Annotated in this window: 44 protein-coding genes (1 of these 44 running past the window's edge); 10 read left to right on the top strand and 34 right to left on the bottom strand. The window is 43.3% G+C overall.

Features of this window, described 5'->3' with window-relative positions; all coding sequences use genetic code 11:
- Window positions 1–570: the end of a Gfo/Idh/MocA family oxidoreductase gene (locus AC23P2_RS00220; protein WP_487771336.1), read on the top strand. Its footprint begins 864 nt before the window's first position; the window shows 570 of its 1,434 coding nt (coding positions 865–1,434); the start codon falls outside the window, past its left edge; the stop codon is at window positions 568–570.
- Window positions 571–684: 114 nt separating this feature from the next.
- Here the strand turns inward: AC23P2_RS00220 and AC23P2_RS00215 are convergent, their stop codons facing one another.
- The 4 genes from AC23P2_RS00215 to AC23P2_RS00200 form a co-directional block, all read right to left on the bottom strand.
- Window positions 685–1,914 (bottom strand): MFS transporter, encoded by a 1,230-nt coding sequence (locus tag AC23P2_RS00215; RefSeq protein WP_487771335.1) that lies wholly within the window; start codon window positions 1,912–1,914, stop codon window positions 685–687.
- A 230-nt stretch (window positions 1,915–2,144) separates the two neighbouring features.
- Entirely contained in the window at window positions 2,145–3,368 is a 1,224-nt protein-coding gene (locus AC23P2_RS00210; protein ID WP_487771334.1) for a peroxiredoxin family protein, read from the bottom strand.
- A 189-nt stretch (window positions 3,369–3,557) separates the two neighbouring features.
- Window positions 3,558–6,896 carry a M4 family metallopeptidase gene (locus AC23P2_RS00205; protein WP_487771333.1) on the bottom strand — a complete coding sequence of 1,113 codons (3,339 nt, stop codon included), beginning with the start codon at window positions 6,894–6,896 and terminating at the stop codon, window positions 3,558–3,560.
- A gap of 12 nt (window positions 6,897–6,908) precedes the next feature.
- Window positions 6,909–7,349: a hypothetical protein gene (locus AC23P2_RS00200; RefSeq protein WP_487771332.1), complete on the bottom strand. Its 441-nt coding sequence runs from the start codon at window positions 7,347–7,349 to the stop codon at window positions 6,909–6,911.
- Window positions 7,350–7,547: 198 nt separating this feature from the next.
- On the opposite strand from AC23P2_RS00200, the gene AC23P2_RS00195 reads away from it, so the two are divergent.
- Window positions 7,548–9,815 (top strand): carbohydrate binding family 9 domain-containing protein, encoded by a 2,268-nt coding sequence (locus AC23P2_RS00195; RefSeq protein WP_487771331.1) that lies wholly within the window; start codon window positions 7,548–7,550, stop codon window positions 9,813–9,815.
- 48 nt (window positions 9,816–9,863) lie between these two features.
- On the opposite strand, the gene AC23P2_RS00190 is transcribed toward AC23P2_RS00195, so the two are convergent.
- From AC23P2_RS00190 to AC23P2_RS00165, 6 genes are all read right to left on the bottom strand, one after another.
- On the bottom strand, window positions 9,864–10,538 hold the full coding sequence (locus AC23P2_RS00190) for a carbonic anhydrase (protein WP_487771330.1): 675 nt from the start codon (window positions 10,536–10,538) through the stop codon (window positions 9,864–9,866).
- Window positions 10,504–12,081 carry a SulP family inorganic anion transporter gene (locus AC23P2_RS00185; RefSeq protein ID WP_487771329.1) on the bottom strand — a complete coding sequence of 526 codons (1,578 nt, stop codon included), beginning with the start codon at window positions 12,079–12,081 and terminating at the stop codon, window positions 10,504–10,506. The genes AC23P2_RS00190 and AC23P2_RS00185 overlap by 35 nt, the downstream gene beginning before the upstream one ends.
- 74 nt (window positions 12,082–12,155) lie before the next feature.
- The gene (locus tag AC23P2_RS00180) at window positions 12,156–12,851 is read right to left on the bottom strand and encodes a carbonic anhydrase family protein (protein WP_487771328.1); all 696 of its coding nucleotides are present in this window, start codon (window positions 12,849–12,851) and stop codon (window positions 12,156–12,158) included.
- A gap of 40 nt (window positions 12,852–12,891) precedes the next feature.
- Window positions 12,892–14,445, bottom strand: a complete 1,554-nt coding sequence (locus AC23P2_RS00175; protein WP_487771327.1) for a SulP family inorganic anion transporter — start codon at window positions 14,443–14,445, stop codon at window positions 12,892–12,894.
- An 87-nt stretch (window positions 14,446–14,532) separates the two neighbouring features.
- A complete protein-coding gene (locus AC23P2_RS00170; protein ID WP_487771326.1) occupies window positions 14,533–14,883 on the bottom strand; it encodes a hypothetical protein in 351 nt (116 codons plus the stop codon).
- A gap of 106 nt (window positions 14,884–14,989) precedes the next feature.
- The gene (locus AC23P2_RS00165) at window positions 14,990–15,727 is read right to left on the bottom strand and encodes a lysophospholipid acyltransferase family protein (protein WP_487771325.1); all 738 of its coding nucleotides are present in this window, start codon (window positions 15,725–15,727) and stop codon (window positions 14,990–14,992) included.
- A 146-nt stretch (window positions 15,728–15,873) separates the two neighbouring features.
- Between AC23P2_RS00165 and AC23P2_RS00160 the strand changes: the two genes are divergently transcribed.
- Window positions 15,874–16,854, top strand: a complete 981-nt coding sequence (locus AC23P2_RS00160) for an acyl-ACP desaturase (RefSeq protein WP_487771324.1) — start codon at window positions 15,874–15,876, stop codon at window positions 16,852–16,854.
- Window positions 16,855–16,945: 91 nt separating this feature from the next.
- On the opposite strand, the gene AC23P2_RS00155 is transcribed toward AC23P2_RS00160, so the two are convergent.
- The 5 genes from AC23P2_RS00155 to AC23P2_RS00135 form a co-directional block, all read right to left on the bottom strand.
- Window positions 16,946–18,568 (bottom strand): SulP family inorganic anion transporter, encoded by a 1,623-nt coding sequence (locus AC23P2_RS00155; protein WP_472491752.1) that lies wholly within the window; start codon window positions 18,566–18,568, stop codon window positions 16,946–16,948.
- A gap of 121 nt (window positions 18,569–18,689) precedes the next feature.
- Window positions 18,690–20,558, bottom strand: coding sequence for a proton-conducting transporter transmembrane domain-containing protein (locus AC23P2_RS00150; protein ID WP_487771323.1), 1,869 nt, complete (start codon window positions 20,556–20,558; stop codon window positions 18,690–18,692).
- 19 nt (window positions 20,559–20,577) lie between these two features.
- Complete coding sequence (locus AC23P2_RS00145; protein WP_487771322.1) at window positions 20,578–23,082, bottom strand: YbcC family protein; 2,505 nt, start codon at window positions 23,080–23,082, stop codon at window positions 20,578–20,580.
- Window positions 23,083–23,161: 79 nt separating this feature from the next.
- Entirely contained in the window at window positions 23,162–24,526 is a 1,365-nt protein-coding gene (locus AC23P2_RS00140; protein ID WP_487771321.1) for a sensor histidine kinase, read from the bottom strand.
- Window positions 24,523–25,209: a response regulator gene (locus AC23P2_RS00135; protein ID WP_487771320.1), complete on the bottom strand. Its 687-nt coding sequence runs from the start codon at window positions 25,207–25,209 to the stop codon at window positions 24,523–24,525. The genes AC23P2_RS00140 and AC23P2_RS00135 overlap by 4 nt, the downstream gene beginning before the upstream one ends.
- Before the next feature lie 248 nt (window positions 25,210–25,457).
- Here AC23P2_RS00135 and AC23P2_RS00130 point away from each other — a divergent pair, with 248 nt between their 5' ends.
- Window positions 25,458–28,388 carry a PQQ-dependent sugar dehydrogenase gene (locus AC23P2_RS00130; protein WP_487771319.1) on the top strand — a complete coding sequence of 977 codons (2,931 nt, stop codon included), beginning with the start codon at window positions 25,458–25,460 and terminating at the stop codon, window positions 28,386–28,388.
- Window positions 28,389–28,419: 31 nt separating this feature from the next.
- Here the strand turns inward: AC23P2_RS00130 and AC23P2_RS00125 are convergent, their stop codons facing one another.
- Complete coding sequence (locus AC23P2_RS00125; RefSeq protein WP_487771318.1) at window positions 28,420–29,169, bottom strand: NUDIX hydrolase; 750 nt, start codon at window positions 29,167–29,169, stop codon at window positions 28,420–28,422.
- A 597-nt stretch (window positions 29,170–29,766) separates the two neighbouring features.
- On the opposite strand from AC23P2_RS00125, the gene AC23P2_RS00120 reads away from it, so the two are divergent.
- The 3 genes from AC23P2_RS00120 (at window position 29,767) to AC23P2_RS00110 (ending at window position 38,396) form a co-directional block, all read left to right on the top strand.
- The gene (locus AC23P2_RS00120; RefSeq protein ID WP_487771317.1) at window positions 29,767–32,997 is read left to right on the top strand and encodes a SusC/RagA family TonB-linked outer membrane protein; all 3,231 of its coding nucleotides are present in this window, start codon (window positions 29,767–29,769) and stop codon (window positions 32,995–32,997) included.
- 15 nt (window positions 32,998–33,012) lie between these two features.
- Window positions 33,013–34,740 carry a RagB/SusD family nutrient uptake outer membrane protein gene (locus AC23P2_RS00115; protein ID WP_487771316.1) on the top strand — a complete coding sequence of 576 codons (1,728 nt, stop codon included), beginning with the start codon at window positions 33,013–33,015 and terminating at the stop codon, window positions 34,738–34,740.
- A gap of 110 nt (window positions 34,741–34,850) precedes the next feature.
- A complete protein-coding gene (locus tag AC23P2_RS00110) occupies window positions 34,851–38,396 on the top strand; it encodes a VCBS repeat-containing protein (protein WP_487771315.1) in 3,546 nt (1,181 codons plus the stop codon).
- 71 nt (window positions 38,397–38,467) lie between these two features.
- Here AC23P2_RS00110 and AC23P2_RS00105 read toward each other — a convergent pair whose 3' ends face one another.
- The 17 genes from AC23P2_RS00105 to AC23P2_RS00025 all read right to left on the bottom strand — a co-directional run bounded on the left by AC23P2_RS00105 (window position 38,468) and on the right by AC23P2_RS00025 (window position 49,218).
- A complete protein-coding gene (locus AC23P2_RS00105) occupies window positions 38,468–40,675 on the bottom strand; it encodes a peptidase domain-containing ABC transporter (protein WP_487771314.1) in 2,208 nt (735 codons plus the stop codon).
- Between the two features lie 124 nt (window positions 40,676–40,799).
- Window positions 40,800–41,987, bottom strand: coding sequence for an HlyD family secretion protein (locus AC23P2_RS00100; protein ID WP_487771313.1), 1,188 nt, complete (start codon window positions 41,985–41,987; stop codon window positions 40,800–40,802).
- A gap of 157 nt (window positions 41,988–42,144) precedes the next feature.
- Window positions 42,145–42,609 (bottom strand): CPBP family intramembrane glutamic endopeptidase, encoded by a 465-nt coding sequence (locus tag AC23P2_RS00095; protein WP_487771312.1) that lies wholly within the window; start codon window positions 42,607–42,609, stop codon window positions 42,145–42,147.
- 31 nt (window positions 42,610–42,640) lie between these two features.
- The gene (locus tag AC23P2_RS00090) at window positions 42,641–42,964 is read right to left on the bottom strand and encodes a hypothetical protein (protein ID WP_487771311.1); all 324 of its coding nucleotides are present in this window, start codon (window positions 42,962–42,964) and stop codon (window positions 42,641–42,643) included.
- A 223-nt stretch (window positions 42,965–43,187) separates the two neighbouring features.
- Window positions 43,188–43,394, bottom strand: a complete 207-nt coding sequence (locus tag AC23P2_RS00085; RefSeq protein WP_487771310.1) for a hypothetical protein — start codon at window positions 43,392–43,394, stop codon at window positions 43,188–43,190.
- Between the two features lie 2 nt (window positions 43,395–43,396).
- On the bottom strand, window positions 43,397–43,636 hold the full coding sequence (locus AC23P2_RS00080; protein ID WP_028524374.1) for a hypothetical protein: 240 nt from the start codon (window positions 43,634–43,636) through the stop codon (window positions 43,397–43,399).
- Window positions 43,637–43,678: 42 nt separating this feature from the next.
- Window positions 43,679–43,876, bottom strand: coding sequence for a hypothetical protein (locus AC23P2_RS00075; RefSeq protein ID WP_487771309.1), 198 nt, complete (start codon window positions 43,874–43,876; stop codon window positions 43,679–43,681).
- A gap of 84 nt (window positions 43,877–43,960) precedes the next feature.
- Entirely contained in the window at window positions 43,961–44,143 is a 183-nt protein-coding gene (locus AC23P2_RS00070) for a hypothetical protein (RefSeq protein ID WP_487771308.1), read from the bottom strand.
- A 624-nt stretch (window positions 44,144–44,767) separates the two neighbouring features.
- Entirely contained in the window at window positions 44,768–45,469 is a 702-nt protein-coding gene (locus AC23P2_RS00065) for a CPBP family glutamic-type intramembrane protease (RefSeq protein WP_487771307.1), read from the bottom strand.
- Window positions 45,470–45,535: 66 nt separating this feature from the next.
- Window positions 45,536–45,733, bottom strand: a complete 198-nt coding sequence (locus AC23P2_RS00060; protein WP_487771306.1) for a hypothetical protein — start codon at window positions 45,731–45,733, stop codon at window positions 45,536–45,538.
- 26 nt (window positions 45,734–45,759) lie between these two features.
- Window positions 45,760–45,966 carry a hypothetical protein gene (locus AC23P2_RS00055; RefSeq protein WP_487771305.1) on the bottom strand — a complete coding sequence of 69 codons (207 nt, stop codon included), beginning with the start codon at window positions 45,964–45,966 and terminating at the stop codon, window positions 45,760–45,762.
- 91 nt (window positions 45,967–46,057) lie between these two features.
- A complete protein-coding gene (locus tag AC23P2_RS00050) occupies window positions 46,058–46,228 on the bottom strand; it encodes a hypothetical protein (RefSeq protein WP_487771304.1) in 171 nt (56 codons plus the stop codon).
- Between the two features lie 159 nt (window positions 46,229–46,387).
- The gene (locus AC23P2_RS00045; protein WP_487771303.1) at window positions 46,388–46,582 is read right to left on the bottom strand and encodes a hypothetical protein; all 195 of its coding nucleotides are present in this window, start codon (window positions 46,580–46,582) and stop codon (window positions 46,388–46,390) included.
- A gap of 90 nt (window positions 46,583–46,672) precedes the next feature.
- Window positions 46,673–46,873 (bottom strand): hypothetical protein, encoded by a 201-nt coding sequence (locus AC23P2_RS00040; RefSeq protein ID WP_487771302.1) that lies wholly within the window; start codon window positions 46,871–46,873, stop codon window positions 46,673–46,675.
- A gap of 102 nt (window positions 46,874–46,975) precedes the next feature.
- Window positions 46,976–47,227: a helix-turn-helix domain-containing protein gene (locus AC23P2_RS00035; RefSeq protein ID WP_487771301.1), complete on the bottom strand. Its 252-nt coding sequence runs from the start codon at window positions 47,225–47,227 to the stop codon at window positions 46,976–46,978.
- A 163-nt stretch (window positions 47,228–47,390) separates the two neighbouring features.
- The gene (locus AC23P2_RS00030; protein ID WP_487771300.1) at window positions 47,391–48,122 is read right to left on the bottom strand and encodes a LytR/AlgR family response regulator transcription factor; all 732 of its coding nucleotides are present in this window, start codon (window positions 48,120–48,122) and stop codon (window positions 47,391–47,393) included.
- A gap of 73 nt (window positions 48,123–48,195) precedes the next feature.
- Window positions 48,196–49,218, bottom strand: a complete 1,023-nt coding sequence (locus tag AC23P2_RS00025) for a sensor histidine kinase (protein WP_487771299.1) — start codon at window positions 49,216–49,218, stop codon at window positions 48,196–48,198.
- A 129-nt stretch (window positions 49,219–49,347) separates the two neighbouring features.
- On the opposite strand from AC23P2_RS00025, the gene AC23P2_RS00020 reads away from it, so the two are divergent.
- From AC23P2_RS00020 to AC23P2_RS00010, 3 genes are all read left to right on the top strand, one after another.
- Complete coding sequence (locus tag AC23P2_RS00020) at window positions 49,348–51,747, top strand: TonB-dependent receptor (protein WP_487771298.1); 2,400 nt, start codon at window positions 49,348–49,350, stop codon at window positions 51,745–51,747.
- Between the two features lie 275 nt (window positions 51,748–52,022).
- On the top strand, window positions 52,023–53,201 hold the full coding sequence (locus tag AC23P2_RS00015) for a lanthionine synthetase C family protein (RefSeq protein WP_487771297.1): 1,179 nt from the start codon (window positions 52,023–52,025) through the stop codon (window positions 53,199–53,201).
- A 41-nt stretch (window positions 53,202–53,242) separates the two neighbouring features.
- Complete coding sequence (locus tag AC23P2_RS00010; RefSeq protein WP_487771296.1) at window positions 53,243–56,326, top strand: lantibiotic dehydratase; 3,084 nt, start codon at window positions 53,243–53,245, stop codon at window positions 56,324–56,326.
- On the opposite strand, the gene AC23P2_RS00005 is transcribed toward AC23P2_RS00010, so the two are convergent.
- Entirely contained in the window at window positions 56,261–57,571 is a 1,311-nt protein-coding gene (locus AC23P2_RS00005) for an ATP-binding cassette domain-containing protein (RefSeq protein ID WP_487771295.1), read from the bottom strand. The genes AC23P2_RS00010 and AC23P2_RS00005 overlap by 66 nt on opposite strands.
- Window positions 57,572–57,671: the final 100 nt, after the last annotated feature.

Raw genomic sequence — 57,671 nt, 5'->3', positions numbered from 1 at the left:
TTCCGCGAAGCTTTTTTTGAAGATATTGGGCCTCAAGCCACCTCGGTTCACCTCAAATTTCCCCATCCAAGCGCTAAGAAGTTCTCAGAATTGAGCCTTTCTTGGTACGACGGTGGTATCAAACCCAAACTTCCCGAGGGCTGCGATTACGAAAAAGTATTCGCCGACAACGACGGTGGCGTGATGTTTATCGGAACCAAAGGGGTATTGGCCTGTGAGCTCTTTGGCGAAAACCCCAAATTGTTTGTCAAGGGACAGTTACAAGACGTGAAATTCCCTGCTCAGACCCGCCCACTTGTGGAAGGAGATACTGCAGGCCACCAACAGCAATGGGTCAAAGCATGTAAAGCAGGTTATGGTACGTACACCAGTTCTTCGTTTGCCGAAGCAGGCCCGCTCACCGAAATTGTTTTGATGGGAAATTTGGCGGTGCGGAGTTATCTCTACCGCGAAAATGGCAAGTTTACAGGTCGTAAAAAACTACTTTGGGACGGTAAAAACATGAAAATTACCAACTTTGACCCCGCCAACGCGTTTGTCAAACGCCAGTATCGGGAAGGGTGGAAATAGTAAGGAGTGTCGAATATCGAGTGCAAAATGTCAAGTTGAGTGTCGAGTGCAGAATGCAGAGTGTCGAATAAGTGGATTTCATTCGACACTCTGCATTCTACACTCGACATTCCCTTAGACTGCCTCCACAGGTTTGACCCTGCGGGCGATGAAGACACTTAGTGTGATGAGAATCATGGCTGCGTAGCCTACCCAGTCGTAATGCAAGAGCTTTCCGTCGGGGGCTTTTTGAATGACAATGCCTGCCAGATACACCGCTACGGCCTGCATCAGCAGTTGCAACGAAGAATTGATGGCCATAAAGCTCCCGCGCTGCTGCGGCAACACCACCGACGAAGTCATGGCTTGGGTCGGGACTAAGCGCCCATTGGAAAAAACAAAGAAAATTGCGGCCGTACCCAGTACAATGACGAGATTATTGGTCCACATGTTGGTGATAAGCCACATCGGCAAGGTTGATAACAGTGCAAACACCACAAAAACAGGGTATTTCCCTTTGCGGTCGGCGAGTTTGCCCACTTGTGGAGACGTAAAGAGCGTCAACGCACCGCCTACTGCGTAAATCAAGTACAGTTGGTTTTCACCAAAACCCGCATTGATGGTCAAATACGGGGAAATAAACGGAATAATGCTAAAGTGCCCAAGCATAATCACGCTTGTGAGCAATAACGCCCGTAGCTGATTGGGGTCGTGCAAAATATGTGTCACCGCTTCCAAAGGGTGGTGTGTAGTTTGGGCTCTTTCTTTTAAATGGCCATCCAACCGAGGCACATATAGCCAAATGAGCCCAATGACCACAACGCCGAGGATTCCGACAAACCAGAAAGGAGCGTGCCAGCTAATTTCTGTTGCCAAGTACAAGCCCAACGGAACCCCTACAACCGACGCCACCGAAAAGGCCGTCATCACAACTCCCATCGCCCGCGCACGGCGTTCGTACTCAAATACATCGCCCACGACCGACATTACTTGCGCTCCCAACACGCCTCCAAAAACCCCTGCGAGCGTTCGGGCGGCCATCAGTAGCCAAAACGTGGGTGCCATCGCACACGCCAGCGTTCCGATGACAAACCCAACATACGCAATCAGCATGATTTGTTTACGCGGGAAACGGTCAGCAATAAATGCCACTATAAAACCCGATAGCCCCGCGCTAAAACTATACGCAGATACCAATAAGGCAAACTCTTGCGGAGAAATGGAAAAATACCGCATAAGCTGAGGGCCAAGCGGCATCATTATCATAAAGTCCATGATGTGCGTGAAATTTAAACACGCCAACACGAAAAGGAGTAATTTTTCTTTTTGAGACACTAGGCTGTTTTCTATGTAGGTTGAACACATTAAAATATAAAGCCCTATTCATTGCGCCAGAGGAGCTACATCTTCGTAGAAAAATGAGTCAAATCCACCACAAAGCCTCATCTGAGCGACTAACGCTCGGTGAAAGATGTCACCCCGATGGGGCTTTTGGATTATCTCTGCCTTTCTTTATCTACTAAGATTTAGCCTCGCTGAGGCTACTTTGTTGCTAATGTATTTAACCTGTTTTCTATGGTAAATATTTGTGCTTTTTACTCGGCCAATAGTTTACTAATCAGCGCATTAAACTCTTCGATGAATTGGTCGTAGTATTTTCCCGTCCCAGGTCCTGAAAAACCCGTGTGGATTTCGCGAACACGGCCTTTTTTATCAATAAAAATGGTCGTAGGATACCCCGCCACTTTGTTTAATGCTGGCAATGCTTGCCCCGCGTTCGCATCATTTGTCCCCGCCAACACCAATGGATACGGAACGCCAAAACGCTTAGCCATGAAGTCGATTTTAGGTCCTGAAATCTTCATCTCGGGCGAGCGTTCAAACATCAGTCCTAAAATTTCTACGCCGCGTGAGGCGTTCTTTTTATACCATGGCACCATAAACTTCGTTTCGTCCATACAATTGGGACACCATGTACCCGAAAGTTGCAGTACCACTACTTTTCCTTTATACCGTTCGTCTTTGAGCGAAATCTTGTTTCCTTTGGTATCTGGGAATGAAAAATCGAGGGTTTCGTAGCCAGGTTTTAGGTAGGTAAGTGCCGTTGGAGGAGGCAAAGCGGCTTTTTCATCGCGGGTAGAAGTAAACGGCTGATACCCTGATATACCCGACCACATTCCACCACGGATTTTACCGTTGGCTAAAATGGCCGCCCGAAACAAGAACGCGTGCGAGCCATCGTAGCACGACATAAAGAGGCTATCGCCCACAATATCGCCCGCTAGATAGCGATAATCGCCTGTCGGGGTCAAAAATGTCCCTGCTAGTTTACTTCCCTTTTGTTCCAAAATTCCTACTGCAAACGACGAGTCCTTGCGTTCTGGGCGCTGGAAATAGGTAGCGTATTTGCCCGCCACATTGTGCGAAGTCGCTTGTGGCTTTTTGGCAAAATGATATATTTCTCCCTTATCGGCTTTGAAAGGTAACACCGATACCCAAACGCCGTTTCGATTTTTTTTCCATGAACCTTTCATTTGATTACCAGACACTTTGACGACCAAATCCGAATCAAAGATGAGCATCGGAATGTGCAACGAATCGCCTTCTAAATAAGCTTCATCCATCGGTAAGCGTTCGGCTCCGTTGATAACAACGGCTTCGTAGCGACCATTGGATTTGGGCGTAATTTCTAGGCCAAATACTACTTCGTTGTGTCCTCGGAGGAGCGCTGCACGCCACGTACTTTTAGGAATGGGGGTTTGTGCAAAGGTGGAGAGTGCGAACAAAAAGGCAAAAAGGCCCAATACTGTTTTTTTCATTGTGTGAAGCTTGTTAATGTGGGTGTTACAGAGTGGCAACAAATTTCTAATTCAAAAAGTTGTACTCAAGAAAAACCCTGCTTCAAAAATTGTTTTTGAAGCAGGGTTTTCATGGCTCTCTTCTGGTTGTGAGCAACCAGAAGAACACGTGTCCGAGGTTGCTCACAACCTCAGCTGAAAAGAGTTGTCTTAGTTCTGTTTAATCACTTTTTGTGTTTCGGTGCCTTCGTTGGTTTTGATGTGCAACAAATACGTACCCTGAGAGAACTGACTCATGTCCACCTGAGCATTATTGCTACGCGGTGTTTGATTGAGCAGGGTCATGCCGTTGGTGGTCGTCATCCGAATGTCCTCAATGACAACATTGCTAGGTACTTTTATCGTCAACAAATTCATCGTCGGGTTCGGATACGCGATTACTTGCGTTGTGGTCGTAGGCACTGACAAAATAACGGGAGCAGGGTTTACTCGAAACGAAATCGTGACGTTAGGGGCAGCGTAAAATGCCGAATTTCCCGTTTGGTAGGCCACAATCTGCACCGTTCCCGTCGTTCCTGTCAATGTCACTGTGCTTCCCGAAAGCTCCGCAGGCCCCGACACCAAGCTGAAGCCGACGGGTAATTGAGAGGTCGCCGTCGCGCTGATGCCAAACGGCGTATCTTTGGTCGTTCTATCAGCTACCGACGCAACATTGATTGTCTGATTTTGTTTTTTCGGTAAAGTACGCGTTCCTACGCCGTACCATACCATCCATTTGGCATTTCTGACAAAAGAGGTGGAACTTCCTTTGGGGCTAATTTTGTCGGTATTTAAGTCAATGATTCCCACATCGTCGCGCCCGCTAGTGAGGGTATTAAATACCATTTTGACGTCGGTTTTAGAATATTCAGGATACCCAATGGTATTATTTTCGACAATGCCTGCGAGTTCGCCACGGTCAATGTTCGCTCCAATGATGTAATTACTTCCATCGGGATCAATGTAGTCAAAAGCGACAATGTTTGGGCTATTTTTGGCAAAAGTCGGGTTACCGATGCTTTCTCCTTTTTCTAGGTTAGAAATAAGTTTGTTGATGGTTCCTGGACCGAAATCGCTTTTAGCATTGTCCCACACTTTGATAATTCCCACGTCCCAATAGCCAATTTTTCCGCTGTTGGTGCCCGCTGCGATACCCGCTGTGGCGAGTTCGTTGTAGGCATCGTAAATGATGTATTCGCCCGTGGCGTCCCACTCAAACGAATCGGCATATTTTACTTGCGAACTTTGGACGTTTTGGGCGGAAGTGGGGTTATAAAGGGTGAATTTCTTCCACGCTTTTTTGGTATAGCTGTATATCCAAAGGGATTTATCTTGGTTTACCGTAATGGCAGCCAAAGCCTCGCCATTTTTGGAGACTGCTACGTTTTCCCAAATTGCCTCGTTTGAAATCACCGTTTCTGTTACGGTTCCCTGTAAATTAATGGCTTTGATAAACTTATCGTTGGTGGTTACATAGTAAGCAAACTTCCCATCGTCGGTTACGCTTGGTTTGTGGGCAATGGCTGCCGTTACCAAAGGGGTAAATTTCGATAAATTGACAGGCGCACTGTACAGTTTTTTATCGCCCGTAGCATACATCAACAAAAAGTCTTCGCCAGGGTTGGTGGGAAGCGTTTGATTGGTTGGCGTCGATGAATTACTTCCTGCATCGGTAATCCCTACGGCGTCGAAAGCGGCTTTGGCCGCCGATACCTCCGCGCTAGAGGCGCCGTACAAGTCGGTAGCAGCTTTTACCACTGCCAAACGTAAATCAATAAAACGTGACAAACGGGTCAGGTATAGTGTGAGGGCACGGTAATAAACCTGTTCAGCTTTTTCGCGGGAAGTAGCAGAGGCAAATTTGAAAAATGCCCAATTGGGAATGCCCGAGTTGATGTGTACGCCCCCGTTGTCTTCCGTGCCTGTGTAGTACTCGTTCATGTTTTTGGGCTGGTAACCGTTGTCACGCGTTCCGCCTTGGTTGGGATTAGCCAAATCGCGTAAAGCGCCTGATGTATAGACGTTTGTTCGCACTACGTCCTCCCCAATCGTCCAGTTTCGACGATCTACCATTGTCGCAAATACATCAGCCATCGACTCATTGATAGCCCCTGATTGCGACTCGTATTCCAAATTGGCTGAGTTCTGAATCACGCCGTGCGTCATTTCGTGCGCCGCTACGTCAAGTCCACCTGCCAAGGGTTTAAACGCCGATTTTCCGTTGCCATACACCATCAATTTATCGCTCCAAAAGGCGTTGTCCATTGCGCCTTTTTCATCGTTCATGTTGATGATAGAAATAATGGTTCCGCCTTTTCCGTCGATGGAATTTCGTTTGTGAACGGTCTTAAAATACTCAAACGCCGTAGCTGCGTTGAAATGCGCTGATACCGCCGTTTTGTTATTCCACGAATTGTTGGAAGAAGTAATGTGCGCTAAGTTAAGGTTTTCATTATCGACGGATGAATTTTGCGCGTCGATGGTCAATATACCTCCAATCGGGCTGTCGGGTAAGGATGAAAGGGTGGGCTTAAACATGGCTTTACCATCGGGGCCAATCCGACTTGCATCCAATAAATAATAACGGTTTTGGTGCAAATACGCATCAATCGACCGACTGACGTTGTTCAGATCAGAAGCTGTTGCTTTTACGGGGCCATCGAGCGAGCATAGATTGTTGTATTTTTTCAAGACTTCTCCCGTGTGCGCGTCCACGAAACACACCCAATGTTCTAAGAAATTAGGGTGGATTTCAATGCGATAGGTGAGGTGCGTTGTTTGGTCAGAATGATGATACACAAAAAGCTCGGTTTTAGGCTTGTCGTACTGCAATAGCTTTTTCTCCCCAAACGTCATGGTGCGCACTACAGTTGTTTTGGCTAGTTCGTCCAACGCCACTTTTTCGGCGGCTTGCAGGGTTAGGTTTGCCACCGTATTTGCCAAGGTAGGCGTTGGAAAAAACTTACCGTTGAGCGTTGTTACTTCTTCGCGGTTGGTATGAAGCACCACCTCGCCGCCATATACAGGTACACCTTTGTGAAATTGTTGTAAACGAAGGTGGCTTTGTCCCAACTCATCGGTATCAATTTGTTTTAATTCAAATTGTTGGTCAGGATTTTCTAAGCGCAATAATCCTTTGACCGACGACAGGTAATCAAACGCCTTAGCCTCTGCCGAAGTGCTGGCCTTTCGCGCTGATTTTAGCATCGTTTTTGGGCGGCCTTCGATATAAATTGGCAAACCCGTTGTAGGGTCTTTGACTACCCGAATTCCCTCTCGGAGCGCCGTAAATTCATTCAATTGGCTTGCATTACCGTCGATGACCGCCTTTTCGATGGGGTTAGCATTTCGTAAATACATCGAATTATCCACGTCCTGAGCACCTAGTTTACGCGCCAGCTCGTCGGTGGTCGTCACGGAAGTTCGTGACGGTTGTTTTAAGTTCGTTTGGGCGTTTGCCGAAAAAATCAGCCCTCCCAAACAAGCGAACGTACATAGATATTTTTTCATGGAGTAAGAAGTTTAGGTCGTTTTTATGAGCTGATTATAAAAGCGTTGTACATAGATTGAAACTTTGCGTTTGGAATCTCCCCACGTCACTTTTTCTTTCAACCTTTTTTTGGGGTTATTGTACTCAATAAAGTAGTAAACATTGCCAGGGCTATTGAACTTATACTTGTCTAATTGGAGCTGGTCCGCCGACTGGAAAAATTGCTTTGTTTGTTTGTCGCTGAGGGTTTTGTGCAATTTGAGAGAATCAGTTGCCCGTTCACGCACCCACAAATCCCCGTTTTCGTGTAGGACGAAGCTGCGCGTTGTTCCTGCAAACCCGCCCCCCGTCCCAAACGTTACTTGACGTTTAAACAAGGTAGAAGGACTAGGAAGACTTTGGGCTGAAGTCTGAACTAAAAGCCCTACAATGAGGCCAAGCGTAGCGACACCCGTGGTACAAATACGTATCATAAAGCTGGTAGAGAAAGTATTGATATTTACTCAAACTTACTTCATAAGTCGCACAAAACCAAAAACGTAAATTAAACTATCATTCGATAAAAACGACGGTTGGTAACTGTTTTTTTACCATTTACGTAGTCGTTAGTCTGTTTACCCAATTAGATAAGATATCTTTGTGTTTTGTTTCAACAGCCGTTATCTCTATCTATGTATTTTCAAAAATCTACCCTTTGTCTCGCAGCTATTGTTCTTTCAAGTTTTGCCATTAATGCCCAAGAAAAATCCACGGCCATTGGCGGGGCTGCGTATCAGGAAAAATACCAGCACGTCATCCGTAAAGCCAAAGGAGAAATAAAAATCGACGGAGATTTATCAGACCCTGCGTGGCAAGGGCTAGAAGTTTCCAAAAATTTTGCACCTCATTGGCCCCAAGACAACGTCCCGATCAAACGAGATACCGAGGTGCGGATGACTTTCGATGACAAGTTTTTGTACGTGGCGGCCGTATGTCGAGATACCAATAAGCACGTCATTCAAACCCTCAAACGCGACGGTGACTACTGGAGCTCAGATGCTTTTGGTATCATTTTAGATCCCATCAACGAGCGCACCAATGGGTTCTTTTTTGGGGTAAGTGTGGCCAATGCGCAGTTTGAAGACTTGTTGGCGTTCCAAACCGAAGAAATGACGGGAAGTTGGGACAATAAGTGGTATTCGCAGACCAAAGTTTATCCCACTTATTGGACAGTCGAAATGGCGATTCCTTTCAAAACCCTTCGCTACGACCCCAAAAAGACCAAATGGGGCGTCAATTTTGAGCGTAATGACCTTAAAAACAACCAGTTTTCGACTTGGACGTTTATTCCTGTTAACTTTAATGGATACGATTTGGGCTATACGGCGGCGCTTCATTGGGAAACACCTCCGCCTGCGGTCAAAGGGAATGCGTCGATTGTGCCCTACATTACGGGAGGTACTTCCCACGACCACGTGGCAGGTACGCCTACCAAAGGTACTTTCAACGGCGGCTTGGATGCCAAGTTGTCGGTGACGCCTTCGCTCAATCTTGACTTGACAGTGAATCCTGATTTCTCGCAAGTAGAAGTAGATCGTCAAGTAACAAACCTGACGCGTTTCAACATTTTCTTTCCCGAACGGCGCACCTTTTTTCTCGAAAATGCCGACCTATTTGGCAATTACGGAATCCCACCTTTTCGGCCTTTTTTCTCGCGTGCTATTGGGCTAGACCGTAACGCCCAGCCGCTCCCGATTTTGGCAGGGGCGCGTTTGAGTGGTAATTTGGATAAAAATTGGCGGATTGGGCTCATGTCGATGCAAACGGCGGCTAAAGGGGAAGACCCCGCCCAAAATTTTACGGCCTTTTCGTTCAACCGAAAAGTACTAAAACGCTCACTGGTTAAAGGCTATGTGCTAAACCGCCAAGGTTTTATGACCGAAAACGAGCGCTTGCAAAACCCGATGGGGGAGTATGGACGAAATCAAGGATTGGAATTTAACTACTCCAATACCAAAGGTGATTTGAATGTGTGGACAGGCTACCATTGGTCACAAAAACCCACCGTTACGAACGACAACACGGCCAAGCAATTTGGGGCAGGGTATTTCGGACGTACGGTTAGTTTTTTTGTCGATTACTTCGGTATTGGGAGCAATTATTACGCCGATATGGGTTTTATAAACCGCCTCGAAAACCCAACTTACATTGTTGACCGTTTTGGAAAAATCCAGTCAGATACGACCATCCGTTTAGGGTTTCACCAAATGTATAGCGAAACGCAGTTTAATATTCGTCCCAAAGACAGTAAAGTCAATAATCATGCGTTTGGGGCTGAAAATTTCTTTGTTTGGAACCCCAACGGAACGCTCAACGAATATACTTTGGGCTTGACCTACGACGTTCAGTTTCAGAATGCGAGTTCGTTTGGTTTACGTTTTGATCACAACGACGTGCGAGCGCTTTTCCCGTTTTCATTTACCGACAGCGACCATGCGCTGCCGTCGAGTAGGTACGTGTTCAATCAGGTCAATGCCACTTACAGTTCCGATTATCGGAAGAAGTTTTACTTTACGGCGGCGGTACGCGCGGGAGGGTTTTACAATGGCACGCTCCAGCAGTATTCGCTCGAAATGACGTACCGCGCCCAGCCTTGGGGAAATTTTTCGATGAATTTTGAGCAAAACGACATCAAATTGCCTACGTTATACGGTAGCGACCGTTTGTTGTTGGTTAGCCCAAGGGTGGAAATCAATTTCTCTACGAAACTGTTTTGGACAACGTTTTTACAGTTTAACACCCAACGCAACAACTTCAACGTCAACAGCCGTTTGCAGTGGCGCTACAAACCCATGTCCGACTTTTTCTTGGTTTACACCGACAACTATTACACCGACCCTCTTTTTAGAAATAAAAGCCGTGCCATTGTGTTTAAACTCAATTACTGGCTAACGCTTTGATAAACCTATGATGTTTGACGTTCGCTATGAAGGTAAAATATCATAGGTTTAGTGCTCATATTCGGCCGAAATATCGTCTTGTTTTTTATCGTTTTCAAAATCGTAGCGATAAATGGGCGAAATTTCGGCCCCAGGCAAAATCTCTACCGTTGGGTTGATAAGCCCCGTATGTAGGTCAAATACCCATCCGTGGAGTTGGGGGTAGTTCCTTTGGTGCCAAGAGCGCTGTATGATGGTTGTTTTGGCCAAATTATTAACCTGCTCAATCACATTCAGCTCTACCAATCGGTCAAAACGTTTTTGTTCTTCTGCAATCCCATTGAGTTCGGTCTCGTGCTTCTCATATACTTCTTTGATATTGCGCAACCACTTGTTAATCAGTCCGTAATCTTTGTTTGTCATTGACGCTTTTACACCACCACAGCCGTAGTGGCCCACCACCAAAATATGTTTTACCTTGAGTACTTCCACGGCATACTGCAACACACTGAGCATATTGATGTCGGTATGAAGTACTAAATTTGCCACGTTTCGGTGAACAAACAATTCGCCAGGGGCAGTGCCTGTTACTTCGTTGGCGGGCACGCGACTGTCGGCACAGCCAATCCACAAAAACTCAGGCTTTTGATCAGCGGCCAACTCCTCAAAATAGTGTTCATCGAGCATGAGCTTTTCGGCCGCCCACGCTTTATTTGCTAATAAGAGTTTTTTGTATGCTTGCATCGAGTTTTCGTTTTGTTATTTTCCGACGTGTAATTCCTTTAAAGTCCACCTGAATGCCGCGCAGTGGGGCATCTTTTCGGAACTCTTTGAGGGTAGTATAAATATCATGATCTATAAAATGTGCTCGCGCTCCGTCAATAAATACCGTATCGCCTACTTGCAACGCCGCCAATTCTTCTTTTAACCTGGCCTTATTGAGAAACGAAATATCTTTTCTAAACCAAATAAGCACGGTATCCTTGTCGCGAACCACACTCATTGCCGATTGATGGTTGGTGTACATAACATAGGCGATTCCGACGAGCCAGCCCAGAATCATGCCTACCAACAAATCGGTCAAAATAATCCCCAGTATAGTCACCATAAACGGGATAAATTGGTCTTGCCCTTCGAGGTACATTTTGCGAAAGATGTCAATTCTCGCCAGTTTATAGCCGACTAATATGAGCAGTGATGCCAGACTGGCTAAGGGAATGTGGTTGAGGATTTCGGGAAAAACCACCATCGCTAACAGCAACAAAATACCTTGGATGAACGCAGAAAGGCGCGTTTGGCTATCGCTATATACATTCAATGAAGTGCGGACTACTACTACTGTCATTGGTAGGCCGCCAAGCAACCCTGACAGCACATTGCCAACTCCTTGGGCTTTGAGCTCCTGATTGGGCGACGAAATACGCCGCTGCTTGTCGAGCTTGTCGGCGGCTTCTAGTCCAAACAAGGACTCGATGCTCGCAATCATCGCCAAAGTAAAAGCAGTTAAGTACACCGCAGGCTTGGTCAAGGCGTCGAGAGATGGAAAATGAAGTACCGATTGAAGGTCGGACAAGGTACGAAAACTTGGCATTCGTACCATGTGATCGTTGGATTCGCCAAGGTAAAGGGTAGGGGCAAACCATCTAAATACTTGATTAATAGCTACTCCCATGACAACCACGACCAAGGCGGTCGGAATGGTTTTGAAGAATTTGATACCTTGCTCGGCTTTTTTATCCCACCAGAGTATCAGAAGCAAACACACGACACTGATAATGCCCGCGCCCCAAGTTGGATGTAACACCGCTTGGATAATTTCACTAAAGGTATTTCGCTGATTGTTTTGGAAAAATTCAAATTCGCCTTCGTAGTCAGCATCCCAGCCAAGGGCATGGGGGATTTGTTTGAGAACGATGACAATCCCGATGGCAACGAGCATTCCGCTGATGACACTCGATGGCACAAAACCGCTCAGACGCCCCGCTTTCAACCAGCCCAGCAACCATTGGAGGAGGCCTGCCAAGACAACTGCTGTCAGAAAATGGGAGTAGTCACCTAGCCCGTGGATGGCATCAAACACAATGACAACCAGTCCTGCGGCGGGGCCACTAATGGCGATTTCAGACCCTGAAAGCAAGGCCACCACCAACCCACCGATTACCCCCGAAACTAAGCCAGAAAAAAGCGGCGCTCCCGATGCCAAGGCAATGCCTAAACACAGCGGGAGCGCTACTAAAAATACCGAAAAACCTGCTGAAAAATCTTTGTTGAGATACTTAAAGGTCATTACGGTTCGATTTTATGAGTTGTACAAAAATAGCGAAACGCTTTTACACCTTTCACCCAACGGGGTATTTTTCACTAAGCCAAGGTCAAATCACGCAGGTTGGCTACCGTAAAATTGGGGTTTTCGGTATCACGGATGTACATCACATCGTCATAAAACTCTACTTCACCCGTTTCAATATTATACATGGCACCTACGACGCCAATTTCTCCGTTTTCTACCATTTGTTCTAAAATGAAGCTCCGCTCAATGATATTTTTTACATTTCGCTTTACGTTGATTTGAGCTACATTTTCTACAAATGCTTTATTTTTAGAATTACGGTCTGATTTTGTCTCTTTTTCTTGGTAAACCGAGGGTTGAAGCTTTGCCAAAAGCTCCGTTAAGTTACCCATTTCTACGTGGTCGCAAGCCCCTTTTACGGCGCCGCATTTGGTATGTCCGAGCACAACTATGAGCTTAGAACCTGCGATTTTGCAAGCAAACTCCATGCTTCCTAAAATGTCAGTATTGACGATGTTTCCTGCGATGCGAATGGAGAAAATATCGCCTAAGCCTTGGTCAAAAATCAATTCGGACGACGTACGGCTATCAATACAGCTCAAAATGGTGGCAAACGGCCATTGTCCTTCGCGCGTGTCGTTGACTTGTTCCAACAAATCACGTTGAACTTTGAGGTTTTTGATAAAGCGCAGGTTTCCTTCTTGTAGTATTTCAAGCGCCTTTCTTGGCGTTAAGTTAGCTTGGGTTTCTTTTGTGTGTGCTTTCATTTGCTTGGGTTAAAATATTGGATTGAGATGATGCCTTCAACTAATGTCCTGCTACTCCTTGGAACTCGGGGATTCCTTTTAGTTCAAGCTGAATGCCCTTCAAAAGGGCGGTTTCTTTAAAATTGTGGATAATCTCAAGAACGTCAATGTCGATAAAACGTGATTTGCTGCCGTCGATGACCACTTTGGCATCATTGGGCAATTTATCGAGGGTAAGTGTAATCGCTCCTTTGTTGATAAAAGTCACATCTTCTACCAACTGAATCGTAATCTGTCGTTTGTCGGGCGTTCCTGCTTCGTTGAAATGATACGCTTGTTTGTAGTTGTTGCGCAAAATAAAAAAGATAGAAACCGCCATCCCAATGCTGATACCTTTAAGCAGGTCGGTCAATAAAATAGCAACGACCGTAACGACGAAAGGCAAAAATTGGCTCCAACCAAGCTTGTACATGGATTTAAACAATGAAATTTTGGCTAGTTTATATCCCACAACCAATAACACCGCCGCCAAACACGCCAACGGAATTTTGTTTAACAAACCCGCAAAAGCGACCACACTTATCAATAAAAACACGCCATGAATGAATGCCGAAAGTTTGGTTCTTCCACCCGCATTGATATTGGCAGAGCTCCGCACAATCACAGCCGTCAAAGGCAATCCACCCAATAAACCTGCGACCACATTTCCTGCTCCTTGGGCAATAAGCTCTTGGTTAGTAGGTGTATTGCGTTTAAAAGGATCGAGTTTGTCGGTGGCTTCGACGCTCAGCAACGACTCCAAACTTGCCACTATCCCAATCGTGAAAGCGGTAATAATAACCTGTGGATTTGAAATGGCTTGAAAGTTGGGGAAGGTAAAATGCCCAATAAACGCTTCCACTGAACCCGATACTGGTAGGCTCACCAAATGGTCGTTTTTTAGGGCGAGTAGGGGAGAAAACACCTCAAAATAGCTGTTGATAAGTACCCCCGTAACAACGGCCACAAGTGCCGCTGGAACTAGCCGAACAATCGCATATTTTTTTAGAAAAGGTTTGTCCCAAAAAATGATAATCAGCAGCGATATTGTTGAGATAATCACTGCGCCTGGGTGTAAAAAGTTAATGGCGTTTAGAAGCTCCGAGAATGTATTCTCACCATCTACTTGGACAAATGAAAAATCTCCTTCGCTGTCTTTGTCATACCCAAATGCGTGCGGAATTTGTTTGAAAACCAAAATCAAACCAATTGCTGCGAGCATTCCTTTAATGACACTTGAGGGGAAATAATGGCCGATGATTCCCGCTTTCATTACCCCCAATACAATTTGAATGACTCCAGCAAGCACAACGGCTAGTAAGAAGGCTTCAAATGAGCCAATTTGCTGGATAGCGTTGAGGACGATGACGGTTAAACCCGCTGCTGGCCCGCTCACGCTTAGTGCCGAACCACTGAGCATCGACACGACCAAGCCACCTACAATCCCCGTAATAATTCCTGAAAAAAGTGGCGCTCCCGACGCAAGTGCAATCCCAAGGCACAGCGGCAATGCGACCAAAAATACCACCAAACCCGCAGGTAGATCGTACTTTATATCTTTGAATAAACCCTTCATTTTCTTTTACTTACATTTAACCTGATTGACCCACAGCTCATGTAGTATTTTTTCTCGCTCCATGAGCGAAAGCAAGAAATAAAAAAATTAGACAGAAGGGAGAAACTCGGGAGGGGGGAGGCTAATGGCAGCTACGTGTTCGGAGAAATGAACCAAATATAAAAAACTGCTGGATGCTTTTGAAGGTAATGAAATGGAAAAGCCTACGACGGAAGGAGTCCAAAATTCGTCGTTCCATTCGGCATTTTCTTCAATATTTTCTTTGGCTGTTTCTTTACAACCTTCTTCGTCACATGACTCAGGGCAAGAGGTTTCTTGTTGTTCCTGTTGCTCAGTCAGGTTATTTTTTTTAGGAGAACTAACCAAAGGTTTGACCACTGCCATGAAACAAATCATGACACTGAAAAAGGTCAACACAAAGGTTTTATAGCGACTCACAGCACACTTGAATGGTTGAATACTCCCGAAATTTATACTAATTTAATTATAAATAAAATGATACTTACAAATTATGCTCTTTACAAAGTACGATTTGTCAGACGATTTAGGCGTTTTTTAGTTCGGTTTCGATACTTGATTTGGCCAACTCAACAATCTCGTCTATCGTTTTTCCTTTGGGTTCGATGGGCGCAAGCACCGTCCACGAGAGACTTTCAAAGCTACTAAGCGGAAAAATACCTTTTGGGTTCAATTTACCCGTGTTTTTTATGGCGATTGGTACAACGAGTGCGTTGGGGGCTTTCTTTACCAGAATAGCTACGCCTCCTGTGGCAAAGGCTTTTAGCTCGCCTGTTCTTGAGCGAGTACCCTCTGGAAAAATAGCCGCCGAAAATTTCGTTTCTTCAATCAACTTGGCCAATCGAGCTATTTCCATAATGGCTTGTTTGCCATCTTGGCGGTCGATGAGGGCCGCGCCGCTTTTTTGGAGATTATATGAAATGCTAGGTATGCCTTTTGCCAGCTCAATTTTTGACACAAAAACGGGGAAGTTCTTGCGTAAATACCAAATCATTCCGACGATGTCGAACATACTTTGGTGATTGGCAATAAAAATCACGGGGCGGTCAGTGGGTAACGTAGCTTTTGCTTTAAACCCCAAACGCGTCCCTAAAATATAAAGCCCGTGCAACAAAAAACCATTCAGTACGTGTACTGATTTTTGGTGAACACGCCGCCCAAACAAATGAAAACATACCATCTGAATGGGGTGGAAAATCACTAGAACTAACCCAAAGTACAACAGGTAAAGGCTACCTAAAACGTAATCGATTATTTTTTTCATGCCACGCTAACGGGGATTTTGAACGCCAAAATTACGCAAACATTTGCCTGTTTTCGTAACCCAAGGCCAACATCTCACCAACTTTCCTAAAATTCTTGCTACCTTCGGGAAATTTTCTCAGACACTTATTTCATAATCTTAGTTTTATGCAACTTCCCTCCACTCGGATAGAGGTAATGAAGTTTATCGGTCAAAAGATTGATTCCATCTACGACGAATTTCTGAAGCCTGTCGAGACTTTGTGGCAGCCTGCGGATTTTTTGCCTGATTCGACCAAAGAGAGCTTTTTTACCGAAGTAAAGCTTCTTCAAGAGGCTGCTCGCGAATTATCGTACGATTATATTGCTGTATTGGTAGGTGATACCATTACCGAAGAGGCATTGCCTACGTATGAGTCGTGGTTGATGACCGTTGAAGGAATTAACCAGCAAGATTCTGAACAAAGCTGGACAAAATGGGTACGGGCCTGGACCGCCGAAGAAAACCGCCACGGGGATCTTCTCAACAAATATTTGTACTTGTCGGGGCGTGTCAATATGCGTGCCATGGAAGTTTCTACGCAGTATTTGATTTCGGATGGCTTCGATATTGAGACAGGGACAGATCCTTATCGTAACTTCATTTATACTTCGTTTCAAGAACTAGCGACCAACATATCGCACCGACGCACGGCCACCTTGGCCAAACAATGCGGTAATCATTTGCTTTCTAAAATGTGTGGCGTGATTGCCGCCGACGAAATGCGCCATGCCAAGGCATATAAGTCGTTTGTAAACCGCATTTTTGAAGTCGATTCTTCAGAAATGATGTTGGCATTTGAAGACATGATGCGCAAAAAAATCGTCATGCCTGCGCACTTCTTGCGTGAAACAGGGGTCAAACTTAGCGAGACATTTAGCCATTATTCGGATGCCGCCCAACGGTTGGGGGTTTATACAACCCACGATTACATTGAAATTATGGAATCGCTTTTGGAAGAATGGAAAATCGACAAAGTACCTGATCTTAATGATGCTGGCGAACGCGCGCGTGACTACCTCATGGCACTTCCTGCGCGGCTTCGACGCGTAGCTGACCGCACAAAAGTACCTGAGTTAGCGTATAATTTTAGCTGGATTTCGGCCTAAGTGCTTCATAAACCAATGAAAAAGGGAGGTAAAACCTCCCTTTTTCACTATAAAATATACTAACTTAACTAAACTTATTGTTTATTAAACATTAAGCCATTTCTACAAGCGATTTGCGCAAATGCTTGGGCAAACGACGCGCTGCTAATGGATGCTCCGACAAACTTTCGTGCAAATCCAGTCCTTTGAGCGACAATACTCCTCCTGCGGCTTCAAACTCTCTTCTAAAGTTATTCAGGTTGTCGGCTACTGTGTGGTCCACGTACGCTGCCTTTGAGAAGTCAATAATCAATGAACTTCCTTGCGGTACTTTCGCTAATTGTGCTTTGAGTTTGAGATAATTGGCAAACACCGCTGCATTTTTCACGCTTAGGTGATATACGCCTAACTCTTGCTCTGTTAATTCAAAACGAGACTTGATTATATCTTTTAGCTGTACTCCAAAAGCCAACTGAATAAGAAATTTGGTCAAAATACCCGCCGCAATACCTACCAATAAGTCGGTGGCAATGGTAGCAATAATGGTAATCAAGAAAATGGTTAATTGCTCTTTCCCAATGTGATAGACGTGCGCAAACTCTTTGGGCGAAGCCAAACGGAAGCCTACAAAAATCAACATTGCGGCCAAAGAAGCAACGGGAACCATTTTGATGATAGGCACAAGCATCACCACAAACAACAATAAGAAAATGCCGTGGAAGAAGTTGGCCCAGCGACTTTTGGCGCCGTTGTTGATATTGGCCGAACTACGGGCTACTTCCGAAATCATGGGCAAACCACCCAAAAGACCTGATATTGTGTTACCGATACCTACCGCTGTAAGGTCTCTGCTTAGATCTGACTTCCGTTTTTCAGGGTCAATCAAGTCAATGGCACGGCCCGTCAAAAGTGATTCTAATGAGCCAATCAATACAAACATTAAAAGGTATTTGAAAAAGATAGGAAGCAGCTCGCTGTTGGTAAGTACCGAAAAGTCGGCGTTGAGGTTAATCGAGAAATCACCAGGGCTTACCAATGGTTTTAAGTTCTTGTAGGTGGGCTCCGTCAAGTGAAAATATTGTCCTAACAATACCCCTACAATCAATACGACCAATGCTGGCGGGACTTTTTTGAGGGCTTTGATTTGAAGATAAGGCCAACCGAACAAAATCAATAAACTGATACCGCCAATGATGGCGATGTGGTATTCCATGTGCATGAGGCTATGAGGAACCATTTCGAGCAACTCAAGGGGCTCTTTGCCTTTCATTTCGGAAGGGGCAATGCCTACGGCCAAGTGCAACTGCTTCGACATGATAATGATACCAATGGCAGCGAGCATTCCGTGAACGGCCGAAAGGGGGAAAAAATCGGCGAGTTTGGCTACTTTCAATAGACCCAATACGATTTGGACTAACCCAGCAACCACTACTACCCCAAGTGCTAGTTTCCAGCCTACTTCGTTGTCTCCTTTTCCTAGTTCTTCAACAGCACCTGCAACAATGACAATCAGACCTGCGGCAGGGCCTTTGATGGTCAACTCTGAACCCGCAAAAAATGCCACCACAATTCCCCCAACAACCGCAGTCATTACGCCCATGATGGGTGGGAAATTACTGGCACCCGCGATACCCAAACACAGTGGTAGGGCAATCAAAGACACCAAAAAACCTGACAATAAATCTTTTGCCCAATGCGCTTGAAGACTGTCAAAAATGTTATTCTTCGATTTCATAAGTCTGGTTTATTAACTTGAGAAATAATAGTAAAAAGGAGACGATTAACTGTTTGCAAAAGTCTTACAGGCGAATTAAAGGGGAGTTAAGGCGGTATTAAAAACGGGTTAAAACCGTTTTTTACGAAGAACGATAGGCCGTTTCGTGGTAATGTTTGGTGTGTGGGCCAAGGAAGACACGCCCGTAAATGCGTACAATCGCAATCCCTTCAAAGACAAAACCAATGGAACATAAAAACGCAAGCATAATCTGGTCTTCGTGGATGTGACTAAACACCAAGTCTTCGCCAATAAACGTGGGCGTAATAGGAAAGCCCATAAGCCCCATGGCCGACAGCAAAAACACGAGGGTCAGCTTTGGATGCTCATATACGTGCCCCGCAAATTGGTTTAAGTCCACCTTGGGTTCGAGCAGCTTGAGCCGTCGCAAACAAGCATAACCGACCCCGCCCGCAATGATCACACCACTGAGGTAAAAAAGCACTTCTTCGAGCGTAAAGTGCTCATTGAAGGAAATCGCTAAGGCTACCCAAAAGTGGTTCATAATCAGCAACAACCAGCTCATTTGTGGGCTTTTACGCTCCGAGTAAGATTTTAATACCATCAATAACCCAATGGCGGCAAACACAATCGGTAAGTACAGGTGGCTTTGGGCTGAAAGTTTGTCTTGAAAATTATAGGCAATAAGTGCCAATAAAAAGGTGGGCACAAACAGCATAAGCAAACGATTGTGGGTCAAAAAGTCTAGTTTACGACCTACGCGGCGGAGTGGTTTCCACACAATGTGGTTCATAAACGAGTCGAGATTCCACTCTTTGAGGCTTAATAAATACACGGTATATTCCAACTTTTTGGGAAGAGAGTCTTCAAAAGTATGTTGGCGTGGAACGTAATTGTAGAATTGTTCGCGTATCAAATAACTCACTACCGAAGGAGAGACTAATAGCTGATAGGTGCGTAAAAAGGCGTTTCCTGCAAAGTGAATTAGGGCAATTACTTCAAGCCCTGCCGCAATTTCAACGAAAATCAGCCCAATCTGGGCAATAGAGGCGTAAGCTATTTGGCTCTTGACTGACGATTGCACCCGAGCAATGGGCGTGGCAATGGCGCTGGTGATGATTCCCAAAAGCGCAATCAAAATCCGAACGGAAGTTTGCTCTTCCCAAAAAGGGAAAGTGCGTAATAATAAAAACGCCCCAAAATGAACCGACAACGAACCGTAAAAAATGGCACTAGAGGGCGTGGGGCCTTCCATGGCACGGGGCAACCAAGCAGAAAAGGGCAATTGAGCTGATTTGGCCGCTGCGGCTAACAATATCATCAACGAAATAAAAATACCTACCCAACTGTGGTTTTGGAGATGTTCGTGTACCAATTCGTGGTTGCTTAATTTGAGAAATGTAATGTTCTCGTGCCATAAATGGTGACTTGCCCACATTGCCAAAATAAGCCCTAAGTCGCCAATACGATAGACTGAAAATACCTTAATGGCATTTTTAACGGGCAGATAACGATCGCGATAGAAGGCAATTAAAAGAAAAGAAGAAATCCCTAAAATTTCCCAACCGACAAACAGCGTCTCGAAGTTGCCCGAGACAATGACGACGTTGTACCCTAAATAAAAAAAGAGGATGGTATTGAAAAAGCGTTTGTATCCTGCTTCGCGGTGGAGATACGCACGGCTATAAATGGTCACTAAAAACGATAAAAATGCGCCTACCAACAGATAAACGGCAGTGATACCGTCAAAATAAAAGGTAATAAAAAACTCATAGCCTGGCGAACTAAAGAGTGAAAAGTCTTTGACTTCAATCGTTGGGGTGTGTTGAAAGAGCCAATAGGCACAAAAAACCACGGCGGTTAGTAGCTGAAGCCCTACCGTGAAGATAGCCGAGCGCGAAATGGCGACTTCGTTTTTGGGAGGCAATAACAAACTAACTAGAAAACCTAAAAGCGGAATCAGTATGAAAAAATGAAGGATAGATGTCATGAAAATAATGGTTTATCGACTACTGAAGAAGGTAAATGGGGAGGTTTTCCTCGTGGGCTTCGACCAAGGAGGGGACATTTTCTACCACCTCTATGGCTTGTTTGATGGGTTGATATTCGACAAACTCGCCGTTCTTGAAAAGATAGAAGGCTTGGGTCGTAGGTTCTACCACGATTAAATGAATCCACTGGTTTATAAACCACTCATAGGTAGCGGCCGATTTCTGAATAGAGCGCAGTACTACCGATGGAAAATGCTCCACAATCACCATGAGCCGAACAGGGTCATGTACTTCAATCATTTGGCTCGGAAGCCCTGGGCGTAAGTCACCGTCGATACCGTTGGCTACCCCAAACAGCCCCATTACGTTGTGGGCAAGTTTGGTTCCTGCACCTAGTTTTTGGTTGTCAACCCGTGAAAAATAATACTCCAAATTTATACCTCCCGCTACGGGTGCCACCGCGTTGAGAATCGTCGTTAGGTAGTTGCCTTCTGGGTCAACGCGGTAGTCGAACGAATTCATAAACGAACGGCGGTCGAGGAACAAGTGCTTAGAAATATCGCGACGCCCTACAATACAAAGGGCATTGGTGGCATGGTTGAGTTCGGGACGTGGTTCAAACAAAGACACCGAACGGCGGCGAATTTTTTCGTGTACTTTTTCAACCGGTAAGTGAGAATCAATCGACTCAAAACGGCGCGAGCGTTCTTTGGCGTTAAAATCCAGTGCTTTGTTAAAATTAACTTCGTTTTGTTGGTGCAAAGCTGTATTGGTTGCCGAAAGCGACGTAGTATCGTAAAAAGCAATTTCGTCGCGGGTGGTATCGTGCAGTGCTCCTAAAAATTGGGTTGTTTCAGGAATATCAATCCCTCTTTCTCGCAGCAATAAACGCACTTTGGGGTGATTGGCCATGTAGCTAATGACGCGGGCATTGACCGACCCTGGGCGTCCCGAACAGGCTCCGCAGTCATAGCCTGCATAGTGCGTATTGTTGACGCTCGTAGAGCCGTGCCCTACGGCATAAACGAGCGGTGCAAAATTATTGACCAAGCCAATACTCCGAAGTAGGTTTTCGACCCGGGTCGCCATTTCTTCAATCGTAAACCCAATTTGCAACCCATTTTCTTTGTCGTCGGGATTGGTGTTTTCAATGGTTAATTCCGAAAACTCGTCCATGTGCTTGAACGAAGAACTCGTGGCTGGACTTAAAGAAGGTTTAAAAACAGTAAGCGCCAAACGCATTGCCGACCAAAAACCCAACGTTTGTGAAATCAGCCAACCCCTCAAAAGCGTATGTGAATGTTTGGTAAAATGGAGGTCGCGTTCCCGTTTTTCCTTTTCATTTGTTAACTCTTTTATCAAATAAGTTGGTGTAACTGGCGCGGGGCATTGTTTGGTGATCGAATTGGCGTGCTTGGGTTTGTAATAAAACTCAACGCCAAAAAAACCAGGCGTGCCAAATGTCTGACAATGAGGGTCGTGCTGCTCTAAATAACGGCGAATCGAGCACTCACGGTCATCCATACAAAACATGGCCTGAAACGTCTTAGACGTGGGAGCATTGGCGCTCGAAGTCCCCTGCTTCATTCCTGCCAGCACTTGGTCGTAAAAACTCCACTCAAACGCCTCTTGCCAAATTTCAATCACTTCGTGAAATTCAGTGTAGGGTACTTTGGCAAAAATCGGGGTTGGGGGAGTTTCTAAGCGCGATGCTAATGGTGCCCAGTTGCCTTGATATTTATCGTCGAGTGCGTCTATTTCTAGCAGTAACTCAAAGATAATCAGTTCCCTAAGACTGATTTTTTTGCGGTCAAGCAGCAGCTGAGGCTGATCTTCCAAGACCGACACGATTCCCGACCAGCCTTGGTGGGCAAACTGTAGGTCGTAGAGGTATTGTTTGTACAATGATTCATCACCGATAAGCAACTTCAACAAATCGCTGATTTGGCAGTTTTCGTTGAGTAGCAATTTTTTCGCCCGTTCTGCCTTAAAAAAACTGGCGAAAGTATTCCGTTCCATTTCGCGTATCGACGAAAGGAATCCTTTGTGTGCCACTGGAAACCCCCAAATCGAAATTCCTTGGTCTAAATAACTACAAACCACCCGAAAGAAAAGCGGGTGTACCAGTAAGTCTAAGTCGATGCGGTACTGTTTTTTCCAGTTTTCGCGGAGGAGCCCAATTCTTCCCGAAATGGTAGGGTCGTAGTGGCCTGTGAGGGCTTTGCGTTTCCAAACCCCTACTTCTTCTTTGCCTTTTCGTTCGGCAATCACCCGTTCAAGGACTTCCTCGCTAATGCGATTTTGCATGTACCGTTCACGGTATTCGTCCAGCGTTAGCGTTACTTTGTATCCAAAAAATGCCGACGCATTTCTTAATGCTTGATAAAAGCTCTGGTGCTGAAATGCGTGAAGGGTATTGTGGTGGATAAAATCTTTGAGCGGCGCTTGGGCTGGCAAAAAGTGTTTTAGTTCGTGAAGGACTTCATGCTCATCGAAGAGGGGATGATGCGTTTTGGCTTTCATACAAAGAGGGGGGACGTTTATGTCTCACAAAGCTCCCTTTCTTCGATTAAAAGCAGGTTAATTGCCTATTAAAACAAGATTAAAAAGGCAGTGTAACAATAAAATGTGTGCCGACACCCAGCTGCGAACGCACCCGAATGTCGCCTTTGTGTAGTTTGATGATGCGCTCTGTCAAGGCCAGACCCACGCCGTGCCCTTTGATGGATTGGGTAGCTTCGGCGCGGTAAAAGGGCTCAAAAATATGGGGTAGGTCTTTTTGGGTTATTCCCACTCCGCGATCAACAAAGACAATCCGAATTGCTTTTTCTTGAATATAAAGCGTCACGTTTACCCGATTATCTTGGGAATATTTACAACCGTTTCCCATCAAATTCATAAAAGCAGTTTGCAGTAAAGACGCATCTCCTTCAATTTCTAAGGCTTCTTCGTCTTCGGGAAACTGGTCAAACTCAATGTGAACGTTGTAGTTGGGCATGTGGGTCAGTAGTATTTCGCGCGCTTGCCAAAGGAGCTCATCCACCCGCAGGGGATGCACAAAAAACTGAGAAGAGTCATCGTTGAGGCGGGCGAGTTCTAGCAAGCCGTTGACCAAATCCCGCATTTTTTTTACTTCTTCAATCGTTTCTTTGATGGTATCGCGGTAGGCTTCTGCCGTTCGTTCCTGCATGAGCGATACGCCCAGTTGTCCCATCATAATCGCCAATGGGGTTCTTAATTCGTGAGAAGCGTGCGAGACAAAACTGCGCTGGGAAGTGAAAGCAACTTCTAAGCGTCCCAAGAGCTCGTTGAAGGTAATGGCCAATTGTGCCAACTCATCTTTTTCTCGACCAATCGTCAGGCGCTCATGGATGTTGCGGGCAGAGATATTTTTTACTTGTTCTATGATTTCGGAAACGGGCCGAAGGGCATCGCCTGCAAACAACCACCCAGAAAATAGTACCACAAATAAACTGATGGCCCAACCCGTTACGAGGATACTTCGGAGCCGTTCTAGTTTACTAAATCCGTATAAATCAACGGCATAAGCGATTACGACGAGTACCTCTTTGCGTCGGTCAATGTAGCGTATTCCGATGATTTCTTTTTCGCCATCTTGCTCCCTAAACGACTTGCCATCTCGTATGCTTTGCAGTACTGCGGGGCTTACCGAAAAGGGCTCTTTGCCGCTGTCATAGATAATTTTGTTGTGGATGTCGTAAATAGTCACCTCTTCTTTGTGCATAGCCGTAAGGTTATTACGGTCGATGGCATGGAGCAAAGGCTCGGTGATTCCACTGACATCTTCCAACAGGCGAACTGTCGTTTTTGCTTTTTCTTGGAGTCGTTTGTTAAATTCTTGTTCTCGAAATTGGTCGTACAAATAATATACCGACAACGAAAACACAAGCATAATGGAGGCTACCAATATGGCAAAAAGAAGGGTCAGCCTCAGACGGATATTCATGATTCTTTTGGTTCTTTCATGATATAACCCATTCCTACCACGGTATGAATAAGTTTTGCAGGGAAATTTTTATCTACTTTTTTGCGGAGGAAATTCACGTACACGTCGATGGTGTTGGTGCCAGTATCGAAATGAATATCCCAAACTTTCTCCGCAATGTCCACCCGTGAAACGACCCTGCCTCGGTTCCGCATCAAGTATTCCAACAGGCCAAACTCCTTGGCTGTCAGTTCAATGCGACTTCCTGCTCGGCGTGCTATACGCTCATTGAGGTCTAGTTCCAAATCAGCAATTCGCAGTACGTTTTGTGTCTGTTTATGGTCGCTGTTACGTTTTTGAAGTGCCCTCAGCCGAATAATAAGTTCTTGAAATTCAAATGGTTTGACCAAATAATCATCGGCTCCAGAATCAAACCCACTTATTTTATCTTTGAGCGTGCCAAGAGCCGTGAGCATCAAAATGGGCGTTGTTATGTTTTCTTTGCGAAGCAAGGAGGCGAGCTCAAAGCCGTTTATTTTGGGTAAGTTGACATCGAGGACAATCACATCATAATGATTTGACAATGCAAAACTACTGCCTACTTGCCCGTCATAGGCTACTTCTACTTCCCAAGACTGTTCCTCAAGACCTTTCTTGATAAACCCTGCGAGCTTAGGCTCATCTTCAACGACTAAAACTTTCATAGACAATGTGTTGCGTGGAATTACTCACTTGATTGATGCTCAATGTTAAAGATAAGTATTTTTTTATTGAAATATTCTTGATGATTTTAACTAGGATTTAATTCTCATTCTTCGGTAAGAAAACGCCACTCGTCGGCAACTTAGTGTTTTTTATCTATTGTACCCCGTTGATACAAAGAATGAAAAGTACATTTGATGGTATAAGTTCAACTTTCTATAAAAATAATTACAAGACCAGCCTTTTTTCGATGAAGAAACTTTCCTACCTATCCCGTCTCTCTGCCGTGGGGTTGATTGTGAGTGCCGTTGTCATAACTGCACAAGCCCAACAGCCTACTCCTCCCGACGAAAATCGTTTTACCAAAAGCGTACTTACCGAAAAGCTCGACGAGCCGATGGAAATAACTTTTTTGCCCGACAAGCGAATTTTGTTTGTGGAGCGAAAAGGGAATTTAAAAGCATATGACCCTAAAACAAAGGAAGTGAGTGTCTTGGCTACGATTCCTGTGAATACCAAATATACCAACCGCCAAGGACAAGTGCGTGAGGCAGAAGAAGGGCTAATGGGGCTCATTGCTGATCCAAATTATGCCAAAAACAACTGGATATACATGTACTATGCTGATCCCAGTGAGAAAAAACACGTGTTGGCGCGCTGGGAGTTGAAAGGCAATGAACTGGTGGAAGCCTCTAAAAAGATAGTGTTGGAAGTACCTACGCAGCGCGAAGAATGCTGCCATACGGGTGGTGGAATGGTGTTTGACAAAGCGGGGAATTTATACTTAACGACAGGAAACAACACGAGCAATAGCAATTCTGATGGCTATGCCCCCATTGATGAACGCCCCAACCAAAGTACTTGGGATGACCAACGGGGCGCGGCCAACACCAACGACCTTCGCGGAAAAATCCTAAGAATTAAACCCCAGCCCGACGGTACTTATACCATTCCAGAAGGGAATCTTTTTGCCTATCCTGCCTCTAATGGGGGAGTTCAACAAAAATGGTCAGCGACAAATGTTCCCCCATCGGGGGATAGGGGGCTGACCCGTCCCGAGATTTATACAATGGGACACCGAAATCCATGGCGTCCAACGCTCGATAGTAAAACGGGCTTTTTATATTGGGGAGAAGTAGGGCCTGATGCCTCCAAAGACTCGGAACGTGGACCCCGTGGGTACGACGAACTAAACCAAGCCAAAGGGCCAGGGTTCTTCGGTTGGCCTTATTTTATTGGGGATAATAAAGTATATGGCGATTGGGATTTTGAAACCAATAAACTGAAAGCCGATTCCAAGTTTAATCCTGCCGCACCCATCAACGACTCGCCCAACAACACGGGTTTGCGCGAGTTGCCACCTGCCCAAAAAGCATTTATTTGGTATCCTTATGCCAACTCGCCCGAATTTCCAATGGTGGGTAGCTCGGGACGCAGTGCTACGGGTGGACCCGTATTTCGCAAAGCTGATTTCAAAAATGCGCCCCGTCCTTTCCCAGATTATTACGAAGGAAAATGGCTCGCGGTTGACTTTATGCGCGGCTGGATTATGGCGATTACCATGGACGAAAAAGGCGACTATAAATCAATGGAGCGTTTTATGCCCAGCGAAAACTTCAGCAGCGCTATCGACATGGACTTTAGCCCCGACGGAGATTTGTACGTACTCGAATACGGAAGTGCTTGGTTTAGAGGGAATGACAACGCACGCCTAGTAAAAGTACAGTACAACGCAGGAAACCGCACGCCTGTTGTTCAGGCAACTGCTGATCGCAAAGCAGGCGCTGTACCATTCAAAGTGGCATTCTCATCCGAAGGCACCAAAGACGCCGATAACGATAAACTCAACTACGAATGGAAAATTATCTCAAAAACAGGAGTACTAAAAACGTTAACTGAAGCCAATCCGACCGTTACTTTTGACAACCCTGGTACGTACAAAGCTACCTTGACAGTTACGGATGCCAAAGGAGCTAAAAATAGCCGTTCGATTGAAATCAAGGCTGGAAACGAAGCACCAGAAGTGGTGTTTGAAGTGACAAAGGGCAATAAATCGTTTTTCTTTCCCAACGAACCCATCGAATACCAAGTAAAAGTCAATGACAAAGAGGATGGTAGTTTGGAAAATGGAAAGATTTCCCCTAATCAAGTGGCGGTAAACTTGGATTATATGCCAGATACCTTTGACCCCGTGGAAATAGCGGCCAATTACCATACCACTGACGCCTCGGTTCGATTTAACACGGGTTATAAATTGATGAACGCCAGCGACTGTAAGTCGTGCCATATTGTGGATAAAAAATCGGTGGGGCCAAGCTACCGAGACATTGCCCAAAAATACAAAGGTGATGCGGCTGCCATAGAGAAGCTGGCCCAGAAAGTTATATCGGGTGGGGGAGGCGTATGGGGAGATCACGCCATGAGTGCGCACCCACAAATTTCGCCAAATGATGCCACAACGATGGTGAATTATATCATGAGTTTAGGAGAAAAACCGCTCCAAGCCCCATCGTTTGCGACCAAAGGGGCGCATACGCCAGCCGTTCCCAAAGGAGAAAATGGCCGTGGTAGTTATGTATTGCGGGCTGCTTACACCGATAGGGGCACCAAGTTGCTTTCACCCTTGATGTCAGAAGACATCGTTCACTTACGCAACTCGTCGCTTGACCCTGCTAAGGCAGACAAAACCAAAGGTTCTGAGCTTTTGATTACGCCAAATAAGTCCTTTAACCTCATTGGGACGGATTCGTACATTGCCTATAACCACCTCGACCTGACGGGTATTAAGCAAATTGAAGTTTTGGCCCAAGCAACAACCCGCGTTGGAGCCGTGGGCGGAACAGTCGAAGTGCGTTTGGGCTCACCTATGGGGAAGCTAATTGGGAAATCTACGCCAGTTGTGGTAAAAGACCCAGTGACGGGGCCACCACCTGCCGCCACTAACAATACCACGACTGCGGCGGGCGGGGCCAATGCCCAACGCCGTCAGGTACAAGGAGCAGGTGGTTTTGATATGAGCGCCATGATTCGTCGAGGTGCTCAACAGGCTGTGGCCAAAATTGAGCCTACAGAAGGTTTTCAAGATGTATATTTTGTCTTCAAAAATCCCGACGCCATGCCCCATCAAATTCTGATGTCGGTCATTATGATTCAATTTCAAAACACAATACCTAACCAATAACCCCCTCATCGTTAAGCATTTCTCACGCTACCTATGAATTTTGTTTGTCAAGCGCTTCGGCGTTGAATCGGTACACAAAAGGAGGTTTATGGGCTTTGCCTGTAAACTTCTTTTTGACCCGTTCCAAAATCCCCAAATTCAGCATCTTGCGCTGAAAATTCGCCCGTAACAACTTCTTATCCAGTACAGTTTCGTACAAAGATTGTAACTCGTTCATGGTAAATGTCTCCGAAAGTAGGTTGAAACCGACCAATTTGTGGTCGATGGTAAGCCGTAAAGTTTCGAGGGCTTTTGATACGATGAGGTTATGGTCTAAAATCAATAGAGGAAGATCGTGTACGTCGTACCAGTCGCCTACGTCTGAGAAAATATCAGGAGTAGGTTTTACTTTGGAAAAGTCAACCAAGGCATAATAACCAATCGTAATAAAACGCTGCAATAGCCAGTGCTCCTGCGCTAAGTCAAACCCATGAGAGGCCATGGTTGCTTTGTGGACATCCCAGTTGCCGCGATTGGGTTCTCCAAAGGTGTAAAATTGCTCCAAATAAATATCTTTCACCCCTGTACGTTCCCACAAAATTCGTTTGGCAGCCTCGGCGGTGCTTTCATTTTTAAACACAAAGCCGCCAGGTAGGGCATAGGCTTTGGTTTTTTTAAATTCGAGTAAAAGTACTTTCAGCTGTTGTTCGTGAAACCCAAAAATGACGCAGTCAACCGATACACTTGGGAGGTATTCGGAACCTTGGTCTAAAAAATCTTTTATGTTTTCGCTAGGAAGCATACGCGTAAATTTTGCACAAAAAAAAGAAAAAATTTGGAATATCGACGTTAACCCAATAAGTTTGTATCATAATGATATATACCAGTAAGCTAAATTCTTTACAATAACGTTTCAAAACTCTAAATCAAACAAAGGCGCCCATTTTTCTTTCTTAGAATTAGTCATTTTAGAGGTAAATAATACGTTCCTCTGAATAGCAATCAATAAAATTAAGAAAAATAAATGCACTAATTATCAATATGATACTTAGTAAAAATGTGTTTGATTTAGCCAAAAACAAAGATTTTTATTTTTTTGTAAGTATATAGTCATTTATAAACTCTTTTTAGTTGGATTAGCAGAATTGTTCGTTTGTTAGTACCTATTAGTTGGCCGTAAGGCTTTTCTCCACACGTTCGTTATCTATTTACTGAGTACGTTTCTAGAAGCAACCCAAAAGGTGGCTTTTGGGTGTTGCACAATTTCCCACGCATTATTGTCAATTTTTGAAACATAAACTGTGTACGTCTGTAGCGTATTATTATGTTTTTTTGCGCCTAGAAAATTTGTATTTTTTTTATATTTTTTGTTCACTTTTTAACCTATCAGTTTTTTCTTATGAGAACAAAGTTCTACTCACTGTTGACGTGTGTGGTGGCATGGATGTTCCTACTCCTCCTTGCACCCGACCCAGCACACGCCCAAGAACGTAAAGTATCGGGGAAAGTAATGGCGTCTGATGGCCCTATTCCAGGAGCCACCGTGTTGTTGAAAGGTAGTAACGTCGGAACGTCAGCAGATGCTGAAGGCGCTTTTACTATCAATGTCAAAGGTGCTAATCCTGTATTAGTGATTTCGGCAATTGGTTACAAATCATTGGAAGTGCCAGTCGGAAACCAAACAACGGTTAACGTTAAGCTTGAAGATGAAGCGAATGCTTTGACTGAAGTGGTTGTAACAGGGTATTCTGTAGATAAGCGCCGTGAGTCAACGGGGGCTATTTCTACCGTAAAAACGAAAGACCTTACAACAGTGCCATCTTCAAGTGTTGAGCAACAATTACAAGGTCGGGTAGCAGGTGTGACCGTTGTGACTACCAGTCAACCAGGGTCAGGAAGCCAGATTCGGGTTCGTGGTTTTGGGGCATTTGGCGGTAACGAGCCCCTCGTTATTGTTGATGGGTACCCAGTTGGTAACGTAAACTTCTTAAATCCAGAAGACATTGAATCTACCACTGTGTTGAAGGATGCCTCGGCAGCTTCTATCTACGGAGCGAGAGCGGCCAACGGGGTAATTGTATATACCACTAAAAGAGGTAAAAAAGCAGCCAAAAAACTGAGCGTTACTTATGATGGTGTATATGGTCTTACGGATCCAGGTAAAGGTCAAAAAATGATGAATCCACAAGACCAAGCAGATTGGACGTGGATAGCTCTTAAAAACTCTGGCTCACCGCTTTCGCACCCTCAGTACGGTTCAGGCCCAACGCCTGTACTTCCTGATTACCTTAAAGTAGGTAACAGAAGTGGTGTCATTGGAACGGTTGATTTGGCCGCAGAAAAGCTAAAATACAACATTACTGGGCCAACTATCGGTGATTTCTACCAAGTTATCAAGGCTAATAAAGCAGGAACTGACTGGTATAAAGCATTGACCCAAACAGGAACAATCAGCCGCCACAGCTTAGGTTTTGAAGGTGGTGGAGATGCTTCTCGCTTCTATGTGGGCTTATCTATGCAAGATCAACAAGGTATTTTGCCAAGCCAGCGTGCAAAGCGTTATGCCATGCGTGTCAATACGGAGTTTGATATTTTCAAGAATGTAAGAATTGGTGAAAACATCCAGCTTACTTATCTTCAAATCTTAGGCCGTCAGGGAGGTAACGAAGGGTTACAATCATCACAAGATGAAAACGACATCTTAGGGGCATTCAGATCTCCTACCATTATCCCTGTTTATGACGAATTTGGTGGATATGCGGGTACAACTGCCTTAGGTTTCGGTCAAGGTTCAAACCCTGTTGCAAACCAACAGGCAGGTAAGCTCAACAAAAATTACAATGCTTTGGCATCTGGTAACTTCTACATCGAAGTTGACCCAATCAAAGATTTGACGTTGCGTTCATCAATCGGTGGAAATTTTGTGAATTTCTACGGCTGGGGATACGGTCGCCCAATTTATGAAACCCTTGAAAACAAAGGTGTAAACTGGTCTTACAACGAAAGTGGTGGATTCAGATTAGGCTGGACTTTCACGAACACGATTTCTTACAAGAAGAAATTTGGTATCCATAATTTGGATTTATTGGTTGGACAAGAAGCCCTTAACACAGGCTTTGGAAAAGAGTTACGCGCTGATGGTCGTAACCCATTCTCTGGTGATCCTAACTATATTACCATCTCTACGTTGGATATTAGAAACCCAGCAACCAGTGTTAAAGACAACGGGATTACGTTTAACTCTTATTTTGGTAGAGCGATCTATAACTTGAAAGATAAGTATATCATTACTGGGGTACTTCGCCGTGACGGTTCTTCTCGCTTTGGTGCCAACACAAGATACGGGGTGTTCCCAGCGGTGTCTGCGGCATGGAGACTTTCGGATGAGCCATTCATGAAACAATTTGCTTGGGTGACTGATTTGAAAATTCGGGGAGGTTATGGTTTGATGGGTAACTCTAATAACGTTGCTCCTACCAACCAATTTAACCTTTATGCACAAAGTGTAGAAAACTCATCGTATGACATCAACGGTACAAATGGTGGCGTAGTAGGAGGTTTCAGACAATCACGTATCGGTAACCCTGACGCAAGATGGGAAACAAGTATTACCAAAAACATTGGTATTGATGGTTCGTTCCTCAACGGAAAATTGGATGTTATCCTTGATTTGTGGCAAAAAGATACCAAAGACTTGTTGTATCGCTTACCAATTACTCAGACAGTGGGTGGTGCTACACCTCCTTCGGTTAACGTAGGTACAATGGTTAATAAAGGTATTGATATTCAGGTGATTACGCGTGGTAAATTTGCGGAAAAAGTAGGCTACGAGTTTGACGTTACGGGTAGTTTCCTTGATAACAAAATTACCGAAATCGGTGGCGGCCTTACTTATTTGCAAGACGTAAACCCAGGCTTTAGAGGTGTAAACCCTATTCGTAACCAATTGGGCTATTCTCTTTCTTCTTTCTACGGATATAAAGTACAAGGACTTTTCCAAAGCCAAGAAGAAATCAGAAACGCTCCTACCCAAGACGGAGCTGGCGTAGGTCGTTTCAGATATGTTGATGTGGATGGAGATGGCAAAATAACTGCTGGAGACCGTACGTATTTGGGTAGTCCAGTGCCTAAGTTTACGGGCGGTTTGAACTTCCGACTTAACTACAAAAACTTTGAAGTATTGTCTTACTTCTATACATCAATCGGAAATAAAATCTTTAATATCTCAAAAAGATTTACTGATTTCTATCCATTGTTTGCAGGTTCTGCTATCTCAGAGCGCGTAAAACAATCTTGGACGCCGCAGAACACAAGTGCTACTATTCCAATCTTTGAAGCAAATGATGGTTTCAGTACTGGTTCTCAATCGAGTGACTTTTACGTAGAAGATGGTTCTTATTTGAGATTCCAGAACCTTTCATTTGCTTATAACTTCCCAATGGAAGTGGCAAATAAACTACGATTGAGCAGACTTCGGGTTCATGCCGCTGTCAATAACCTATTTACAATTACCAAATACGGTGGATTAGATCCTCAAGTAGCTGGTGCTGCGGATACTAACTTTGGGGTGGATTTAGGAAACTTCCCAATGACGCGTCAATTCACTTTCGGTATAAATGTTGGATTTTAATAGATGAACAACAAAATGAAAAAAATAATCTTTTCAATAGCAAGCATCATTCTTTTATTAGCGGGATATGCCTGTAAAGATAGCTTCTTAGAGGTGCCTCCAACGGGCTCACTTGCTAAAGAACAACTTACCAGCAAAGCTGGTTTGGACGGAAGTTTAATTTCTGCCTACGCTCAATTGAGTGCTTTAGGTCAAACCCACTCAGGGCCTTCAAACTGGCTGATTGGAAGTATTAGAGGGGGAGATGCCAACAAAGGTACTGACCCAGGGGACGGTTCTGAAATGAACCCTATTCAAACATTCCAATACAACTCGACGGATCCTGTAGCCGCCAACGTGTATCAAAGTTATTTTGAGGGTGTTTCGCGCGCTAATGCTGTATTGGCTTTGTTGAAAGAAGCACAGCCAAGCGTAAAAGCGGAAGATATCAAGTTGATAACTGCGGAAGCGCGTTTCTTGAGAGGCCACTTCTATTTCCAATTGAAAAGAAACTTCAACCTAGTACCTTATGTTGATGAAACTAAGAATCTTTCAAACGGAATCGACAAAGTGAAAAACGATGTTGAGCTATGGCCAAAAATTGAGGATGATTTCAAAACTGCTTACAACGATTTGCCAGAAACATCATCTGCGGTTGGTCGTGCCAACAAATGGGCAGCGGCTTCTTACTTGGCAAAAGTGTATTTGTATCAAAAGAAATACGCAGAAGCCAAAGCGTTGTTTGATTTAATCATCGCTAACGGTAAAACAACAGGTGGTAAAAAATATGCTTTGCTTCCTAAATATTCAGATCTTTATCGTGTTGCCAATGACAATAATGCGGAGTCGGTGTTTGCAGTTCAAGCAACTGTTAAATCAGGAAATGGAAACAATGCCAACGCTGATTTGCAATTGAACTTTATTCAAGGATCTGATCCTGGTACTTGCTGCGGCTTCTTCCAACCGTCTTTTGAATTCGTAAACTCATTCCGCACTGATGCAAAAGGACTTCCACTTTTGGATGGTACTTACAATGCTCCTGCCAATGCAGTTAAAACGGATATGGGTATTAAATCTGACGTGGCTTTCACGCCAGATGCAGGGCCACTTGATCCACGGTTAGACCATACAGTAGGCCGTAGAGGTATTCCGTTCTTGGATTGGGGCCCACACACAGGCTTTAGCATGATTCGTAACCAACCAAACGGTGGTCCATACTCTCCTAAAAAATACTTGTTTACCAAAGCTGAAAAAGCGGCGGGCTTAACTGAAACAGGAGGTTGGGGACACCAAACTTACAATGCTTACAACGTTACTATTATTCGTTTTGCTGACGTACTTTTAATGGCGGCTGAAGCTGAAATTGAAGTAGGGTCGTTGGCTAAAGCACTCGAATATACCAACATGGTAAGAGGTAGAGCAGCCAATGCGTCTGACTACGTGATGATTGATGGCAAGCCTGCCGCTAATTATAAAATTGCATTGTACGATGCTTTCCCAACAAAAGAATATGCTCGTTCAGCAGTTCGCTTTGAAAGAAGAATTGAGCTAGGAATGGAAGGATACCGTTTCTATGACCTAGTACGTTGGGGTGAGGATGTAGCTGCCATTAACAAGTATCTACAATATGATCAGGTATTGTTGCCTGGCGCATTAGGTGGTGCTAAATATGAAGCTAAATATGCGTTGTTCCCTATACCTCAAGGCCAAATAGACTTGTTGAATAGCAAAGAACAAATCTTAAAGCAAAACCCTGGCTATTAATCCTCGGTTATTTCTTGCAACTCAAAATCGGCAAGTCATTTGACTTGCCGATTTTGTTTAAATAGAGTAGGTTGTATTTTTATCCAGTCATTTACATAAATTTTGAGCGTATGGTTGTCGCACGCCTTGCTGTTATTAGTCTGTTTGCTTTCTTTTTCTTGAGCTCTTGCAAAGACAAACCCCTTTTCTCGAAACTAGAAGTTAGCGATACGGGCATCGACTTCTCAAACCGAATTGTTGAAAACGACACGCTGAATATTCTTGACTTTGAGTATGTCTATAATGGTGGGGGAGTTGGTATTGCGGACATGAATGGTGATAGCTTACCAGATATTATTTTTTCGGGAAACCAAGCCGATAGCCGCATTTACCTCAACAAAGGCAATATGAAGTTTGAGGATGTTAGTAAAAAAGCAGCATTTTCAAATCTAGGACGCTGGTGTTCGGGAGCAAGTTTGGTGGATATCAACGCTGATGGGCGAATGGATATTTACCTCACTGCTACCACCAAAGGCATAGAGTCCCAGCGCGCTAATTTGCTCTTTGTGAACCAAGGAAATAACAGCGATGGTGTGCCTACCTTCAAAGAAATGGCGCATGAATATGGCATCGACGACCGTGGGCATTCGATGAATGCCGCTTTCTTTGATTATGACAACGATGGAGACTTGGATTTATACGTTCTGACCAATACCATTGAAAGCAACCCCAACCAGTTCCATGAAAAACGCCGCGATGGCTCGTCGCCCACCACCGACCGCCTATACCGTTGCGATTGGTCTGAGGGCTCTAATCACCCTGTTTATACCAATGTGTCGAAAGAGGCGGGTATTCAAATCGAAGGGTATGGGCTGGGGATTAACATTTGCGATTTTAACCGTGATGGTTTTAAGGATATTTATATTACGAATGATTACCTGACCGACGACTTGCTTTACGTTAATAACGGAAACGGTACTTTTACCGATAAAGCAGCCGACTATTTTAAGCACACCAGCAACTCAGCCATGGGCAATGACGTGGCTGATATCAACAATGATGGCCTTGTGGACATTGTGGCGGTGGATATGTTGCCCAAAGACAATGCCCGCAAAAAACGCCTCATGGGCCCCAATAGTTACCAAACATACCTTAACAATGACCTGTTTGGTTTTACGCATCAATATGTTCGCAATACACTTCAACTAAATCTGGGAAATAAACCCAATAGCAATGAACCCGCTTTTGCTGAAATAAGTATGCTTTCCAACGTGGCAGAAACGGACTGGAGCTGGACACCTATGCTTGCTGATTTTGACCACGACGGTTTTCGTGACCTCATCATTACCAATGGTTTCCCAAGGGATGTGACCGACCGTGATTTTGGTCAATTCAGGGCAGAAAGTAGTTCTATTGCGCCTAAAAGCTATTTATTGGGTGAAATTCCCATTGTTAAAATTCCTAATTACGCTTTTAAAAACAACGGTGACCTTACCTTCAAAGATGTTTCAGAAACATGGGGGCTAAACCAAGCATCGTTTAGTAACGGTGCGGCTTATGCTGACCTAGACCGCGATGGTGACCTCGACCTCGTGAGCAACAACATCAATGATTCTGCCTTTGTATATCGTAACAACTTGGTGGAATCGACACCCGAAAAAGCCCACTATTTGCGGGTCGTGTTTAAAGGGGAGGGGCATAACCTCAGCGGACTTGGCGCTAAAATGACGCTCTATTACCACGGAAATAATACCCAAGTCTATGAACATTCTCCTTACCGTGGTTATTTGTCAACGGTAGAGCCAGTAGCGCATTTTGGTTTGGGCGATCATCAAGCGATTGATTCGGCAACGGTTGTATGGCCTAATGGAAAACAACAAGTGTTGAAAAACATTAAGGCAGACCAGGTTCTGACCGTATCGCAGTCAAACGCAACGCAAAACTATGTAGCGCCTACCCAGAATCAGAGGTATTATTTTACGGATTTAAACGATTCGTTACACCTCAACTGGAAGCACGAAGAAGTAGAGTACATTGACTTTAACGTTCAAAAACTGCTGCCTCACAAGCTTTCTCAATATCCGCCAGCAGTTTCGGCGGGCGACATCAATGGCGATGGCCTTGACGATTTTTTTGTGGGCGGTTCTCGCCAGTACAAAGGGCGTTTCTTTTTACAAAATCCTTCGGGTAGCTTTGCCCTTGCCGACCTCTTGCCCGACAAAGAAGGTGCCGAAAAAACATCTGAGGATTTGGGTACGTTGCTTTTTGATGCTGATGGTGATGGCGACAATGATCTGTACATTGCAAGTGGCGGAAATGAATTACGCCCCAATGATTTGGGTTATCAGGACCGCCTGTATCTCAACGACGGCAAAGGTCAGTTCTCGTTTGCTCAGGGAGCTTTACCCGCTTTATTAACCAGTAAATCGTGTGTACGTGCGGCCGACTATGACCGTGATGGTGATTTGGACATGTTTGTTGCGGGGCGGGTCATTCCTGATCAATATCCAGCCCCTGCTAGCAGTTATATTTTGCGTAATGATACCAAAGGAGGAGTTGTGAAGTTTACTGACGTGACGTCCCAAACTGCGCCTGCCCTGCAAAACCTTGGTCTGGCCTGTGACGCACTTTGGACCGATGCCGACAACGACGGTTGGCTTGATTTGTTGATTGCGGGAGAATGGATGCCGTTGACTTTGCTCAAAAACCAAAAGGGCAAATTCGACATTTTACACTCCGAACTCGACACTAAAAAAGGCTTTTGGGGTAGCTTAGTAGGCGCAGATTTCGACCACGACGGTGATACCGATTACATCGCAGGAAACCTTGGGCTGAACACCCTCAACAAAGCCTCTGATACGCATCCGTTGACTATATTGGCAGGCGATTTTAACCAAGATGGTAGCTACGATGCCATTCCGTTTGTTTACTTTTTGAACCCTGAAAACAAACCTATTCGAGTGCCTTTTCATGGGCGCGAAGATCTCATCAAGCAGTTTATTCAGACAAGAATGCGTTTCCAGAAATATGCTGATTTTGCCAATGCGACCTTTGATAACCTGCTGACGGAAGAAGAACGAAAAAAAGCCCTTCAGCTAGACATTAATTATTGTCAGTCGGTATATATCGAAAATACGGGAAATGGAACGTTCAAAACTAAGCCTCTGCCAATATTAGCTCAAATCGCTCCAATTAACGGGATGATTGTCGAGGATTTCGATACCGATGGTTTCTTGGATGTCTTGATAGTGGCCAACGATTTTGGAAATGAAACCAGTTCAGGCCGATACGATGCTTCTAATGGACTATTGCTCAAAGGCAACGGCAAGGGCGATTTTGTGCCAGTGCTCCAAACCCAAACGGGCTTTTATGTACCAGGAAATGCCAAAGGATTGGCGCAGTTGACCAACAAAGCAGGACGTCGGATTCTGATTGCTACCCAAAACCGTGGTTCTTTGCGGAGTTTTGGCCAAAACGGTGCTTCGCTTAAATGGGTAGCATTGCGGCCCCAAGATGCGTACGCGCTCATTCGTGACAAAAAAGGAACGCTACGCCGCCAAGAACTCTATTATGGTGCCTCGTTTTTATCACAGTCGGCGCGTAAGTTGGCACTAACGACACATGACGCTTCAGTTGAGATTGTTGATTTTAAAGGGAAAAAGCGGAAGGCTTTGTAGAAGAATTTCCGTCGGTTAATCGTTTAAGATTAACTGACGGAAATAACTATACGTCAACCAGATAAACTTTGTTAGGCAGCCAACGAAAGAGGCTGTTCAAATGCTTTTTCACGTACCTCAGTGCCGTGCTGCGACGCCCAAAGCTGATAATAGGCTTCTTTTTTTGCGAGTAATTCAAGGTGGCGTCCTTCTTCAATTACTTTGCCAGACTCTACCACCACAATTTTATCGGCGTTCATAACCGTGCTGAGACGGTGGGCAATAATGACGATGGTTTTACTAGCTTCTCGCAAGTGTTGAATCGTAGTTTGAACTGCTTTTTCGGATAGCGAATCCAATGACGATGTAGCTTCGTCTAAAATGATAATTTCAGGACTGCGATACAGTGCTCTCGCAATGGCGATGCGTTGTTTTTGCCCCCCCGACAAATTAGCACCGTTTTCTCCCAAATACGAATGAAAGCCGTTGGGTAATTTCTCAATAAATTCGCTGATACCAAGCGTATGGCAAATGTCCAAAATGCGCTGCATATCAGGCTCGTATTCGCCCACGGCAATATTTTCAATGACATTGCCTGCAAAAAGGTCAATTTGTTGAGGCACAACGCTCACCAACTGCCGTAAGGTATGGTTGCTGATATGATTGATGTCGTAGTCGCCAATAAAAATAGTGCCGTTTTGTAAGGGGTAAATGTTTTGCAACAGCGACAGCAACGTAGATTTACCTGAACCACTTTCGCCCACAATGGCCGTAATACTACCTTTGGAGATTTTCAAATTGAAATTCTCAAATACCTGCACCCGCGTACCATAACGAAACGAAACGTCCTGAAAAACAATGTCTCGAATCATAGTGGGAGTCAAATCTATTTTATTGGCAGTAGCTTCACGCTCCAAATCCAGGATTTCAAAAAGGCGGTCGGCGGCAATGAGCGCATCCTGTACCACCCGATTAGCCCCAATCAAACTACTCGCTGGCCCCGTAAAATAGCCAATCAACGCATAAAAAGACAACAGTTCGCCAGGTGTTAGCTCTTTGTCTAGCACAAATCCCGACCCTGCCCACAATAAGATAATCGTGAACAACCGCGACACCAACTCCGAGGCCGTACCCGACCAGACGGAGTTTTTGGCCGAAATAAAAATCGTTTCCAATAACTTTACAAAACGCGTCTCAGTCTTGATATTGGCAAAACTTTCCAGACCAAAGCGTTTGATTGTCCCCATTGCATTCAAAGACTCGACCAACTGCGATTCCAACTCCGCGCTTTTCTCCATCAATTTTCGTTGATGCTTTTTATTAAGCCGATTAACGACCCAATAGTTGAGCGCATAAAAAGGCACAATAGCCATCATAATCAGGGCCAGTTTCCAGTCGTAAGTAAACATCATTCCAAACGAAAAAAGAATGATAAATACATTGACCACCAAGTTAAGCGCCGTATCGTTGATAAAAGCCCGAATCTTAACAGCATCGTTGATACGGGAGATAATTTCTCCAACTCGCATGGTATCAAAAAATTGCTGTGGGAGCTTCATCAGGTGTTTATAATATCCCAAAATCAACTGTGCATCAATTTGTTGACCAGTACGTAGGGCAAAGAACGTTTTCATCGAACCAATGACCAACTGCAACAACAAAATCAAAATCATGCTTACACTCAGCAAATTGAGTAAGTTTCGGTTGCCTTCGACCAGTACATTATCAACGATTTTTTGCATATAAACCGAAGACGATAGCCCCAGTACGGTATAAATCAACGCCCCAAAAAGTGCTTGAATCATCACCGACTTATGCGGCTGAATCAATTGCCAAAAACGCAACATCACCGATTCTTTGGCATTGCCTGTTTCAAAGGTTTCATCAGGAAGAATCAATATCAATACCCCCGACCAAATATTCTGAAACTCTTCGTACGTTTTCTTCTCAATTTTGCCAAAGGCTGGATCCATCACCACCACGTGCTTATCGGTCACTTCATAAATCACTACATAATGATGCAGTCGTTCTTGAATAATTACGTGGGCAATGGCTGGCATCGGGATTTTTAATAAACTTTCAAATTTTCCTTTTACCCCTTTTGCCTGAAAACCAAGCTTTTGAGCGGCCTCTATCATCCCCAATACGTTCGTTCCTTTTTTGTCGGTGCAGGCATATTGGCGAATTCGGGCAATGGGCAACAATAAGTTGTAATGGGCTGATATAGACGCCAAACAAGCTGCCCCACAGTCGGTAATGTCGTGTTGTTTAACTTCCGTTTTTTTCTTTCTTGAAAACATGGCTGTTGTGATTTTTAGGTTTAGACTTTCCAAGTTTGGTAATAGTCGAAATCAAAACTTGGAAAGTCTTGAAGTGTCGTGTGATTTTGAGGTTTAGACCTTCCAAGTTTGATAATAGTCGGAATCAAAACTTGGAAGGTCTGATGGTGGGGGCTTTCGGATTGAGCCAATCGTCGGCTTTGTCGTACAGTAGGTCAAAAAGGCTGCGTTCGGTCACAATAAAATGCGTTCGAAGAGTCATTCCCTTTTTAAGTTGTCCTACATATCCATTGGGTAAAGACAAATGGGTTTGCAGCAACCAACATTTCACTTTGAAGAAAGGTTGCTGGTTCTCCGCCACGTTCAAATCGTTTGAAATTTCCTGAACTACCCCCTCGGCAAACCCCCATTGATTGTAGTCAAACGCATCCAGTTGCATTCTTGCTTTCATGCCTTTGTGCAGTAAACCAATGTCTTTGGGCGCTACATAGCACTCCACGATGAGGTTAGAGTCAGGAGAGATTATTCCCAGTAGTTCCCCTGATTGGAGGTAACTTCCAGCATATTTTCCTATCCACTGGTGTATATGTCCTTCCACAGGCGCTTTTATGGTATATAGTTCGCGTTCTTGGAGGTATTGCCTTTCTTGAGCTTTTAGCTCTTCCACCGCCATTTGGTGTTGCATGAGTGCTGTTTGCCACTCACCGATTTGGCGCTCAAAGGCCGTTTGATACTGCGCCTGTACGCTCTCGTAAGCAAAAGCTTTATCTTCTACGTCGAGGGCGGCGACTACTTTTTCGTCGAGTAGTTTTTGGTTGATGTCCCACTCTCGTTTACGCTTTCGCTGCATTTGTAGATTTTCAGTCATTGCCCAGCGAAATTGCTCGTATTGTTGACGATACAACGGCGAACCCAGATTCGAGAGTAATTTAAGACTTTGTTTGTCTAACTGTACAAGCGCCTTCAAATCGCTGATATACAACTCTTTTTCACGTTGTTGTGTCCGATTAAGGCGTAGCTTAGTGTCCAGCATATCCGTTTGCAAACGTAGTAGAGGTTGTCCGAGTTTAACCCGCTGATTGTCCCGAACATATACCTGCGCGACTGTCCCAGCCACTAATGATTTCAATTCGTTACGCTCGGCAGCGGGACGTATTATTCCCGTGCTTTGCACCGACACGTCCACCTTAATAAATGGCAAACTCCCCAACGCCAGTACCAACGCTAACAAAACTAATACATAAATCAGTTGGCTGCGAACAGTGACTTTGGGCAGATAAGCTTCGGTGGTAAAAGGAGCGATTTCGGCGGGAGGTAATTGTGAAGGTTTCATAGGCATCTAAGTTTTTTACAAAAATGCACTCCGCCTTTACCGCTTTTCAACAACTATTCTGACTACTTTATGAAGAAAGGTTATAACGTTTTCAACAACGCCGCTACCCCATTAATTAACATATGTAATAAAATAGGCCACAGAATATTCTGATATTTTACAAATAATGTCTCACAACAAAAACGTAAAAATTGAGAAGAAGATGAACTAAAAAAGTTGCCCAGAAAGGATAACTTTTCTTTATCTTGGCGATTAAGAAAGTATAGCCGAGAATTAAGCCAATGAAAAAGGCATCAATCATGTACAATACGTTAAAGTTATGGTTGAGTGAAAATAATACAGCAGATACTATACATTGTATATGTATATTTTTGGTCAAATACCTAACTCCTTTAATGACAAGATATTGAAAAATCAAGGTTTCTATCAAAGGAGCAATAAATACGACTAATACAAACTCTTCTGTCTTGCTGTACTTCGAAAAATCTACACCTTTCAAGTTCTCTCCCGTGATGCCACTTATTGCTGCAAAAATATTGGATAGAATTATCGACAGTATTGTCATATAGGCTATTACCAACAATATAGAGGTCTTTTCAAAAAAACGCATTGTTTTTATCATTACTTATTCAGTTAAATAAAGACATCAGGCGCTATTCTTTTTTTAAAAAAATCTGAAACAAAGTACCAAGTAAAATCAAGTTTACATAAAAATAATTTTCTTGGTAAATTCCAAAAAATAAATTAGCTATTATAACAATAATTAATGCAAAAATTGACTTAATTGGAGCATTTGTGCTGAAGTATTCTCTGAAAACAGTACTAATCCAAATGAAAACAGTAATATTTAAAATAATGGCTCCTAGTTTCATATAATCTTTTAATAAGGCATTACTACTACTTGTAAGTAATAATTGCCCAATAAGAAAAATTTCAATAAGAAAGCAAAGTGTAAAAATTAATAAATTCTTTTTCATCGTTTTTGAGTTAAAAAAATGGACTATCAATTGTCGCTTCAATTTTCTACTTTTAAAACATTGATAATTAATTGGTTGTCTCTATTTATTCAGTAGTATCAATTTGGAATCATAATAAATCCTATTTTAGGATTCTCCAATTTTATTAAAAAATATTATTAGTGCAAAAAACGCTTAAATATAGCTAAGTACTATACCTAAGCGTTTTGATTAATCCATAAATTTAGCGAATAGCAGCTCCTACTCCGACAGAAAGTGTTCCTTGTGAAGCATATGCTTGTGATGCCCCTACAAACTCATCAACAGCATAATGAATATAGTAAAAAGTCCACTGTACAATCCCTTTAGGAGAATCAGCTCCGCCCATTGTTAGAGATAATTCCAAATCTGTTAAATTTAACAGATTATTATTTTGTTCGAAAAGTTGCATTTTTATTTATTTTTAAAGTAGAAAAAAAATAAATTTACAAAGAGTAAAATAATTAAAATAATTTTAAACATAGAAAGTTTGTCTTTTTGAAAGTTCCACATAAATAGAAGAACTAACGAAAGCATAAACATACCACCCATGTATTTGCTTGATGTAACCGTGCCTCCCTGTAATAAGATGCTTAGATAGTTAACATTCAGTAAAGCAATCAAAATGGCTGCAATCAAAAGTAGCTTTTGCATAATATCAAATAGTTTTCTATGTTTAAAAATAGTAAAATTACCTTAGAAACTCATATTTTTAGGCTTGTATGAATTCCAACCTGCCTGTGCATCTTTGGACATTTCATTAATTGCCCAAATGGCGCCAATAATTCCACAAACTACACCTACTGTCACTGGATCTAAGCCGCCATTAGATTCGTTCTTTTCATTTGAAGTCAATTCACTGACGCCAAATCCACTCAATTCCAAATTTTTCATTGTTTTCAAGCTGTTTAGTTGTTAAAAAAATTGATTTATAATCATCTTGTGCCTACCCGGGATGGCACAAGGGAGATTCAACGATTAATAATACACTACCCCCGTAGTCAGTTTCAATAGCTCTTCGGCGGCTTGTTGAGGAGTTGGGTCAGTGACGCCTTGAGCTTGGCTTGAAGGTGCATAGCCATCACCTCCCACAAGGTTTGTTAATTCTACTTGAGTCAGTTCTACTGTGTTTGTTTGCGTATCTGAGAAGATTATTTCCAACAACTAGAAATTAATCTCAAATGAGTGAATAAAACTATTAGCAATTTTTCATAAATAGTCACCTCAAAATGTCCAAGTTATTGGTGTTATATAATACTTGAAAATCACAAGATTATGAGCAACTTAGCAGAAAATACTTAAAAACTCGCCCGTAGTCTCACAAAATATTCGATTTATCTTTATTTATTCTTCTTTACTAAATAATACCCTAGTAGGATAGAGAAAAACAGTTTAGGTAATATATCTGTAATTCGAAGGCTTTTATTTACCCATTCTGAAAAAATACCTGTAACTTCACCTCCCTTAATATAGATATACCCTACGTTAAGAAAAAAACTAAACGCCACAACCAATAAAAATATTAGTAATGTGTAAATAAATGATTCGGTTTTCATATTTCACGGATTTATTGTACGAATATTTTTTGAAGAAAAATATGATGTTATTTCATAAATATCTAGAAATACTAAAATATATACTAAAATAAACAAACTAAATTACCTAAAAATATCTAATTTGACTAGACAAATCTTCATTATTTATAACTACATCTAGTCAAATATATATATCATATAAACCATGAAACAAAGTTTATTAAATACACAATTATTCTATTATTTAAATTTATATATTATCAATATATTTAGCTACTAATAAAGTGAAGTTGAACCAGAAATGTGATAGTACGCAGTAAAAAAAACCGTATTTTAGCCGAATGAATCCTAAAAATATTCCTCCTAAAAACTGAGCCGTTAGTAGCACAGGAAAAAGAATGAATGGTGTTTTTTTGTAATCAAAATTTGTGAGATGAATTAAAGAGAAGGCAAATGCAATAGAATAAAAAATAACAAAATAGTATCTTTTATAAAAGTTTCTTAAAAACTGGTCAGAGAATAAAAATGAAGATACACTTATAAGAAATATACTAACTAAAATCGGCAACTTTGAATTAAAATTAACTATAATAATTTCAAAAACGAATAACATGCCGCAGACGATAGAGACCAAACAGGCAACAATGCTCCATCTTGGGCTTGCTAAATGAGAGCGAAAAATAATCTCTTCGACAAACGGAACAGCTAAGCATATCAAAAATAAATTTTCAAAAAAATCAGTTTTCGTGTTTAACTTATTAGAATTTTCAGGTAGTAATCCATAATAATTCAATACAGCAAGGGCTGCAATTACAGGAAATAAAAAGATAATTTCCCACAAATAATATATAAAAACGCTAAGTACCCTCTCTTTGACCGTTTTGTTACTATCATAAATAGTCGGCGAAGGTTTATGAATAAAAAGCCACAAATCTTTTATATAGTACAACATAAAATGAGTAATAAAAAATGGGAATAGACCCCCATAACAAGAGTATGGGGGTGTTGATTTAATTATTTAGAACCAACTTGCTACTTTATTATAAGCAGCTTCTACATATGAAGAAACTACTTTTGCTCCGCATACTAAAGCAGCAGCCGTAGTTCCAACAAAGTCTCCTAGGTCATTAGCTAAAGAAGTTTTTGTCGTAGGATCGACACCACCATTAGTATCTATTATTTCTTGGTGAGAAAGTTCAGTAATGAGAGAGTTCATATTTTTATTACAAGTTATATGATTGATTATTGCAATTGATTGATATTAGGATCTTTTGCTATGTTACAATTACAATTTCCCATAGCTTTATCGTATGCGGCTTTTGCTGCAGTTTTCAACTCAACCCAATTTTTATCAAGCCATTCAATAAGGTCTCCAATAAACCCTCCTTCAATTAATAGCATCTCATTTTCATCAAGACACTGAACTCCGTAATTTTCTAAATTTTTCATTGTTTTCAAGCTGTTTAGTTGTTAAAAAAATTGATTTATAATCATCTTGTGCCTACCCGGGATGGCACAAGGGAGATTCAAATTTTAAGGCTTAGTAATACACTGTTCCTGTAACTATTTTGAAAAGTTCCTCTGCTGCTTGCTGTGGGGTAGGAGCCGTGTAATCCTGTGATGAACTTTTAGGCGCGTATCCATCGCCGCCTGTGGTGTTGACCAATTCCTCATCGGTCAGGTTTTGTGTTGTGTTTGTTTGCGTTTGCATGGCTGAAAAAATGGTTAAAGTAAAAAAATAAATTAAAAAAATCTTGAGATCACAGGCCGTGGAGCTACTCACTTACCGTCGGTGGGTGGCATTTTGCCGATATTCTCATGGAGGTGCAGTTGGAGCCCTCCACGGCTTGTTTCTCAAGGTGATACTTTGTTAGCGTTGGTGGGTAGCTTGTGGCTGTGGCATCACCGTTTGTACGGGAGCATTATCAGCTACGCTCTTAGGCTCTGGCTGCGGTGTTTGCATCACCGTCACTGCCGACTCTTTTGGCTGAACGGTGGTCTTTTCGGAGCAGGCACTACAAAGCGCGATTCCTACCAAGGCAATTACTTTTTTTGATGTTTTCATGGCTGTTGTTTGATTTGCTGTGACAAAGGTACTTTACTAAAGTGTTGATTTCCAATAACTTTTGGTTGTACTTTATAACTCTTCGTTAGGTTACTTTGAGTTTCGTAACGAGAGTCCACCGTTTACCTGATACTCCTCGTGAGGGTTGGGTAGTGGCTTGGGCGAACCAACGGGTGCAGCTACTATTACTGGTTGAGACTTTTCGGGTTGGACGTCGTTTTCTTCGCTGCGGCAGGCCGTTGTCAGGCCTATGGTTGCCACTGCTACGACCCAAATTCGACGTGTGTTCATGGCTTTCTTTTGTTTCGTGTTTGTTTCATTGACCGTAACAAAAGTAGTACTTCACCCCTCCCGAACTCAATAACCAAAAGTTGTAGTTTATAACAGGGTTGATTACGCCGCCAAGCGATCAGTATTTCTAATGGCCCGTATCAAGAGCTCTTGGGCTGGTAAGCTCACGAGTTCCATCAGCGAAAACCGATATAATACCGAGAGTTTTTCCAAGCATTCTAAGGTGAAGCGGGTTCGTCCACTTTCTTTTTTGCTGTAAGCCGCTTGGCTAATACCCATTTCGAAGGCTACATATTCTTGAGAGTAGCCATAAATCTCGCGAAGTTTGCGAACTTTGATGGTAATTTTTTCCATTGGACAAAAGGAGTTTAAAGGTGGCTGTGTTGGTTTAATTAATTCATCAAACGACCCTACAAACATGCACTCAAACCTCTACCTATCGCAAATAAAATAGGTAAAATTGCCTTTGTCAATGACAAAATTGGCTTTAGAAGCGATGAAATAAAAGAAGGTAATACTATTTCCGTTGAATCAGCGTCAGGAATTGCTCGCGATACATGGCACCAATCGGGATTTGAACGTCTTTTTTGTCGGTACGGATAGTGACCTCGTTGCCATCTACGGCCACCACTGAGTCGTAAGCGATGATATACGATTTGTGAATCCGAATAAACGCAGGATGAGGAAGCCGTTCTTCTAATTCTTTGAAAGTAATGAGCGCCAATAAGAGTTCGTTTTTGGTACAAAAGCCCGCATAGTTGCCCATACCTTGTATGTAATAGATGTCTTCGAGACGGAGGCGGGTCAGCTTGCTTTTATTCTCGCCTTTCAAAAACAAGTCGCCCGATACCTTCACGGGTGAGGGCGTGGCCTCAACGGTGGTTTCTTGCCTGATTTTTTGATAGTCAAGTGCTTTTTGAACGGCATTTTCAAACCGTCCGTAGCCGAAGGGTTTCAATATATAATCCAAAACACCCTCTTCAAAAGCACCCAAGGTATATTTGTCAGAAGCGGTCGTAAAAACGATTTTCTTTTTGTCTTTGATCACTTTGGCCAACTCCACCCCCGACAACTCGTCCATCTGAATATCCAGGAAAATCAGGTCGGGGTCATGGGCTTTGATATAGTCCATTCCTTTGATGGGGTCAGTGGTCGAAAACTCTAATTGCAGACCTCCGTGCTGTTGGATAAAACCTTGAAGCTTCTCTATATTGTCAGCTTCGTCGTCAATGATGATACAATTGAGCATTTTTTTGAGCGATTTGTACGAAGAATTGATAGCGAACGTATTATTTATTCCCCCATTGGGGGGCAGGGGGCTTTCAGGGGGCTTTTATTTCCAGATTTGTATAAAAATAATTGTCTTCAATACGGGCTTCAAGCGTCGCTCTACCCTCGCAAAGCAAATCGAGCCTTCGCCCCAAATTTTTGACCCCAATCCCCGTAGATGGCTCGCTGATGGAGGGTTTGATTTTGTTTTTGGTCGAAAACCACAGCTGCTCTTGCGTTACTTTGAGGTGCAGTTGGAGGGGTACTTGCCTGAGCGCCCCGTGTTTGAAGGCGTTTTCTACCAATGTAAGGATACACAAGTGCGGGATTTTCCAGGGCTGTTCTAAGTTACCTTTTATGTCAAAATTAACCTCCACTTGGTTATCCAACCGCTGCCGATTGAGGGCAATCAGCATTTGGGTGTACTTTATTTCTTCACTCAGGGTCACCATCGTATTTTCGTGTTCTTTCACGGAGTAACGCATCAACTCCGACAACGACAAAATCCCGTCGGCCAACTGCTCAGAATACTTGGAAGCTTCGGTATGAAACCGATTGAGCATGTTGTAAGTAAAGTGTTCGTTGATTTGTGATTTTAAAAACGATACCTCTATCTCGTGACTGCGTTTTTCTAATTCTACCTTTTCTTTTTGCTGTTCATAAAATCGGTTGTAAAACCAATACATTGTCCCATAACCAGTGAATTGGACTACATCACGTAGGTAGGCCAGCAAAAGAGTATGAAGCTGGAAATAATACTTGGGAACTTGGTCATAAAATCCTGCATAGTAAGCCCAAATTACTCTTGATGCTTCTGTCCCATATAATATAGAAGCATTAATAAGAAAAAATCCTATGCCTATCCAGATAGTTTGTTTATTGAATAAATACTTTGCGGTAACACTAACAAAAAAGTAAAAAAATAAAATATCAGACAAAAAGTACAAGCTCATATCTATGATAAACCACTCATACTTAGGATTACGGACATATTGAGCTATAAAAAAATTCCCAATATAAAACACCCACCAAGCCAGATGGAGAAGTAGTTGGCGATAGGTAGGGGATATTTTCATCCTGTGGTTTTCCAGTTTTGTCATTAGCAAAGGCAGTTTCGTCAGCTGCAAATACAGTTTCACCTAAAATAGTCACAAAAGTTATAGGCTATCTTGTATGTTTGTGGGGCAAATATAAAGCAAAAAGACATGAAACCACTATGCCTGTTATTTTCTTTAATTTTTCTATGCCATAACTCAATATCCCAAAATAACAACAAAAAAATAAATGGCATAGTTTTAGATTCCTTATCGAATCAACCCCTGCCACATGCTACTATTCAACTTACAACAATAAACGAAAAACTCTATACAACCTCGGATATAAACGGAAAATATACCTTCAAAAAACTTACGCAAGGCGACTATGAAATCATTGGGAATTATGTAGGGTACGGTAGTAAAAAAATACGGATTTCCATTGGTGAAACCGACGAAATCACTGTGCCTACAATTGCTTTGAGTTTAGAAAATATCAATCTCAAAGAGGTAAAGGTGCGGGCATCCAAGCCCCTGTTCACCGAGGAATCGGGTAAAACCATCGTAAACGTGGCTGAAAGCGTAATGGCCAATGCGGGGACGATTGTCGATGTTTTAAAATACGCTCCCTCGCTCATTATCAACGAAAATAGCATCAGTATTCGGGGCAAAGAAGCGATTGTTTTGATAGATGGCCGCCAAACCAACGTCTCTGGCGAAAGCCTCGAAGGCATCTTAAATGCAATGCCGAGCAACAGCATCGAAAAGATTGAACTCATCAGTAATCCTGGGGCTAAATACGACGCCACGGGCAAGGCCGTGATTAATATCCGTACCCTAAAAATGAAAAACTTGGGTACTACGGGTACTTGGACGGCAGGTGTTGGCACAGGCCGACTTCCGCGCTACAACGGCGGGCTATTGCTCAACCACAAAGGCCAAAAATTGAGTCTTACGGGTAATTATACCCATCAATTTATCCAACAGTACTTCAATCTGGAAGCAACCCGTACCCTTAAAAACCCGCTTGCCACCTCGTTTCTGGATACCGATTTTGACAACCGCAAACGCACTATTCAGTTTCTAAAATTGAGCTTAGACTATAACATTACTTCTCAAACAACAGTAGGGGTACTGTTGCAAGCCGATCAAAACATTCGGGGACGCAACGCCAATGGGGCTACCGAAATCAGTAACCAGGCGCGGTTGGATTCTGTCATTACGCAGCAAACCAAAGGTAACGTCCGCTACCAAAACCTCAATGCCAACTTGTTTTTTAAGCACAGCTTCAAGCAAAAAGGGCGAGAACTCGCCATAGATGCCGATTATGGCTTCTACCATACGGACTTTCAGGAAAGTATCAACAATCAGTTTTTTAATGCCACTCGCTTACTTGCCTACCGCCCTGCACTTGAAGTAAATCTTCCGTGGACACAACCCATCCAAATTCAATCGTTGCGCGGTACTTACGTTCATCCAACCCAAAAAGGTAGCCTAGAATCGGGCTTTCAGTTACGACACACCAAAGTAAATACCGATTTTAAGTACCAACAGCAAACCGACAGCAAATGGACTACCGACCCACAAAAGAGTTTTGTCTATGACTATACCGAAACCGTCAACGCGGCCTACGTAAACTATTCTGCCAAAGTCAAAAAGCTTGACTATCAATTAGGAATACGTTTAGAGGATAGCTATGCCGAAGGCCAAACCCAAAATAGTACCAAAGCCAACCAACAGAACTATTTACAATTGTTTCCAAGTGCTTCTTTGCAATATAACCCTTCTGCCCTTAATCAGTTCTCAGTCAGTTATAGTCGAAAGATTACAAGACCAAGCTATAGTAACTTAAATGATCAGATTATTTATACCAATCCATATAGGGTTACGATTGGAAATCCTCTCTTAAGGCCTACCCTTACCACCAATATTGAACTCAGTTATCTGTACAATAAAACTTGGTCATTTATATTGTCTTACAGCGGTGTTATCGATGACCAGACTTCAGTTTATTTTTTAAGAAATAACGTTGGAGTTATTCAAGTTGTAAATAAACCAAAAGAAGAGCTCTTTTCATTAGACGTTAGTTATCGAAAATCAATTAACGATAGGTGGCGGACTGTCAGTGGTCTAAATTTATTTCAGATTCGAAATCAATTAGGAGGTATTGAAGGAATTGGGAATAGAAATGGAAATGGTTTATATGCTTATACCAACAACTTTTTTACTTTCAACAATGGCTGGCGTGCCGATTTTACTGCTTCTTATGTTTCACCTCAAACATTAGGAATATATGTAATAAGTCCTTTTGTTCAAACAAATATAAGTATTCAAAAAAGTGTATTTCATAAAAATGGAGAAATTAGATTAAGCCTTTCTGATATTTTTAATACATTTTATGTAGGCCAAGATTATGACACGAATGTCCAAAAGGGATTCAATAAACGCAAAGCAGAAACACGATTTCTGTTATTTTCTCTTAATTATAAATTTGGAAATAAAAATGTAAAAGTAAAAGAAAGGAAAATGGGAATTGATAAAGAAGTCTCTAGAATTGATAAAAACCAGTAATAAATTTCAAACCAACTAAAAAATGAAAACAGTAAAACAACCAATCCTCATATTGAAAAAATCGACTATTACTAAACTAAATGAAAATACAAGGCATAAGGGAGAAATTAGAGGGATTACGGATTCTGAACTAACACACGAAGGGGGACGTTCCTGTAGGCCTACTGTGTAATTTCACCCGCCCAAACGCCTACTTCGTCAGCGGCAAACACAGTTTGGTATATTTTTTTTAAAGAGATAGGTTGGCGGTGTAGTTTGCCTCAAAAAACAACGATATGGAACACACCGCTGCTATTTATCTCGACAAAATACAAGCTATTACCTCACAGGTTCAGTACGAAAACGATGGGCTGTTTGGGGGAAAGCTCGGGGTAGTCTGGCAATACTACTATCAGTGGCAAGCTACCCGCGAGTACACCCACAAAGAGGAATGCCTGCGGGTGCTTGGCGAGGTGTTTGACAACCTCAACAACGATACCCCTCAGCTCAGTGGCGCCGCTATGAGCGTAGGAGCCGCAGGGTTTTGCTACGTAGTCACGATGCTGCACCGCCAAAAGTGGCTGGAGTTTGAACTAGACGAAACCTTGGCCGACTTAGACACCTTTGCGTATGAGTCGGCCCTAGAAATGATTACAGAGCGCAAGTTGGATTTTTGGCACGGAGCTTTTGGCATACTTTTCTATTTTTTGGAGCGGCTTTCCAACCCCCTCTTCCGTGAGCGTGCCGAAGTGTTGGTGCAAAAAATTGTAGATGAAGTACAGGGAGATGACGACGGACTTTGGTTTCCTAATATCCTCTCTCCCCAAGACGAAACAGTTATTAACCTTAGCCTATCGCACGGGCAAACGGCTTTTATGATTATTCTGATGCAAGCTGCCCAAAAGGGAGTACAGACCGAATTGGCAAAGTCGGTGGTAAGGCGCGGAGTCAATTTTATACTCAAACACCAAAGAACGGCCAATCAGGAAACCGATTTTTCGCTCTTTCCACTCACACTCAACGCAGAGACAGAAGAAGGCAAGTTTAGCAATCGGCTGGCTTTGTGCTACGGAGATCTCAACATCCTTTTGCTGATGTATCGGGCAGCGGCGTTTTTGGAAAGCCCCGAACTGCGCCGCCGAGCCGACCTGTGTGGAGTGAGTACCCTCCGCCGCCAAACCGAAAAGGCTACCCTCGTGAGCGATTCACACCTGTGCCACGGAGCGGCAGGCGTGGCGCAATTGTATTATACCTTGTACAAACTCACTGGCAACGACGGCTACTATCGAAGCTATCAAATGTGGATTGATAAAACCATTGCCTTTCTCGACCACGACCTCCAACATGAGACGTTCAAAGGCCAAGAAGGCTCACTCCTCAATGGCTACCCAGGGATTTCCCTTGTTTTATTGAATTATATCTATCACAAACGAGAGCAGTTGGATTGGGCAAAGGTGTTTTTGATGGCCCCCTAACCCTGCAAGCGTCCTGCGCCAATGGGAATTTTCTTATGATTATGCTAAAGCACTATACGTTTCATCCTACGGTCGTTGTCCGAAATCCTCTTTTGCCTTTTAGCCCCGAAAGCCTCACAGAAACCCATATTCGGGCGTTGGTACACGAAGATTGGTTTTTGGAGGCTATTTTTCTGGCTTCTCCTTCTCTTTATCGCACGGCTATTGACTGGCGCGATGGGGCAATGTTGGAGAAACGTAAAGAAGAGAAACTTTGGGCGTCGCTCACCAAGTACTACAGCCGTATGATGAGTCGATGTACACCTTTTGGGCTATTTGCTAGTTGTACGGCTTTAAAATGGGGAGAAGCCACCCCCATTTCACTGTCTCAGCAAGATACCCAAAGACATACCCGCCTCGACATGCATTTTTTGTGCGCTTTGGCCTTGTCATTGGCACAAAACCCTAACATTCGTCCTTATCTTACTTATTTTCCCAACAGTAGTCTTTATCCCATAGGCAACGAACTCCGATATGTGGAGTATGTTTATGTAGAAGGAAAACGGAACCATCAAATCAGCGCAGTTGATACTACCGACTACTTAGAAAGCGTGATAAAAACCGCCCAAACGGGGGCTTGTTATACTGATTTGGTTGGGGTGTTGGTCAACGATGAAATCACCACCTCCGACGCCCAACTTTTTATTAACGAACTCATCGCCGCCCAGTTGTTGGTTTCGGAATTGGAGCCAACCATCACGGGAGTGTCTTTTTTGCAGCAAATTGTACAGGTGTTGGAGAAGGTATTTACCCAAACCCAATCCTCTGAGGTAGGGCTTATTATCAATCAGTTAGACCAAATTCATCAATCTCTTAACGGGTTAGATAATCAGAAAACCAACTCCATTTCTGATTATGAACAACTGATTGAACTCCTCAAAACACTCAATGTAACAATAGAAGAAAATAAACTGTTTCAAACCGATTTGTTTCGAGAACTACCAGAAGGGCAACTCCCCTTGGTAAGTCAGCAAGACATCCAAGCAGCTTTAGAAGTACTCAATCGCCTATCGACAAAAAGAAAAAACAGTCATTTAGAAGCCTTTGCCCAGCGTTTCTTGGCTCGTTATGATACCCAAGAAATACCGCTCCTAGAGGCATTGGATACCGAGATAGGCATCGGCTACCTTGTCAATCAAGGCACGCCGCTGCTGCCTCTGGTAGAAGATATTTCAGTACCTACCTCAGAAGAAAACAAGCCGATAGAGTGGAATCCTATTCAAGAGTGGCTCTTTCGACAACTGCAAACCGCTACGGAACAAAAAAAATACGCTATTGATCTCCAACCTAGTGACCTAGCACAACTCCCTCCAGCCGATTGGGACGACTTACCTTCGTCATTTTCGGTGCTATTTAGGTGGGTAGAAGACGAAAATCAGCAAAAACGGGTATTGATTGAAAGCGCAGGCGGTGCGAGTGCGGCCTATCTTTTGGGGCGTTTTGCACATGGAGACTCACACATAGCCGATACCGTTAATGACATTACTGAGGCAGAACAAGCCCAGAATCCCCAAGTGGTATTTGCGGAAATCATCCATTTGCCCGAAAGCCGAACAGGAAATATATTGCTTCATCCTGCGTTTCGAGCGTATGAGATTCCATTTTTGGGCCAATCTTCGTTGCCTTTAGAGAACCAAATTTCGGTACAAGATTTGTACGTTTCGGTACGGCAGGGGGAAATTATCTTACGTTCACAAAGGCTCAACAAAATAGTCGTACCCCGCCTTAGTAATGCACATAGTTATAGTCACAATAGCCTGCCTGCATATCAATTTTTGTGCGACTTACAGCATCAAGGCAAGCGCAGTCGTTTTGGTTTTGATTGGGGCAACTTAGCCGAAAAGTTTCTGTTTTTGCCCCGTGTTACTTACCAAAACACTCTTTTGTACCCCGCCACCTGGCAACTTCAAAAAAAGCAAATTGATGCCCTTCTAGCCGACCAACCTTTACTTGACGTTCCGCCGTTTCAAAACCGCTTGCTGACATTGGCCGACGGTGACAATGAATTGGTTGTTGATTGGGCAAACCCGTTAAGTGTCCGAGCGTTCAAAGATGCCATCAAAAACCGAACTCAACTCCAATTGAAGGAGTTTTTGTACGAACACACCCAGCCTACTTTTCAAGACACGGTCTCCCGAAATGGCTTTGTAAATCAATGTATTGCACTACTGGTTCGGCAAACATCGGCCTATTCTTCTTCTGTATTCAGCCGTCCTGTTTCTACCTCAACGCGCCGTTTTTCTATTGGTTCGGAGTGGCTCTACTTCAAACTATACGGTGGCGTAAAAGCTGCGGATAAAGTCTTGGTGGCTTTTGTCAAACCACTCTGCGAAGAATTGCAACACAGGAGGTTAATTGACAAATGGTTTTTTATTCGGTATTCCGACCCTGACAATCACTTACGGATTCGATTTCATCTAACAGATGTTGCTCAAATTGGGGAAGTGATTCAATTATTCAACCATTTTTTGCAACCCGCTTTGCTGCCTAAATACCTTTGGAAAATACAAGTTGACACCTACGAGCGGGAACTGGAGCGATATGGTTTTGAGACGATTGAACTTGCTGAGGAGCTTTTCTACTACGACAGCGAAGCTATTTTAGCTTTTCTTGAACACACCGAAGGCGACGCACGCGAAGAAGTACGTTGGTTATATGGGATTCGGGCCATTGATGCGCTTTTAGATTCGTTTGAGTTCGATTTTCAACGAAAGCTTGATTTATTGAACTCATTACGTAACAGTTTTGCCCAAGAATTCAACATGGATGTAGCGCTGAAACGCCAATTAGACCAAAAATACCGCACTCATCGCACCACGATGCAAGACATTCTGTCTGATAGCCACCCTAACACTACGCCCATTTTTGGTGACATTCTCTCAGTTAAATCAGCAAAAATTGCCCCTATTGCTTATGAAATCCTACATTCATCTTCTCCTTCACAAGTAAATCATTGGTTAGGCAGCTACATACACATGCTGATCAATCGGCTTATTCCTGCCCATCAACGCCTACACGAGTTAGTGATATACGATTTTCTTTGTCGGCAGTATAAATCGAGGTTGTATTTGGAGGTTGCTTTGTGACTCAGAAAAACTGACAGGCGTCAATTTAACAACTCCATTTTCCAACACATACACGCGGTCGCAATGGGTTTGAAGTACGTCTGTTCGGTGCGATACCGACAGAATTGCCATCTTAGAGCGCAACGAATCAAGCAGATTCAGTACAAATCGTTCGGTGTGTTTATCCATTGCCGAGGTAGCTTCGTCTAAAATCAACAGTTGAGGACGTTTGTATAAAGCCCGCATTAAAGCCAAAAGTTGCTTTTGCCCACCTGATAGATTAATCCCTTCTTCTCCCACAAGGGTTGCCACCCCTTGCGGAAGGCTTTCTAAAAAAGGTACAAAACCGTATTCGGTACAAAAATCCAAGAACTCAGTTTCAATTACTGGTTCACCCATCAAGATGTTATCCAAAACCGTTCCGTTAAAAAGATGCACCTCCTGCGGCACAGTAGCGAGTAATTTTCGCCAATTTTTATGGCTCACTTCTTCCCAATACACGTTTTTATTGAGCCATACTCGACCACCTTCGGGTTGATAATACTTTTCAATAATTTGCAAAAGCGTGCTTTTTCCGCTGCCACTTTCTCCCATCAAACCCACGATTTCGCCTCGACGAACCTCCATTGTTACTTCTTTTAATAATGAGGTACGACCCGCAAATCGGTACGAAAGCTGTTGGATTTCTAAACTTTCAAAATGCAATATTTCTGCTTTTTGTGCAGCTTCTAGGGCACTTTCAGGAGCTATGCTCATAAACTCAAACATACGTTCGAAGGCGATTCGAGCTTCATTGACTGGAATAGCAATCAAAGCCAAATTGGCAACGGATGGTAAGAGCGACGAACTCAGCCCCACAATCGCCATTAGTTCGCCCGTTTTGAGGTGTCCTTGCAAAACCTGCCAACTCGTAAAAGCCAAAGTACCTATTAGTACCAACACACTTGCTGCCGATGCCCACACGTTGAGTCGAATTTGAATCTGACCCAAGCGAAATACATTTTCTTGAAATGCCCCATAAATCAATCGATTGAGGTTTCCAAAAATAGGTTGCCGTCCAAAATTTTTGATGACTCTCACGCCTTGTAGGGTAGAAATATAATTGCTTTCATTATGCGCATACGACGCCATTACGTTGCGTTGCCCGTCGGTAATGGGTTGATTGAAACGATAAAGCAGCCAAAAATAAACAGGTAACATTAACAAAACCCCCAATCCTACCTGCCAAGAATAATAAATCAAGAAAATGGACGTGACCAAGACCATCAATACATCAATCAGGGTACTTCTGTCCTGCTCCCCTAAGCCGCAACCGCTTTAAAGTAGAGATTTTGATTTTTGTCAATAAACTGTTGTGGGGTTAAAT

The sequence above is a fragment of the Runella sp. R0.1_18 genome, from assembly GCF_057652155.1.
Note: the sequence above shows the minus strand (reverse complement) of the source record. Positions and strands in the feature narration are given on the sequence as shown.

Bases quoted from the DNA above. Each gene is read 5' to 3' on its own strand.
- AC23P2_RS00085 (WP_487771310.1), bottom strand. From the start codon at position 43,394: ATGCAACTTTTCGAACAAAATAATAATCTGTTAAATTTAACAGATTTG.
- AC23P2_RS00145 (WP_487771322.1), bottom strand. From the start codon at position 23,082: ATGAAAGCCAAAACGCATCATCCCCTCTTCGATGAGCATGAAGTCCTT.
- AC23P2_RS00205 (WP_487771333.1), bottom strand. From the start codon at position 6,896: ATGAAAAAATATCTATGTACGTTCGCTTGTTTGGGAGGGCTGATTTTT.
- AC23P2_RS00190 (WP_487771330.1), bottom strand. From the start codon at position 10,538: ATGCAAGCATACAAAAAACTCTTATTAGCAAATAAAGCGTGGGCGGCC.
- AC23P2_RS00125 (WP_487771318.1), bottom strand. From the start codon at position 29,169: ATGCTTCCTAGCGAAAACATAAAAGATTTTTTAGACCAAGGTTCCGAA.
- AC23P2_RS00130 (WP_487771319.1), top strand. From the start codon at position 25,458: ATGAAGAAACTTTCCTACCTATCCCGTCTCTCTGCCGTGGGGTTGATT.
- AC23P2_RS00015 (WP_487771297.1), top strand. From the start codon at position 52,023: ATGGAACACACCGCTGCTATTTATCTCGACAAAATACAAGCTATTACC.
- AC23P2_RS00185 (WP_487771329.1), bottom strand. From the start codon at position 12,081: ATGACCTTTAAGTATCTCAACAAAGATTTTTCAGCAGGTTTTTCGGTA.
- AC23P2_RS00115 (WP_487771316.1), top strand. From the start codon at position 33,013: ATGAAAAAAATAATCTTTTCAATAGCAAGCATCATTCTTTTATTAGCG.
- AC23P2_RS00100 (WP_487771313.1), bottom strand. From the start codon at position 41,987: ATGAAACCTTCACAATTACCTCCCGCCGAAATCGCTCCTTTTACCACC.
- AC23P2_RS00210 (WP_487771334.1), bottom strand. From the start codon at position 3,368: ATGAAAAAAACAGTATTGGGCCTTTTTGCCTTTTTGTTCGCACTCTCC.
- AC23P2_RS00040 (WP_487771302.1), bottom strand. From the start codon at position 46,873: ATGAACACACGTCGAATTTGGGTCGTAGCAGTGGCAACCATAGGCCTG.
- AC23P2_RS00195 (WP_487771331.1), top strand. From the start codon at position 7,548: ATGTATTTTCAAAAATCTACCCTTTGTCTCGCAGCTATTGTTCTTTCA.
- AC23P2_RS00025 (WP_487771299.1), bottom strand. From the start codon at position 49,218: ATGAAAATATCCCCTACCTATCGCCAACTACTTCTCCATCTGGCTTGG.
- AC23P2_RS00150 (WP_487771323.1), bottom strand. From the start codon at position 20,558: ATGACATCTATCCTTCATTTTTTCATACTGATTCCGCTTTTAGGTTTT.
- AC23P2_RS00110 (WP_487771315.1), top strand. From the start codon at position 34,851: ATGGTTGTCGCACGCCTTGCTGTTATTAGTCTGTTTGCTTTCTTTTTC.
- AC23P2_RS00165 (WP_487771325.1), bottom strand. From the start codon at position 15,727: ATGAAAAAAATAATCGATTACGTTTTAGGTAGCCTTTACCTGTTGTAC.
- AC23P2_RS00155 (WP_472491752.1), bottom strand. From the start codon at position 18,568: ATGAAATCGAAGAATAACATTTTTGACAGTCTTCAAGCGCATTGGGCA.
- AC23P2_RS00200 (WP_487771332.1), bottom strand. From the start codon at position 7,349: ATGATACGTATTTGTACCACGGGTGTCGCTACGCTTGGCCTCATTGTA.
- AC23P2_RS00105 (WP_487771314.1), bottom strand. From the start codon at position 40,675: ATGTTTTCAAGAAAGAAAAAAACGGAAGTTAAACAACACGACATTACC.
- AC23P2_RS00080 (WP_028524374.1), bottom strand. From the start codon at position 43,636: ATGCAAAAGCTACTTTTGATTGCAGCCATTTTGATTGCTTTACTGAAT.
- AC23P2_RS00030 (WP_487771300.1), bottom strand. From the start codon at position 48,122: ATGCTCAATTGTATCATCATTGACGACGAAGCTGACAATATAGAGAAG.
- AC23P2_RS00065 (WP_487771307.1), bottom strand. From the start codon at position 45,469: ATGTTGTACTATATAAAAGATTTGTGGCTTTTTATTCATAAACCTTCG.
- AC23P2_RS00095 (WP_487771312.1), bottom strand. From the start codon at position 42,609: ATGATAAAAACAATGCGTTTTTTTGAAAAGACCTCTATATTGTTGGTA.
- AC23P2_RS00160 (WP_487771324.1), top strand. From the start codon at position 15,874: ATGCAACTTCCCTCCACTCGGATAGAGGTAATGAAGTTTATCGGTCAA.
- AC23P2_RS00075 (WP_487771309.1), bottom strand. From the start codon at position 43,876: ATGAAAAATTTGGAATTGAGTGGATTTGGCGTCAGTGAATTGACTTCA.
- AC23P2_RS00120 (WP_487771317.1), top strand. From the start codon at position 29,767: ATGAGAACAAAGTTCTACTCACTGTTGACGTGTGTGGTGGCATGGATG.
- AC23P2_RS00045 (WP_487771303.1), bottom strand. From the start codon at position 46,582: ATGAAAACATCAAAAAAAGTAATTGCCTTGGTAGGAATCGCGCTTTGT.
- AC23P2_RS00090 (WP_487771311.1), bottom strand. From the start codon at position 42,964: ATGAAAAAGAATTTATTAATTTTTACACTTTGCTTTCTTATTGAAATT.
- AC23P2_RS00055 (WP_487771305.1), bottom strand. From the start codon at position 45,966: ATGAAAAATTTAGAAAATTACGGAGTTCAGTGTCTTGATGAAAATGAG.
- AC23P2_RS00180 (WP_487771328.1), bottom strand. From the start codon at position 12,851: ATGAAAGCACACACAAAAGAAACCCAAGCTAACTTAACGCCAAGAAAG.
- AC23P2_RS00050 (WP_487771304.1), bottom strand. From the start codon at position 46,228: ATGCAAACGCAAACAAACACAACACAAAACCTGACCGATGAGGAATTG.
- AC23P2_RS00035 (WP_487771301.1), bottom strand. From the start codon at position 47,227: ATGGAAAAAATTACCATCAAAGTTCGCAAACTTCGCGAGATTTATGGC.
- AC23P2_RS00060 (WP_487771306.1), bottom strand. From the start codon at position 45,733: ATGAACTCTCTCATTACTGAACTTTCTCACCAAGAAATAATAGATACT.
- AC23P2_RS00010 (WP_487771296.1), top strand. From the start codon at position 53,243: ATGCTAAAGCACTATACGTTTCATCCTACGGTCGTTGTCCGAAATCCT.
- AC23P2_RS00135 (WP_487771320.1), bottom strand. From the start codon at position 25,209: ATGAAAGTTTTAGTCGTTGAAGATGAGCCTAAGCTCGCAGGGTTTATC.
- AC23P2_RS00020 (WP_487771298.1), top strand. From the start codon at position 49,348: ATGAAACCACTATGCCTGTTATTTTCTTTAATTTTTCTATGCCATAAC.
- AC23P2_RS00005 (WP_487771295.1), bottom strand. From the start codon at position 57,571: ATGGTCTTGGTCACGTCCATTTTCTTGATTTATTATTCTTGGCAGGTA.
- AC23P2_RS00140 (WP_487771321.1), bottom strand. From the start codon at position 24,526: ATGAATATCCGTCTGAGGCTGACCCTTCTTTTTGCCATATTGGTAGCC.
- AC23P2_RS00175 (WP_487771327.1), bottom strand. From the start codon at position 14,445: ATGAAGGGTTTATTCAAAGATATAAAGTACGATCTACCTGCGGGTTTG.
- AC23P2_RS00215 (WP_487771335.1), bottom strand. From the start codon at position 1,914: ATGTGTTCAACCTACATAGAAAACAGCCTAGTGTCTCAAAAAGAAAAA.